Raw genomic sequence first — 40,516 nt, forward strand, 5'->3', positions numbered from 1 at the left:
AGTGTGCGAAAAGGATTGGAATTTGAAACCACTATTATCAGTGATACGGTAAATCTCAATCATACTGTTTCAGGATTGCTCGATCAATTTGGAAATCAAATAAAATTCTTGCGGGACCCGACAAGGGGTGGTCTTGCTTCTGTATTGAATGAGGTAGCGGAGCTAACCCAGTTTGGTTTTTCCATTGATCAAAGCAGTTTGCCAATTGAAGAACAGGTGGAGGGTGCCTGCGAAATGCTTGGATTGGACCCCCTGTATGTAGCCAATGAGGGCATCTTTGTCGCTATTGTTAAGGAGGAGGTAGCCGCGGATTTCCTGGCTCAATTGCAGGTTGATAGTAATGGATCACAGGCCGCTATCATTGGTGAGGTAACAAGGGATCACCCGGGAAAAGTGGTGATGAAAAGCCGTATAGGAGGCAAGAGGGTAGTGAATTATTTAACCGGGGAACAATTACCCCGGATATGCTAAAGTGTACAGTGGCAAACTATAAAGTCAATAAAATCTGTATTGTTGGTGTGGGTAATACCATACGGGCTGATGATGGAATCGGTAACTATATATGTTTGGCTATTGAACAAATGGAAGTTCCTGGCATAACTACCATGATTGTACAGCAACTGGATGCTGAATTGGTGGAAGACCTTTTGTCTTTTGACCATGTGCTGATAACAGATGCCTCCCTTACGGGTAGTGAAGTAGAACTTTACGAGTTGTTTCCGGATAATGCCATTCCATTATCAACATCTCACCATGTAAATGCTGCTATGTTGGGTGCACTTTCTCAAAAGATCTATGACAAAAAATTATCCCTGTTCATTTGTGCTGTCAGGGGTTATGATTTTGGAATAGGTGAAAAGCTTTCTGAAAAAGCAAAGGCTAATTGCTCAAAAGCAATTAGCCTCACAATGGAATGGATCAATTCGCAAAAGAATTAACCTCTTTCTATTCTCTCTATTATTTTTCCTTCCGCATTGATCACTTCTACCTGTAAGGGCATTGCACCAATAGCGTGTGTGGAGCAGGAAAGACAAGGATCATAACACCTGATGGTAGATTCCACCCTGTTCAGCATTCCTTCTTTTATATCGTTGCCATTAACATACTGCCTTGCTACTTCCGTAATACTCCTGTTCATGCCAGGGTTGTTTTGCCCGGTAGCGATCAATAAGTTCACTTTTAATAGTTTCCCCGATTCATCCGTAATATAATGGTGGAACAGGGTTCCTCTTGGCGCTTCTGAGCAACCAATGCCTTCAGCATAATTCCATTTTCCATGCGTTTGAATATGGGAGGACGTAATTTCCGGATCATTCAATAACATTTCGGCTTCTTCCACGCTGCTTAATGTTTCTATAAGGCGTGCATAATGATAATAAAAAGTTCCATGAATGGGTTTGCCACCGCTTAATGCCTTGAAATTTTCAAACTCCTTTTGAGCGACTGGCGTTTTCATTTTGCTGGCAACATTTAACCTTGCCAATGGTCCTACACGGTAAAAGCCTTTTTCATAGCCCAGCGGTTTGTAATATGGATATTTCAGGTATGACCAGCTTACGGAGCGTTCGGCTATAAATTCCAGGTATCTTTTAGGATCTAACTGGTCTTGTAATATGTTCCCATTTTCATCGATGAACCTGAGCTTACCATCATATAATTCATGTTCTCCCTGTGGACCTACGGTGCCCAGGTAGAGGGTAGGTGAAGCAGCAAATGTTCTTACCATTTCTGCATTCTCTTCATGAAATTTCCGGATGATATCTATACCCAGTTGCACAGTTTCCAGGGCTTCCGGAATCCAATTCAACAGGGCCAACCTGTTTTCTTCTGTAAGAGGAAATGCCATGCCTCCGGGCGCAATACCACTTATGTGTATCTTCTTGCCGGTAATTCTCTGGCTGATCTCCTGTCCAAATTTTCTTAACCTGATCCCTTTTAATGCTATGTCTGGAAATTTTTCTGCCAGGCCAAGAATATTCCTGTTTACAGGGTCACTGTCGTATCCTAATAAAAGATCCGGGGAAGATAAATGGAAAAAGGACAAGGCGTGAGATGAGATATTTTGTCCTATATGAATGAGACGTCTTAATATATTGCCTGCATATGCTGGTTGTATACCCTGTATCATTTCACAGGCCTTTACGCTGGCTATGGAATGGCTGACGGGGCATATGCCGCAAATGCGTGGTGTGATGATGGGCATTTCTGTATATAGCCTTCCCTCGCAAAATTTTTCAAAGCCCCGGAACTCGTTGACATGAAAAAATGCTTCATCCACCTGTCCATTATCATCCAGCTGGATAGTTATTTTGGCGTGTCCTTCTATCCTGGTGACAGGTGATATGAGGATCTGTCTTTTATCTTCGTTAACCATATTTTAGTTTTTTTACTTCGCTTAAATCAGGTACCCTGTCATTTAAAAATTCGAACAGTACATAAAAGATGGCGTCAGCGCTTGGTGGGCAGCCGGGAATTACAAAATCTACATCCACCACTTCCTGTAACGGAAGTACCTTGTCATGCAAGCGTAACAGAGCCGGGTGGCTGGGCAATGTTCCCAGTTGGTCATTGCTTAAAGCACTGACATACGCAGTATCAAAGACCTCATTTAGTTGCAGGTAATTACGCATGCCTGTAACATTGGTCATTACTGCACAATCGCCCAGTGCAACCAAAACTTTTGCCTGTTTGCGGATATGTAATATTTCATGTAAATGCTCATCGCTGGTAACAGATCCTTCCACAAGAGCGATATCGACTTCGGGAAACCCTTTGCCATCAACTATAGGACATTTTACTATATCTGCCAGCCTGGCAACATCTAATATCCGTTCATCTATATCAAGTAGTGACATGTGGCAGCCCGAACATCCTCCGAGCCATACTGTACCTATTTTTTTCTTTGCCATTTTACCTTTTTTATTTCGATCATTGACTTTGTAATGAAATGCTATTCAAATACGTATTAAGGATTTGTTTTAGCTCAATAACAATTTTCTTTTTTCAACCAGCTCCTCAATTATTTCCGGGTGTTTTTCCAATTGGCCCTGTACCACATCTTTTGACCACAATGCACCTGTTGGGCAGGCTTGCAAACATTTGCCACAAGAGGTGCAGGTAATTGACTCACCCCAGGGTGTATCGAAATCAGAGATCACCCTTACCTGGAAGCCTCGATTTTTTACATCCCAGTTAAAAGCTCCTTCCACTTCACTGCATACACGCACGCAACGGGTGCACATGATGCACCTGTTGTGATCCATCACAAAATACTGGTGAGAGGTATCCACATTGCATTGAGGAAACAGGAAAGGATAACGTATATGATCCATTCCTACCTTGTATCCCAATTCCTGAAGCTCACAATTGCCATTGGCAACACAAACTGAACAAACATGGTTTCTTTCAGCGAAAAATAATTCTGTAGTGATGCGCTGGTATCGCTTGATCTTTTCAGTATCAGTGCGGATAATCATATTGCTTGCCACCTTTGTCGTACAGGCCGAAAGTAATTTATTGACGCCCTCAATCTCTACCAGGCAAAGCCGGCAGGCTCCTATATCCGTGAGGCCTTTTAGATGACACATGGTCAATACCTCTATTCCATTATCCCTGCAGGCCTGGAGGATAGTTATTCCAGCCACAACTTTTAAAGGCCTTTCATTGATCTTAATTTCTATGGTGTTCATACTTCAGATGTTTGGGGTACATCAATATGCTTTTGTTCGTATTTGCCTATCCGGGTTTCATATTCATTGCGGAAATGGCGAAGGGTACTTAACAAAGGATTGGGTGCAGATCCTCCCAGTCCGCATAAACTTGCTTCTTTGACATACACTGCCAATTCTTCAAGCCTTTCCAGGTCGATTTTTGAAGCATTGTTATCACATATCTTCTGCAGCAGGTCGTGCATCATTTTGGTACCCACCCTGCAAGGCACACATTTGCCACAACTTTCATCCATACAGAATTCCATGAAGAATCGGGCAACATCCACCATGTCAGAGGATTGATCCATAACGATGAGCCCTCCTGAACCCATGATAGAACCAAGGCTAACCAGGGCTTCATAATCCATTTTCACATCGAGGTGCTCAGCGGGTATGCACCCTCCAGAAGGTCCGCCAGTTTGAGCAGCTTTAAAATCGCCGCCACCCTGAATGCCTCCCCCGATATCAAAAACGATCTCTCTCAGCGATGTGCCCATGGGTACTTCTATAAGGCCTGAATAATTAATCTTGCCTGCAAGGGCGAAGACCTTTGTTCCTGCGCTTTTTGGTGTACCGATCTCGCTGTACCATTCACCGCCATTATTTATAATCGGGGCTATACCAGCAAAAGTTTCAACATTATTAATAAGGGTTGGTTTGCCCCACAGACCACTCTCTGCAGGGAAAGGAGGCCTGGGTCTTGGTGTACCACGCTTTCCTTCTATTGATGCAATTAGAGCTGTTTCTTCACCGCAAACAAAGGCGCCGGCACCAATTCTTACTTCCACATCAAATGAAAAATTACTGCCCAGGATATTAGATCCTAATAAGCCTATTTTCTTAGCTTGTTTGATAGCAGCTTCGAACCGTTTGATGGCCAAGGGATATTCACCTCTTATGTATGCGAAACCCTTACTGGCCCCAACAGCATATCCACCAATGGCCATTCCTTCCAAAACCCTGTGAGGGTTGCCTTCCAATACACTTCGGTCCATAAATGCGCCCGGGTCACCTTCATCTCCATTACAGATCACATATTTCTGGTCATTCACATATTTATATACTGTTTCCCACTTCAAACCTGTTGGATAACCTGCACCTCCGCGTCCACGCATCCTGCTATGTTTGATCTCTGCGATCACATCTTCTGGTGACATTTCAAACAGGGCTTTGTCCAATGCACTATAGCCTTCCTGGACCAGGTAATCTTCAATCCTTTCAGGATTTAGGTTGCCGCAATTCTTCAATACGATCTTTAACTGTTTACTGAAAAATGGATCTTCATCTGCATTAGAAAAAGGCTTTGGCCTTGAGTCGGCAAATAGGAGCAAATCTTCAATGGGTTTCCTTTCTATTAGCTGGCTTTGAACTATCCCGGAAATATTTGAACAATCTACTTTTTGATAAATGGTATTCTCCGGCAGGTATTTCATCAAAGGCCCCTGGTTACATGGTCCCATACAACCCGTTGGAATGATTTCTACTTCAGATTCCAATCCTCTCTCTTTTATCTCTTCCTGTAATTTTTTCATCACAGCCTCAGACCCGGAAGAAATGCATCCAGCTCCACAGCAAATACAGATCTTATGCTTGAAAGAGCTGTTTTTTATTTTATCCTTTTCAGCAACTATCAGGTTTTTGAATTCTTGTCTGTTCATTTTGTCCCAATTTTATCGATGATCTTATTGATGATTTCATCAGCCGTAACTTTTGCCTGCACTTCGTCATCTAAAACAACTACCGGTGCCAGGCCACATGCGCCTATGCATCTTGCTACCTGCACTCCCAGCTTATTGTCTGCCGAAACCTGGCCGGCTTTAAGGCCGGTCTTCCTTTCCAATTCATTTAATATCGCCTGGGCTCCTTTTACATAACAGGCGGTACCAGTGCAAACCAGGCAGGTATGTTCACCTTTTGATTTAAGTGAGAAGAAGTGGTAAAAGGTTACAGTTGAATAGATCCTGGAAGGTGGCAGGTGTAGTGCCTTTGCTATATATCCCAGCACATTCATTGGCAGGTGGCCATAGGAGTTTTGTGCTGAATGAAGGATCTCGATAAGCGCATCCGGTTTAAAGTTTTCCTTTTTTATTTTGGCTGCAAGAAGTTTTACCCGGGGATCTGTTGCTGGCAATTCACTATTCATCGCTGAAGTACTTTTCATAATTACAATTGATTGTGCAGAATAAATATTGCATCAGTTGAATACACGATCTGAGGACTCATTGGTGCGGTAAAACTATTCCAGGTGGAATCGTGGTGCTATGATTCTCATCAGTGTTTTTACTGATGGCGAACAGTAGTTTTATTATCAGGTCAAGAGTAAAAGCTAGCTCGATTTAGACAAATAATACAGTTACGGCCTTTCGTAAGCCTGGTCACTTTAACTATCGGAGATTGCAAACTGTACTAAACAATTTGCTAACTTCAATGACCTCAGTCTGGTGTTGAGTATCTCTTAAAATAGCAACAGCAATATGAAAACATTACTTGTGCCGGTTGATTTTTCTGATACATCTGATAATGCGCTTGAGTTTGCAATGCAATGGTCCCGTAGATATGATTATGACAGGATCATTCTTTTAAAATCTCTATACGACTCCATGTTTGAATCGATCATTGTCTCCGCAGAGTATGGCAATGTCTGCCAGGATTATAAACTCATGGAAAGGGAAGAAACTGTGGCCGCACTGGATAAGCTTTGCAAAAAAGTTGCGGGCTCATTACCTGCTGCTAAGGTCATGACGGCTGTTAGTGAATATCCTTTGATCAGATCAATTATAGAAGTAGTAGAAGAAGAAGGAGTGGACCTTATTATTTTGGGCAGTGACCATTATAGTTATTCAAGTGATAGCTATATTTCAGGTCATGTGATAACAATTGCCAAGATTAGCCCGGTACGTGTATTGATTGTACCAGCCGATTATGTGTATAAACCTGTCAGCCATGCACTCGTTCCCTGTGATTTTAATGCCATCCAATGGCTGGAAAAATTAAATAGTCTTCCCAGGTCCACTGCCTGGGGGGATGTTACTATGGAGGTACTGAATGTTGATCCCAGGGAACGATATCTTCACCCGGATGATAAATTCAAGGCCAGTGAGGAAAAACTCCATCAAATATTAAAGAATTTTCCTCATCACATTTATTATACAAATGAAGCAGACATCATCACGGGCATTATGAATTTCGAAGCAAAACATCCTGTGGAAATCATTATAGCCCTTCCGGGTAAGTATAGCTTTTTATACGCTTTGACACATAAAAGCATTTCTGAGGCTATATACCGCAACTCCAAAAAGCCTGTGATGATTCTTAAGTGAAAGAGCAATACCAGGGAGGTATTTATCCAAAGATTGGTACTGTCAATTACTTATTGGTGCGGATGAAAGAATTTCATTTGTGATAATATTTTAATAGGGTGATGACCATCAGCATTTTGGCAACCATTGTCATTTCTCAAAGCGTTTGAGTTATTGATCTTTGGTCAGCTTGATGACATCAAAACCTTATATCATGAAAAAGATATTGGTTCCTATTGATTTCTCTGCTTCCTCGCGTGCTGCAGAGGAATATGCCGCCTCACTGGCAAAAATAACAGGTGCGGAAATATCATTGTTGCATGTTTACCTGGAATTCATCCCTGCCGCTATTGGTCCTGAGCCATGGATGTACACTGAAACTGAACAGCATGAAAAGAACCGGCAACTGATCGCCAAAGAGGTGAAATTCATAAAAGAAAACTATGGAGTAGAGGTACATGGTGATATCGAAATTGGGTATACTGGTGATACCATAAGTTCAATTGCAAAACAAACAAATGTCGACCTTATCATTATGGGAATGAAAGGTGAGAATAGAAATAAGATCTGGGGCAGTGCAACATTAAAAACCATACGCAAAACTGAAGTTCCCGTCCTGGTAATTCCTGAATTTTATTCATTCACCCCTGTTAAAAATATAGTTCTTGCGGTGGATTTTACTGAAATGGTCACAGGGTATAGTTTCAAACCAATGTTTCAATTCATTGAACAGTTTGATCCTGTTTTACGGGTGTTGCATATAGATCCTAAAGGCGCTGATCTTAAAGTTTCGGAAGTGCCTGAGAAATTACAGTTAGGCCTGGCTTTATCCAGAACAAGTTATATATACGAAAGAGTAGAATCCGATGATGTTGAAAAAGGAATTTTGCGATATATTGAAAATCATCCTACAGATTTACTTGTCATGATGGCGCACCATCATAATCTTTTTGAAAGGATCACTGGTGCCATCTATACAGATGATCTGAGTTTCGAATTGAACATTCCATTACTTGTTCTGAAGAATACCGGGGAATAGTTTGGATCTCGCATCATATCGTTTCATGCCGGTTATTTTTGTTGATAACCCAATAGATGCCTTTTACATCAGTTTGCCATTTGGCAAGCATAGTTACCAATATAATTTCCTCTAATAAATCCAGGATGGTTATTGCTGCAGCTACCCGGAACAATCCTAAAGGCCATTGAGGTAAAAAGAATAAAAATACCAGGAACAAACCCTGGGCAATAGCAGCAGACTTGGCAAGGTACGTATGAAAACTGCTGATCTTCCCATACTTTATTAATGCCATTATGGTCTGTATCAGGTAGAGACCCAGAAGTGTTATAACTAGAAACTTTTCATGGCTGATAAATCCTGGCTTGAATTCAAAGACTCCTATCACTGCCATTAATATGGTAAGATCGTCAGCAATGGAATCAAATTTAGAACCCATAATGCTGGTTACATTGAATTTCCTGGCTAAAAAACCATCAATGGCATCAGTAAAAAAACTTACCAGCAGCAACCATTTAAAAACGGTAAAATCATTGATTACAATGAAATACAGCAACACGAAGGAGGCAAACAGGCGGTAAAGGGTAATGGAATTTACAATGATAGCCTTTGCCCGGTTCCCATGTTTGACAATGATTTCCATTTAAACCTGGTTTGCAACTACAATTTAAAAATTACCTGCAGAATGATAAAGTTCTGCTTTAACCAATAGAATTTTAATGATCCTGGTTAGGCTCTTCTTCAAAATTGAACTTTGTTGGTTTGGTAGCTTATACAAGTCAATAAATGGTAGTGATATTTTTATTTTAGAACTGAATTGTTGATATTAGTAAAAGAATTGTTTCCTGGTTCCAATTAAACCAATTCTCAAAATCCTGTTTTATGAAAACAACTTTTGTACTGGCATTCTGTATCCTCAGTTTAAAAATATTGGCTCAACCTCCTGATTCAACTGTAACCAAACTGGTAGATGCCAACCTTCAAGTCGTTAAGAATTACCTGGATAAAAAGGAAAAATCACTTCAAAAGATCTCCGAAGCTGTAAGTTTTTTTACGGATCTTACCGGCATAGCTTCCGAGGCTGATGGAAGCTATTATGGTCAGTTCCATCCTTCAGCCAGCGATCTTGATGCCTGGAAGAAATGGTTTTTATTAAACAAGGATTACCTGTTTTGGGACAAGGAAATACAATCAATAATTCTATACAAAAAGATCAAGCCATCTATTATGTAGTTTATTGTAGAAGGATAGTGGATATATTTTTATTATAGCCAATGCTTGCGTTTGAACCAGGAAAAAATGCTGATAGTAATGATTGCCATCACCACTAAGGAAGCAGGATAGCCCCATTTTTGGGTCAATTCGGGCATATAATGAAAATTCATACCATATATTCCCGCTATAAAGGTTAAGGGTAGAAAAAAGGCGGAAAAAATGGTCAAAACCTTCATGACCTCATTTGTTTTTTGCGCCGAAAAAGACATCGAAAGATTTAGTAGGTTGTTTAATTCTTCCAAAACCTGGGTGTATAGGGTCTGCATTTTCAAATGTTGGTCTCTAACATCCTGCAAGGCAGCTTCCTCACCCGGTTTGATATAAATGTGGTTGATTGGTTCAAGCATCAGCATCAGTACTTTATGCCCTATGGAAGCTTCACGCTTTAAAATATACAGTGATTCAATATGATCGTTGCCAGAGTTCTTAAGCATGATCTGGTTCTCATAAAAATCAACCTGCTCAGACAGCCTATTAGCCGGCTCATCATAGGTTTCGAGGGAGTGCCAGGCTACCTGGGCAAGCAAGTTGGTGGTAGAAGCACACCTGCCTGTTGCTACATATTTTTTGCGTAGCATATCCAAAAAGGGAGTTTCTGATTTGTGTATGGTGATCATGAAATGGTCATCGTAGAAAATAGCGATCTTGTTGGTAAGATCCTGTATGGTGACCAACCTTTTATCCGGCGTATGAGAATAGAATCGAAGTATCAGGAAATGTACACCATCTGTAAACTCATATTTTGGCAAATGTTCAGGTTGCATGCAATCCCTGACAATATGCTGGTTGAGACCATATTCCTTACTCAACGCTTCCATCTCATTCATGGAAGGATCTGTTATGTCGGTCCACTTTATACCTTCACAAATAAGTTGTTCTTTTCTTGACATAAACTATGACCTTTAAAATTTCAGCGATATAACTCTATTCAAAACTGGGACCGCGTTCTTTCAATGAACCAGTAAAAGAGCCCATTTTATTCATTTACATATTTAATTAAGGGCCTGGAAGCATGAATTCTATTCTTTCAGTAATTTTCGAAGATTGAGAAATGTCTCATATGGCCCTTTATTGATGAAAAGGTTGGCCATCCACCCGGGTATCGAGCCCCCGGGGTCAATGTCAAGTAAATATTCTATAGTAAGCCGGCCCGTTCCATCTTCTTTTATATCCCATTTACCTTCCAGCATTGGCACACGTACAATGCCCTTATTTATGGGTATGGCATCAGGCCTGGCGGTCTGGATGATAGAAATGGAATTTGTCTTGTTTTCAATAGTCATTAATATGGAAGCATCCCTGTCGCTAAAAGGCCAGGGAAGCGAAGTTTCATTATAATACAATATATGGTTATCATCCACCTGTTTTACCAGGTAGGCATTGCGGGTTGCATAAACCCAGTTTTTTTGAAGCTGTATATTTCTAAAGATTTTGTTTACCGTTGCAATCTTTCCATTAAAGGATGCATTGATTTTTATATGCTTTAATCCCGAAGCCCGGTTGTCAGCTGTGTAAACACGGATATCATTTTTATTCTTTACCAGGTGCCAGTCCATCTGAGGCTGTTGTGGAAATAATGAAAAGTCATTACCCAAAAGAATTGCTGGTAGCAATATTTTATATAGAACTGATCTAAGTCTCATTTACTTACTATTATAGTATAATAAAACGATCCAGGCATAGGAAACGCTGCTAACTCATTAGATTTCATAAGATTTTATGTATGAATGGGTAAAATTGTAATATGAGCAATAAATGATGAGTTGTCATTTTACAGGTCTGGTACAATAATTACATTTCTATTTTAAGTGTGAAGTTCTGAATGAAGCAGGGCTCCCTGGATTTGCTGATACATTAATTTAAAAAGCAAAGTAGTTATCTTCATTAATCACATTTTTGACATGATCAGTTTCCCTCTGAACGGTATCCTCCTAAATGCCATATTGGATAATCAGCCAGATGCAATCGTATATTTTGTACCTTTTTTCGGAAATGGGTCAGGAAAAGGCCTGGAAGATTTTGAGATCATTTACTGCAATAAGGAAGCAGCAAGGCAGGCTGATTTAGAAGTGGATCAATTGGTGGGACAAAAGGCAAAGTCCGTTCCCGGAGCTGATAGTGGTACCAGGGCCATACTTTTTGACCAACTCAGGCAGGTTTATGAATCTGGAGTTCCATCAGAATCTTCCTATTTTAATGAAGTGTTGGATAAACATTTCAGGGTAAAAAGATTACCCGTTGAAAACGGTGTGCTTACCGTGGCCATTAATATTACTGAAGAAGTTAAGGAACGTAGGGAAAAAAGGCGCCAGGCGGAACTGACCAATCTTATTTTAAATAATTCGCTCAATGGCTGGTTCTCCTGCCAGGCAATTGAAAATGAAAAAGGAGAAATAGTTGATTTTCTCATAACAAGCATCAACCATGAGTTCATTCGGATAATTGGCCTTCCGGAAGACCAGGTTGTTGGTAAAAGTTATCTGTCCCTATTTCCTTCTTCCAAAGAAAATGGAACATTTGATCTCAACTGCCAGGTCTTAATAACCGGAAAATCAGTAAGGCACCAGATGTATTATAAGGGAGATGGATTAAACTCCTGGTATGATGTGGTGGTGACTAAACTGGGAGAAGAGGAGATCTATGTCAACTTTGCAGATATAACAGATTTTAAAAACGCACTTTCTGAAGTGCAGAAAAAAAATACATTACTTGATAATATCCTTAAATATTCTGCTAACGGCATATCTGTAACCCAGGTTATGCGTGACAGTGAAGGTAGGGTGGTTGATGGGCGTACTATTTTGGCCAACGATGCAGCAATAAATTTTACAGGCATTCCAAAGGAGCTATATCTTAGTAAGACTGCTGTGGAGTTAGAACCGAACATCAGGGAATCAGCCTATTTCAGGATGTGTGTACAAACACTGGAAACAGGAGAACCCATTCAAACACAGTATCTTTTGGAATCTACGGGTCGCTGGTTGGAAATATCCATCTCAAGGATGGATGCAGAACATATAATTACAATATTTACAGATATCACATCTTCACGGGAAGCTCAAATAGCCATAGAACAATCTGCAGGGCAATTGCAAACGATCATTAATCGCTCTCAATCAGGGATTTTTAATATTGTTCCGGTATTTAATGACCAGGGAATTATCATCGACTTCAGGTTTGTTATTGTTAATCGTACCGTAGCATCTTATGTTAACAGGCAGCCCGATGACCTGGTAGGCTCTTTGGGAAGTGATTGGTTTCCTGATTATAAACGAAATGGCTTATTTGATCTTTTTTGTGATACCCTTGAAAGAAAACAGGTGAATAGGGTAGAGTTTCATTACCGGTCTGAAAATAGGGATGCCTGGATAGATATTATGTGCACACCTTTTGAAGAAGGCGTTTTAATAACATTTACCGACTATACCGATGTAAAAAAACTGCAATTGGAAATGGCCTCAGTGGTGGAAGAACTAAAACGCTCCAATAACAGTCTTGAAGAATTTGCACATGCCGCATCACATGACCTGAAAGAACCCGTCAGGAAAATCCAGTTTTTTACCGAGCGTTTAAAATCAAAAATCAGTGAAAGACTGGATGAGGAAGAGCTTGATGTTCTGTCACGTATGGAAAAAGCAACTGAGCGTATGCGTTTACTGATCGATGATTTATTGCAATATTCGCTGGTAAACCATCGGCAGTCAGAAATTGAAGAAATTGACCTTCACAAAAAGCTTCTTTTAGTGCTTGATGATCTTGAAGTGCCGGTTAAGGAAAAACAGGCAATAATCAACATTGGCACACTTCCTAAGGTAAAGGGTTATCGCCGGCAATTGCAGCAAATGTTTCAAAACCTGGTAAGCAACGCACTTAAGTACAGTAAGCAGGGGGAAGTTCCTGTTATTTCTGTCACTTCACGGCAGGTTTCGGGGGTGGATTCTGGCATGAACGTCCCTTCCGGATTATGGAATAATCAATTCCATCTCATTGAGGTCACAGATAATGGTATCGGATTCGATCAGCAGGATGCTGAGCGCATATTTCAAATGTTCACCAGGCTTCATGGTAAATATGAATATGCAGGAACAGGAGTGGGTCTCTCAATTGTCAAAAAAGTAGTCGAAAACCACAATGGTTATATAAAGGCTACAGGTGAACCGGGAAAAGGTGCCACCTTTAGCATCCTCTTGCCTGTTCAATAATTCCTTTACTATACCTATAGTAACTGTCATCCAACATAAATACTGATTAAACCTATGGCGCTATAGGCCTTCCCATGGTAGTATCAATATTGGGTTCATTAGCAGGAGAGAGCGAATCTATCAATTTTCCCAACTCATTTAAAAGTAATGGATAATCGGCACTGCCAGCCCAGCATCGATAACCCCTGGTCAAAACCAATTCAGGGGGCGGTTCTTCAGTAGGGCACCCTTCGTACCTTACCAGGCGGGCCTGGTAAATTCCATGGGCTTCGCGGGAAATATTATAATGAATAAAAGCATCTCCCATTCTCACTATGGCATCCATATCACTGGTTTACAAGGTTAGCTGACCTTGTTCTACTATCAATTGTTGTGCTGAAAATATTCAAAGAAACAATGAACTTTTAACCTGGTTATTTAATGAAGTTGTGTAAAGAATTCACCTCATTATAAATGTCTGGTTAGCAAAAGAGTCCACAGTTAAGTAAATTAGTTACAGTACTACAGTTAAAAGAATATTGGAATAGAGAATAATGCATTATCTCAGGGAGGATCAGAGTCTTATTGATATACAGGTTTGCAAAATCCTACTATATCCCCCATGGTCTTTTTAAGGGATTTATAATCAATAGGTTTGGTAAATAGCGGGACATTAAATTGTTTACAAAAGGCGATGTCAGCCTCACGATCGGAGGTAGTAAATACTACAAGGGGAATTGTCTTAAAATGATTCTGACTACGGATATATTGCAGGGTCTGCTTCCCATCCATACCAGGCATGTTCAGATCCAGCACAATGAGACAGGGCGATTGTTCCTGATCATGCAGTTCCTGCAACAGTTCAAGTGCTTCCTTGCCATTGCCTGCTTCCATTACATTGACTTTTTGACCCATATCGTGCAATACATGCCCGATCATCATGAGGTCATCAACATCATCATCTACCCAAAGTATGGTTGGTTGTTTTGTCAGAATATCCATGGTTTTTCAAGTTAGCCGGAGTGAAAAGAATTCCCACAAGACCAGGGAATGAAATACAAATTTAGTTTGATCTGTAAGTGAATATTATTCTGCTTCGATGAATGAAGCCTTATGATCGTTGAGTAAGGAATGTCCCAATTTCGTTCAAAAAATGTCTTCTGACATTATGGGGCCTTGAATACTATTCCTCAGGATTGATACTGAACAAAGAATAGTAAAGAGTTGTTGTTAAGAATTTGAAAAGAGTGTTTTGATATTTGGGGTTGGCATATTCTTATTAGTTATAAGCTGCATAAGCCTTCAACTCGGATAATAAAAAGCAATATTTTTGACCTTAAACCCTTTAATCAGTTACAATTAACATGATGATCCAGGATGCGCAGTCGCCTGCTTTTCTTAATAATGGTGGCTCTATGGGTGAACTGATCCGCACAAAGGATTGGAGTATTACACCTGTTGGCAGGCCTGAAACCTGGCCACAAAGTCTGCGCACCACAGTAAACCTGCTGTTAAACTCCAAATTTCCCATGTTTGTATGGTGGGGCCCTGGCCTTACCACAATATATAATGATGCTTACAGGGTTATTGCCGGGGAAAAGCATCCCACTCTTTTAGGCAAATCGGGCAAGGAAGGTTGGGCTGAGATTTGGGATGACCTGGGTCCCCTCGTAGATCGCGTTTTCAATGGTAATTCCACCTGGTCTGATGACCAGGTTTTATATATGAACCGGCATGGCTATATAGAAGAAACTTATTTTACATTTTCCTATAGCCCGGTCATGGATGAATCAGGTAAGGTAGGTGGATTGTTTTGTGCCTGTATTGAAACTACCGACAAGGTAATGGCTACCCGGAAGATTAGGGAAAGCGAACGAAACCTTCGCAATACAATATTACAATCCCCTGTTGCCATGAGTATACTTAAAGGTCCTTCCTTTATTTTGGAAATTGCCAATGAAAGAATGTATGAATTGTGGGGCAGAGGGGCTGATGAACTGTTACACCGACCCATATTTGATGGATTGCCAGAAGCAAGGCACCTGGGTTTGGAAGAAGTATTATCGCATGTTTATACCACAGGGGAAACTTTTACAGCTAATGAAAGACCTATACCGCTGCCCAGGAAAGGAAAAGTGGAAAATATCTATGTCAATTTTGTTTATGAACCATTTCGCGAGGGTAATGGTAGCATTTCAGGCTTGTTGGTGGTAGCTACCGATGTGACAGAGCAGGTCATGGCCCGGCGGAAAATTGAAGAAAGCGAAGCCCGTACCAGGCTTGCCGCGGCTGCAGCCCATCTAGGCACCTATGATATTGACCTGGAGCGCGAACAGATAGTTTACTCAGACCGGTTAAAAGACATATTTGGCATTGAAGATAGCGAGCCAATCACGCACAGGTTCCTTATGGAAAAAATACATCCTGAGGATGTTCTCATCAGGAAAAAAGCACATGAACAGGCGTTAAAAACAGGAGAGCTTTTTTACGAAGCCCGTATTATACTTCCCGGCAATACCTTGAAATGGATCCGGCTGAATGGTAAATATATGTTTGAAAATGGCCAGCCAGTATCCCTGGTAGGAACAGTAATGGATATAACCAATGAAAGAAAGGCAGCTGAATTATTGGAACAAAAGATTGAGGAAAGAACAAAAGAACTGACCCAGTTGAACGAACAACTCAAGCAGTTCACTTATGCCGCTTCGCATGATCTGCAGGAGCCCTTGAGAAAGATCACCTACTTTATGGATCGGCTTATAGCCAAGATCAATCCATCACTTGATGAAGATGATAAGCGGATTACTGACCGCATCAGGAAGACAACAGACCGAATGCGGGTGCTGATAGATGACCTGCTTGCATATTCTAATACTTCTTTGGGAATAACAGGCTTCCAGGATGTTGACTTATCCGCCGTGGTCCAGGATGTGCTGGATGATATGGAAGCCACTATTATTGAAAATGGCGCTTCTGTGGTCTATGAAGATTTACCTCATGTTAATGGAGATGCCAGGCAGTTGAGGCAAATGTTCCAAAACCTTCTGAGCAATGCTCTTAAATACCATAAAATAGGTGAAGGGGCAAGAGTGCATATTAGTGTTAAACTGTTACCGGGAAATGAAATAAAAAACATTCCTGTTGAAAGCAGGAGTTCAACTTATTACAACATCCAGGTTACTGATAACGGGATAGGTTTTAAAAACGAAGATGCTGCCCGGATCTTTCAGCTCTTTCAGCGCCTGCATGGAAGATCAGAATATGAAGGCACCGGGGTGGGACTGGCCATTGTACAAAAGGTTGTAGAAAATCATAAAGGATTTATCTGGGCGGAAAGTGAACCCGGTAAAGGGGCCAGTTTTAATATTTTATTGCCATCAGTTCAGGAGGGTTAATAATCTCTTTTCGTTGTATAGCTGGCAGGTGTATCAGGCACCAGGCAGAATGGCATCAGTTGACTGCAACGCTGTATGAATAACCTGGCCTGTACTCTCTACCATAAACAGCATATTATTCCTTGAAAGTGATAGTTGCAGTTTGTCTCCTATTTCAATTTCATGGGTTTGAGGCCTTCTGGCAATGATCGTTTGATTTCCTAATGACAGGTAGATCAACTGTTCATTGCCCATATTTTCAAAGGCAATAACGTCCAGGCTGCAATCTGATTGACTGGTAGAACCTGACAGGTTAATATTTTCAGGCCTTATTCCAAGTATAACTTCTTTGTTTACATAACTGCCTAAAGAAGCCTCCAGGTCCTGGCCTAATATAATTGGACATTGTTGCGACTCATGTTCGAAAAAAAGGTTTGTATCCTTTTTAATACGTCCTTTTAAAAAGTTCATGGAGGGAGATCCAATAAAGCCTGCAACAAATTTATTGGCAGGATGATCATATAGGTTCATAGGTGTATCCAGTTGCATCAGCTTTCCTTTATTCAGTACAGCTATCCTGTGCCCCAGCGTCATTGCTTCCGTTTGATCATGTGTAACATAGATCATGGTAGCATTGATCTCCCGATGCAGTCGTTGCAATTCAATACGCATCTGGCTTCTCAACTTGGCATCAAGATTACTTAATGGTTCATCAAAAAGAAAAACCTTTGGGCGACGTATGATAGCTCTCCCAATAGCCACCCGTTGCCGCTGGCCGCCCGAAAGCGTCTTTGGTTTTTTATATAATTCATCCTCTATTTCCAGTAATTGTGCCGTCTCCATCACACGTTTCCTGATATCAGCCTTGCTGAAATTCTGAAGTTTTAAACCAAAGGCAATGTTATCATAAACAGTCATATGGGGATACAGGGCATAGTTTTGAAACACCATGGCTATATCTCTTTGGCGTGGACTTAATTCATTCATCCTGTTGCCATCGATCATCAAACTGCCTTCACTGATCTCTTCCAGCCCTGCTATCATTCTCAATAGCGTAGACTTGCCACAACCTGAAGGTCCTACAAGTACCATAAACTCTTTATCATATGCGGTGAATGAGATATCATCCACAGCTTTTTTTCTTCCTCTTTCTTTATCCGTATCACTATAGATTTTCGAGATATGTTGTATAATGACTTCTGCCATAAACTTAGTTGTGATATGAAACTGAAAAATATTCTTTTTTTACCCTGGTGATACGGCAAGCCAGGTCTAATTCCCCGGAAGCCAAAATATAATCATCCTGGTATGTTGCTATACCTGTGGTAAATACTACATCATGTAAATAAACCTGGCTTTCTATGCGCCTCGTTAATTCATTATTGGCTTCCAGTAATGGAATGGTATCGGACAGGTAAATTATTTGAGAAGGATCTGTTTTATCCAGTAAAGCCCAGAAAGTTCGATAGGTTCCAACCTCGGAATTGTTTTCTACGCCATGGTAAAGTATTAACCAACCGTCGCTTGTTAGTATGGGTGGTGTGCCTCCGCCAATTTTTACATTGGAAAGGGATGATCTCCGCGCTCTTAAAAAAGGCTTGTCTGACGGCTTCCAGTGTAAAAGATCAGGCGAAGAAGCCAGGTGGATGGCAGCTCCCGGGTGATAGAGGGAGTTAGGTGCTGAAGCAAAATAACATTCCCCCAGTGGCCTGGTCAAGGCAAAATACCTGTCCTGTATTTTGCCTTCAAACAACAGCATGTCTTTGTTCTGGTGGTCCAGCACGATCCCAAGGTTCCTGTAATTCAATCCGTCGTCCGAAACATACAACATAGTAGAATGCCTTTCGGAGCTCACGCAACAGGTTGTCATATAATAGCGCCCATCAATAAACGATATCCTTGCATCTTCAATTCCATATTCCTGGCTTGTGGACGCCGGAGCTATGATTTTATCATAATGAATATGTACTACGGAGGTCCCATCCTGGTTGATTTCTACTGGTAAAAGCCAGGACAGGGAGGTGAGGGCAAATACTGGAAAATTATACCTATTGATGCTGAATTTCCTTGGGTCATTCATCGTTACATCCGCCATATCCCAGGCATCCATAACATAATGATCATTTTCCCAACGGATGCAATGCACTTTATCCTCTGTCACTGCATGGGATAGAGCTTCAGCTACCCTCACCATGATCAGCAGGTTGCCATTGGGCAGGCGGCACATCCCGGGATTGAAAGCACCCAGTACATAGGTTGGTGCACTCAGACCCTTACGCAGCGGGGAGTAAGACAGGTCAATGTCTGATGGTGATAAAATGATCGTATCCGAAATAATAGGTGCCATTATTTTTTATATTTCATTAGAGCTGATTTGATAGCAGGAAATTCTTCTACCAATTGCATGGCCATCAAAGATTCAATGGTTGATTCTGCACCAGAGTTTCTGTTTATACTGGTGGAAGATTGAATGCCGTCATAGCCTCTGCCTGTAGCTGGAACATACATGTTAGTTTGCGCATCATTTGCCCCCAGGAACCATGCGGCAAGGTGGCCGGCCAGGTCAGCATATTTATCCTGGCGGGTGATCCTGTATGCTTCTGTTGCAGCCGTAACCATCGGCCTGATGCCATAAGCTATCTGCTCATAGGTTTTTTCGCTGCTTAGCCGGATCCCGGAACCATTGTTTTCGACCACAAAGGAAGATTTCATACCGTTTTTTAGTAACCAGGGATAAAAATTGTCCACTTCAGCCATTCCTTTTGCAGAATAGGCGGGATCTCCAAGAAATTGTCCAGCCTTCATTAAAGCATAGGCCTGGTCGCTGCCATAGGCATGCCAGGTATTGGCCCAACTCAGGATGCAGGAATAGGGAAAATGCGTGTCATCACCTTGTTGCATCAAGGCTATGCCGTCCGCCAGTTTTTGAATAAAACTTTTGACCACTGCATCATTATTGGCGGTAGCATAAGGAATTAAACCCAGGATCAGTATTGCTGCCTGGTCAGTTCCGCTACCTGCAGGCAACCATTTGGGGACAATAATACCGCTTACTATTTCTGGGTCCTTGGGTATGTTCACCAGGTCAGCTTTGATCCTGGTTACCAGCTTCTCAATAGCAAGATCCATGCGGCCGGCAAGAGCAGCATCCTTAGTCCTGATCATTGGTGCTGCTTCTGATAATGCATACAGGGCTCTCCATGACCACCAGTTGGGTATATTAATGCTTGTAGAACCACTGGTATTAATAGATAGATTCGGGAATACAAAATTGTAAAAATATCCATTGGCAGATTGCATTTCCAAAATGAACCTGGCCAGGTTTGAAGCCTTATTTTGAATAGCTGTATCTGAATTAAAAGATTTGTTTCTGACATAAACCTGCAACGCCCTGGCTACGTCATCCACGCAGGTAAACCCTTCATCAGCATCTGCTACCAGGTGGTAATCGGGTGCTTCTGCATATATATAAATTCCTGCTGCATTCGCGCCCGTACCAAATTGAAATGGAGTATATAAATAGTCCAGGTGACGCATATTCACAAGGGAAGAATCCACTGGTGGCACGGGTGTGGTAGTACTTTGCTTTTTACAGGTAGCAGCCATACAGCTAATGGCAAAAAGACATATCAAAAACTGTAATTCTTTTTTCATAATAATTTAATTAGGTCATCTCATCCAATAATTCATCCAGGTTCAGTGTTACAAAGCCTGTAGCAGAATCTGAAACAGCATAGGGAATAAGAAGGAGCGAACCATGTTGCAAATAACCACAGGTGTAAACAACATTGGGTACATAACCTTCCCGTTCTGTTTCATCTGCTTTGATAAGGGGTTGATCCAGCCTTCCTATGACCCTTGCAGGGTCTTCCAGGTCCAGTAAAATGGCGCTTATTACATATGTTCTCATGGGGCCAACACCATGTGTAAGGAGCACCCATCCCATTTCTGTTTTAAATGGTGATCCGCAGTTGCCCAATTGCACCATTTCCCAGGTATATTCAGGTTCCATCAGCAACTGGTAATTATCCCATTTATATAAATTCTCAGAGAACATGATATTGATCTTTTCTCCACCCTGTCTTGATATCATTACATATTGCCCATTGATCTTTTCTGGCAATAAGGCCATTCCTTTATCCGATACTGCATTTCCGTATAAGGTACGTATGTTAAATACATCAAAGTCTTTTGTTTCCAACAGTTGGGTCCTGATATGATGGCCATCATAGGCTGTATATGTTCCGTAATAACAGGTCTCTCCATTGTCATCTGTAAATTTTACCAGCCTCACATCTTCCATGCCCATAGATTCTGCCCTGGCGTTGGGAAAGATCACTTTCTCCATCATGGGAAGCCCCGAAGAGGGTTGCAGCTCATAATTGGTATCGAATATTTCCTCCAGTATTTTAACAGAAATCCCTTCATTGCTATCTTTCGGATAGGCCTTCCTGGTAGTAAGGAGGGCCTCATTTGCGGTAAATTTTTCAGGAAGGGTGCCTAATACTGCTAAATTGAAATGAGGGAATAAGCTTGCCCTTTCCTTTACAAAATCAATGCTGTAAGTCTTTTCAGGGTTTTTTTTCAGGCTGGTAAAATAGCCCGATCCGGCATCCAGTGAAATACGCGCAGTATCATCAATGATTCCTGTTTTAAAGATCACTGAAGAAATATGTCCTTCACCTGTGGCTCTAAGGCTCATGATGAAGCGTTGTTCACCAGGACCCAGGTTCGATTGATCCGGGTGCGGAACAATGGAAGGGTTAAATAAAGCCGCCGTCTGGATAGCATACTCTTTAGTGAAAAAAGATCCAAGCAATAATTTTCTTGCATGGGAGAACCAGGAAATATCTGCCGCGTATTCCTTGCTAACCTTTAAAAAATTATCCAGTAGCACACCTTCCAGGTTTCTGTGCCTTGCTGAAAAATCCTTATGCACTTCAGCCATGCAGGCATGTACCTCATCTTCTGAAAGTTTTTCCACCCGTTTAACAGTGTTTTCTATTCTCCCCGGACCAGGCAAGTGCAGGTATTGATTGATCACTGCTTCTGCAGAGGCGTGTAATCTTATGGAGCTCTTCGTAATTTTCATTTATTACCTAATTATATTATCAATCCTTAAGGCCGGTAGAAGCCATACTTTGTATAAAATGCTTTTGAAAAAACAGGAACGCAATCATAACAGGTAGGGCCAGCAACACCGCCGCCGCGATCTTGACACCTAACTGGCTGTCTGCCCGCCCACCTACTGCAAACAGGGTAACTAATTGAGGCATGGTCATTAATTGTTCATTCCGGATCACGATCAATGGCCACAGCACCTCGTTCCACGAACCTATAAAGGTGAGAATAGCAACAGTGATGATGGTAGGTTTGATATTGGGCCATAGAATCCGGAAAATAAGACTGAATTCCGAGCAACCGTCCAACCTGGCAGCATCTATCAATGCCTGGGGTAATCCCTGGAATGCCTGCCGGAACATTAATATGGCAAAAGCGCTTACAGCGAATGGTATTACCAATGCAAAATAACTGTCAACCAGGCGCAGGTTCACCATGGTTATATAGTTAGGGATAAGCGTGATCTGGAAGGGTAGTGACATGGTAAATACAATAACATAAAATATCAATTGCCTCCCCCTGAACTGCAATTTAGCCAGGGCATAGCCTACAGTAGAACCTGTCAACAGCACCAGTGAAGTGGTAAGTATGGCTACGAGCAAACTATTGAGGAGTGACCGGCCGATAGGAATCTTGCCGATCATCAATTGGAAATTGCTAAGGGTTGGATGTTGAGGCCAGAACTTCATAGTCCCTACTTCATGTAGCGGTGCCAGTGAAGCTCCTATCATCCATATAAAAGGATAGATAAAGGTTATGGCTGCAATACCTAATGCGGCATAGGTAATTATTTTTTTTATGTTCAGGCTTGCAGTCATGTTATACTTCTTTTTCAATGAATTTCTTCTGTAATACTACCACGGTCATGATCATGATGGCATAGAAAAAGCCAAGTGTTGCCGAGTAACCCATATTGTAATACTGGAATGCCTGTTTGTATATATACAGCACTGCAGAAAGTGTGGTATTCAAAGGACCTCCTCCGGTCATGATGTAGGGTTCAATAAATAGTGAAAAACCACCAATAGTTGACAATATCACCACCATGAAAATTGTGGGATTGATCATCGGCAGGGTAATGTGATAAAATTGTTGCCACCGCGAAGCGCCATCCAGTTCCGCAGCTTCATAATATTGTGGTGGCACTGTCTGTAATCCTATCAGGAACAGTATCACATAAAGGCCAACATTTTTCCAGGTTGCCATTACAGCTATGGAATAAATAGCCATGTCAGGATCTACCAGCCAGCCAACCTTGTTTATTCCTATTGTCATTAGCAGCCTGTTAATGAGTCCTGAATCATACCCCAGTAACTGCTGCCATAAAATAGTGACCACTACGCCTGAAACGATTACAGGCATGAAAAAAGAAGCCCTGAAAAAAGATACTGCCCTGATCTTTTGGTTTAATAACCAGGCGAGGGTTAGTGACAGGACCAATTGAAGGGGAATGTGGAGCAATAAGAACTTTAATGTATTGCCAATGGCTTTCCAGAAAAGACGGTCCTGGAAAAGTCTTGAATAATTATCTGTTCCTGCGAATTGCATGGGTGCGATAATATTCCATTTGTGAAAGGTCAGAAACAAGCAAAACAATACCGGGAACAACACGAAAACCGAAACAAACACCAGGTAGGGTGACACTAACAGGTAGGGCAATAACCTGGCGCCTGATAACCGTCCTGACTTTTTACTATGCATCGTTATGGTTGTTGACATCCGATGGTATTTAAAATTGTAAAGCTTTTTCTTTAGCCTCCACCGCCACCCGAAGTGATTCCACCGCGTTGCTATCATCGATCACCCTGGCATGCGACCTGTCCCTGATCCATTGCCATTGATCCAGCAGCATATCTGTCAGCAATTGTTGGTATAGCGTTTCTTTGTCTTTCCTGTTGTGGTAGTGGATGGTTACAAGGTCATCATAGGTTATATCTTTAAATCTACCTTTTGCCTGCACGGTTTTTTCATGGTGACTATCCAGGCTTACAGTACCAGGATCTAATATTTCAAGTAGCCGCTTTTTACCATCTTGTTGTATAAGTCCATGAAGTTTCATGGAAACAGGCACCCATTCATAAAGTGTAATATCACCTCGTTCAAACTGTAGCCGCATTTCCTGCCTGTCCAATATTTTAGGCTGATCAAAGCCGTGGTAAAAATTAACGATCCCCTGCGGGTACAATAATGTTGCATGAACCCTGTCTATTACCGATGGTTGAGTGCCAGGCCTGGTTAACTGTATGGCGTTGATGACCTCTCCCTTGCCCAGCCAGCCGGAAAACATATCAAAAAAGTGTACACCATGTTCAATAAAGATCCCGCCACTCATTGATTCATTCCAGAACCAATGCGCTTTATCAAGGTATTCATCGCTTGCATAATTCTCAAAGAATCCATGGAGAAAGGCTCCTAGAATGCCTTCATTGATAATAGCACTCACCTGCCGGTATAAAGGATTGTAGCGCTGCATCAGGTTAACCACGTATAATAATCCAGCTTGTTTGGCCATTACCTGCAATTCTTCTGCTTCTTCCAGGTTTAATGCCGCAGGCTTTTCGCAAATGACATGTTTTCCTGACCTTAAGGCCTCTTTTGAGATGGTGTAGTGAAGAAACGGAGGAGTGGCTATATATATTAAATCAATCCGTTTATCTGCCAGCAGATGAATATAATCTATGTGAAAAGTAGCCGTCAGCCTGTTAGCCAGTTTACGACCTGCCTGTTCAAAGGTATCCGATACGGCAAGTATCCGCACACCCTCTAGTTCAAGGAATGCGCTGGCAGCAAAGGCTGCGAAATTTCCGGCACCAACAATTCCTATATTGAGTTCGTTTTTCAAAGCTTAGTTATTATGCACTTCCTTGCTTAATAGAATATTTACAGCTTCAGCTGCATCACTGATTGCCTTTTCGGGCGTCTTTTTACCATAGATCACGCAGGCCTCATATTCCTGTGAAATAATATCCAGGACCTCTACGATCACTTCACAATTATCTATTCCTTTTACAAAGGGTACTTGCCTGGCAAAAAGCCGCATACCCGGATTCTGGTTAAAATAGCCAGCATAAAAATTGTCTGTATCCAGGGACTGCCTTCGGGGAAGCTGCCCTGTAACTTTTAATAACTGCAGGTCTCCTTCCTTGTCCACCAGGGTCTTGACAAACTCCCAGGCGGCACGTGGATTTCTGCATGTATTAAATAAGACTATGTTCTTTGGGTCTGCATAGGTATATACAGGTCCTGTATGATCATCGGGAACAATGGGAGGAAAATAATCAAAATCAAAACCCCTGTTAGGTATATTATTCAGGTATGGGATCTCCCATGGGCCGGTCCATTTGGTAGCTATGGTTTGAATGACAAAGGGATCAGTTGAAGCTGCTGTATTTTCCCGTGAGAAATAATTTTTTGAATAAAGTGTTTGTAAAAAACGAAATACCTGCACGGAATACTGGTTATTAAATGCAGCTTTATTATTTTCTATTAAGGGTTTGCCACCGGAAGCAGCCAGGTATAGTGGATAGTAATTGAATAACCTTTCATACCAGATGGCTTTCACCGCAGTATAGCCGAAATGGTTATCCGTATTCTGGTTATGGTTTTTGTATTGTTCTGCCGCATCGATATAAGCAGAATAAGTTAAAGGGATGTTATTGATGCCATTCTCTTTAAATGCCTTTTTATTGTAGATGGTCATGATGGGATTGACCTTCCAGGGCACCTGGTAGATATGACCATCCGATGAGGTGATCTCCCTGATCACATTGCTATCGCACCTTTCTTTAATAAAGTCCATAAAGCCCTGAATGGTATCCAGTGGTATCAATACACCGGCATGCGCGTACATCTCCACATTGCCCTGCCACATATTGGCATAAATATCAGGAGTAGATTTGCCTACTACCGCTGCAAGTATGACCTCTTCGCTGGATTGTCCTTCCGGGATGGGTTGCATGTGCACCGGTGTGGCTGTATGCTTTGCATTCCAGTTGCCCGTGATGGCACTGCACAATTTGATTTCCTGGTTATTGTTGGAACACCAGAATAACATGTCTGCATGTTGTATGGTATTGTTCCTGCAGGAAAGGAATAAGAGAAAAACGATCAGGCAGTAATAATATCTTTTTAAAATGATCATTGATTGGCCAGTGATGAATAAGGAAGTTTTAAAAAACCCCGCAGCTTTACTGCGAGGTTTTTTAGCTATTACTTTACAGCCATAGCGATATGCTTATAAAGATTTCTGGTTGTTGTATATGGATTTAACCTGTGTGGCATCCAATGCTACATTGTAAAACATTACATCATCCAGTTCGCCTGTCCAATATCCGCCCCATGCTACCTGGAAATCTCCGTCAACAGTTGTATACTTGCTGGTAGGTAAGTCCTGGCCTATAACAAAATTGATCGGAGTTGAAAGAGTTATAGGTGCATTTGGTGTATTGGTCCATGATTTAACCAGGTCGCCATTAATATAGAAATCCATTTCACCCGGCTTGAACGTAACCACAGCATGATACCAGGTACTATTGTCCAAAACTGCTGTTTCATCATCCCTGTCATAATACGCAGTATCTGTACCATTTACAGCCTTAACAGTCAGGAATAGTTTATTGGCAGATTGCAGTTGGAATTTATAACCATTCCAACGATTTAAAGAGGTCATCGTATAAGTATCTGTATTTATTGTTCTGCCATCCACTGTCTTTCTCAACCATAAGGAAATACTGAATTGTTGTGGATTCAGAGATGTATTGTAAGGCACTTCAATGTTTCCACCTTTATCAAAATGGTAGGCCATATTGGCACGACCAAACCGGTCTGCGGCAAGTGTTGGCGTACCTGCACCATAATATGCATGGCCTGCAGTCAATACTCCATTATTGCCTTTGCCGGAAGAATCTGCAGGATTGCCATTCATTTTCCAGAATCCGATCAGGTTAGCTGAGGCTATTTCTTTGATCAAATGTGTTTTAAAAGTGTCCATTGCAGCCGTTAATTGTGCGAGGGCATTGGTAACAGCTGTCTGCGAGGCGTTGGCATCTGCCAACACTGCCTTGGCTGCATTCAATACGGTTTGGAAGCTGGCTTTTGAACCTGCCTCGTATTGCCCTGGCTTGGTACCTTCCACAGATCCATCATATAAGGTTTGCGCCTCGGCTACTTTTGCCGTGAGTGCAGTTTTATCCGCAGGGGTAGGGGCTGGTGTGGATGAATCTTTTTTGCAGGAGGCAAGAACCAGCATAAATGATAAGCTTAATAATACCAGTTTTCCGAAAAAGGCATTATTGATTTTTGGTAATAGCATAATCTATTTAATTTTTGTTGTGATGAAAAGAAGCTGTTTATTTTAATAATGAAGCGCTTTGTTTCGGTCCCTTTCACTCTGTGGTATCGGGAAATGTTTGTTGATGGCGTAATTAAAATTTGGCCTGTCCTGCAATGCTTGCTTAGCATAAGTTTCTCCCCATCTTATCAGGTCAAAATACCGGTGGAATTCAAAACCTAATTCTACACGTCTTTCATGCTGTATGGCCCTTCTCACATCGGCCTGGTTGGTATATTGGATGTCAGGCAACAAATTGGATGGAATATTCGGGTAGCCAGGCAATGTATTATCATAGAGATAACTTTCCCTGGCTCTTTTTCTTACCTTGTTCAGTGGTATCAAAGCCTCTGCAGGACGACCAGATTCATTTAATGCTTCGGCGTACCAAAGCAGTACGTCTGCATACCGTATGGCGATGTAGTCAATGCTCGCATCTCCTTTTAAAGCTTTGGATATTTCGGATAAGGGTTGCTGGTGCTTCTTGGTGAGATATCCTGTTTCCGGAGACCAGTCCTTATTGAATTTTTCCCCGTTAAACCATGGCATGGTATCTCTTCCCACAGTGTAATCCAGGCGTGGGTCATAGTCGCCATTGGCTGTAACTTCAAATTCATTGACAAAATTTTGGGTGGGTGCATTGAAGAAATAACCACCATCCACCTGCGGAGCGAAATATTGATTCAACTGGTTACCGGTTTGCGGATCCTGCCCTGTAAGATGCTGAATCTCGAAAATGGATTCGGGGTTGGCATTGTTCTTAACTTTTGCGTCAAAATTGAGGCGGTAAACCTGGTTGAGGCTATAGCGATTGCTGTTGATCACCTTCGCTGCTGTAACGGCCGCGAGATCCCATTTGCCCTGGAACAGGTAGGCTTTTGCCAAAAGGGCAGTAGCCGCTCCGTTTGTTACCCGGCCAACATCAGCTCCGCTGTATTTATCAGGAAGTTTGGTGGCAGCATCTGTAAGATCTGCTTCGATCACGTTTTGAAAAATATCCGCAACAGGCGATTGCGTTATTTGAAGATCAGCCGCATTTTTTGGTTCCAGTATCACCGGGACATCTCCGAATATATTGACCAGGGTAAAATAGTACCAGGCCCTTAAAAATTTGGCTTCCCCCAATATCCTTGACTGCAACAGCGGGTCCATGCTGATAGATGGTACTTTAGCCAGTACAATATTGCACCGGGTTATCCCCTCATAAAGTAATCCCCACATAGCCTCCAGGTTGCCATTAATTGGTGTTACATTAAACTTGTCAATCAATTCTATATCTGCCTGGTCGCCGGCAATACCCCCTTTAACAGCATCATCTGAAGCTACATCACCAAAAACCCACAAACGGTTATTATTGGAATTGGTAAATGCCAGGGGCTGGTACGCTGCATTGATCGCTAATATGGCCTGGGCCTGCGTTTTATAAAACTGGCTCTCGGGGTAATCGCCAACGATCTCTTTGGTGATAAATTTTTTACAACCGGTGTTTGATACAAACAGGAGGATAAGAACAACCAGTATAATATTTTTTTTCATATAAAGCAATTCGATTTAAGTAATATCAATTCCCGCTCGCTTGCAGGGATATCAAAAATTCAGGTTAATGCCGGCAATAAAACTCCGGGCACTTGGATAAGTACCCCAGTCAATTCCTGCAGCAACATCTCCCCTATACTTTTCTGCATTTAGATTATCACTTGTGTTCATTTCAGGATCGAGCCCTGTATATTTTGTAAGGGTCCAGAGATTCTGTCCCGTTACGTAGATCCTTAAATTTTTGATGTGCCACCTGTTTACCAGTTTTTGAGGAATGTTATATCCTATTTGCAGGTTCTTGAGGCGCAGGTAAGAGCCATCCTCCAAAAAACGACTGGAGGGCGTTTTATTATTGGCCGATCCCAACCAGGAAACGCGCGGCATGGTATTGCCGGATCCTTTACCCGTCCAGCGTTCATCATATACTCTTTGCGTTACATTGAATGCCCTGTAAAAGCCTTCGATATCCTGGTTTACCTGCAAATACAATTTATTGCCCTGCGCGCCCTGGAAGAAAACAGAAAGATCAAAATTGGAATATTGCAAATTACCTGTAAAACCATAGGTGTATTTAGGGATGGCGCTACCAAGGAAGGTCCTGTCTTTCTCATTGATAAAACCGTCATTGTTTACATCCTTGAATTTTACATCCCCCGGCCGGATATTATTTCCCTGGTAAGCACTGGAAATGATCTCTGCCTGGTCCTGGAAAATGCCATCCATCTGGTATAAATAGAAAGAGCCTATAGGTTGGCCAACCGTTGTTAAAGTGGCATAGATGCCATTATCAATTCTACCACCCGGAATCGGTTCACCATTACTTAATGAAAGAACCTTGTTGGAAAGTGTGGCAGCATTGATATTGATATTGTATTTTAATTTATTGCTGTTATTGGCATAATTAAGCTCCACTTCCAATCCGCGGTTCTCTACTTCTCCTGCATTCACATATGGCGTAGATGCGCTTCCCCCGATCAATGGAAGCGGGATAGGGATGAGCATATCGGAAGTTCTTTTTACAAAATAATCTACCACGAGACTCAGCCTGTCTTGCCAGATGCCAAGATCCAGGCCAGCATCTGCCTGTGTGGAAGATTCCCATTTCACCTTGTCGTTGCCTCTTGTGGATACTGTATATCCCGGGTTGCTGGTTGGTGATTCACCAAAAATGGCATTGTAACCACGGCCAATTATAGATGCGAAAGCATAGTTACCTATATCCTGGTTGCCCAATTGTCCGTAGCTGCCTCTTAATTTGATTTTAGAGAACATCGACAAGTGTTCCTGTGCCCAGGTTTCGTTGTGAATATTCCATCCAAATGATCCTGAATAGAAGTTGCCGTATTTGTTGTCTGCACCAAAACGGGAAGAACCGTCCCGGCGGGCATTCACTGAAAAGAGGTATTTATTCTTATAGCTGTAGTTGATATTTCCAAAGAGAGAAAAAAGCGACCATTCCTGCTGCCCTTCAAATACGGTCTTCGAGAGGCTCAATCCATTATTCAAATACCTGAGGCTGGGTATCTGGTCAGGAAAAGTATTATCTGAACCTCCATGTATATTGGTCTTATTGGTAATAGCCTCAGTACCTACAACAAAGTTGACATTGTGTGTTTGATTATATACTTTATTAAAACGCAGCGTATTGTTCCATACCAGGTTAAAATTCGTTGCGGTGCTTTGTGCAAGCCTGTTGGGACTGTTTACACGCAAATTGGTTCCGTAATTTTCATCAAAGCGTTTGTTATTGGTGATGATCGCATCCAGCCCACCATCTGTTTTAAATCGTATGTTATTGGTGATCTTGTATTCCGCATTGAGATTGGTAAATACCCTGTATTGCTTTTCTTTATTATCAGTTTTATTAGCCAGGGCCACCGGGTTGTATCCATCGCCAAAAAAATTGGGATAGGCAGGAAGGTCGGAGTAAACACCAACGCTATCATACACCGGTATGGCAGGCGTGCGAAACAGGGCATACCTTACCACACTGCCTCCATTGCCACCATAACCATCACCAGAACTTCCTATCCTGTTTTTATTGGAATAAGAAAGATTGATGCTGTTGGAAACAGTTAACCTGTCTGTAAGGTTCAGATTCAATTTGGAAAGCAGCGAATAGCGTTCATACCATGAATTAAGAATGATCCCATTCTGTTTCGAGTAATTGCCTGAAATATAGTAGAGCGTTTTTTCATTTCCCCCGCTTACCGATAACTGGTGGTTTTGAATAGGGGCAGTCCGGAATATTTCATCCAGCCAATCCGTATTGGCCATGGGCATATCAGCGGGAATAGGTTTCCGCTTCAGGGCAGGGTTGGTGATTTCTGCATTATCATTATTCACTGCTTCGTTGTATATCTCTACATATTGTTTTGTATTCAGCATTTTAGGCAGATCACCATGCATTTGCACGCCTGCATAACCGGAATAATTAAATTGAGGCGTTCCTCTTTTACCTGCCTTGGTAGTTACCAGTATCACACCATTGGAGGCGCGGGCACCATAGATTGCTGCTGAAGAAGCGTCTTTTAATACTACCAGCGACTCTATATCATTGGGAGATAGAAAATTGATACCGTCCTTAGTTGGAACGCCATCTATTATGAACAGTGGGTTGTTGTCATTAATGGTTCCCACACCCCTGATCCTGACTACTACACCATCACCTGGTTGCCCTGTATTTTGTGTTATTCTCACGCCCGGGGCTTTACCCTGTAAAGCCTGGTCCACGTTCAATACCGGCTGTTTGGCCAATCCACCTACATTTACCATCGAAATAGCCCCGGAAAGATCCGAGCGCCTGCGTGCCTGGTAACCAACCAATACTATCTGCACATCATCCAGCTTGTTTTCACTCTTTATCAATACGATGTTCAACAAACCATTTTCTTTGGCTGTAATAGTTTGTGTTTGAAATCCAACAAAAGATATTTCAACAGAGGCATTTTCACTGATACCTCTTAAAGTGAACATCCCGTTGGCATCGGTGGTCGTTCCTATATTGGTGCCCTTTATTTTCACTGATGCCCCGGTCAAAGGATTGCCTTGGTCGTCTGTGACCTTACCTGAAATTTCGATGGGAGGCGGCAGGTTTTGATCAGCTGCCGCTGATTCGTTTGGGCTTTTTACCCTCTGTTTGATTACAATGGTTTTGTCGAGGATAAGATAAGTAAGGTCAGTTCCCCTCAGGCAAATTTCCAACGCCTGTTCCAGGGTAGCATTTTTTACCTGGACGGATACTTTTCCTGCTTTTTCTAAAAGCTCGTACGTGCAAAGGAAATCATAGCCGGTTTGCTTTTGAATTTCTTTGAATACTTTTTGTAGTGAAACGTTCTTCTCAGATAATGTAATGGGAATAGTTGAACCTTTGCCGCTTACCTGCTGGCAAAGCAGCAATGAAAATAAAGCGGTCGCACATATCCCTTGCAGCAACTTCCTGACGGATAAAACATTTCCCTGGCGGCGTAAACTGGAAAATGGCGAAAATAGCATAGCATCGTTTTAGTCTGGTGAATAAATAGCAGTCAGATCAATGATACCGGAAAACAGTTTCAATAGGTTACAGTAGTATATCCTTAAATCAGATCTATCAATGTAGCCGGTGTTTTACCTAGGGCATCACCAGCACTTTACTTCCTTCAATTTTAAATTTCACACCTCCCGTACTCTCTATTTTATGCAGTACCTGTGATACATTTACATCCCGCGATACGGAGCCCCAGAAATGCTGGTTGACCGCACCCCTGTATTCGACCTCTACATTGTACCACCTGGCTACCTGGTTCATGATGGTTTCAATGCTTGTGTTCTCTCCAAACTGGAATTTGCCATTCTTCCATGCCATCACTTCATCCATATCAACATTGTCAAACACACGAATAGCTGCACCAACCATTTTTGCCTGCTGGCCGGGAACAAGCATGGAATGTTTTCCTTCACTGGTAACCTTAACCGATCCTTCCAAAAGTGTAACACTGGCGGGGGATCCATCATCATAGGTATTCACATTGAAATGGGTACCCAACACTTTTATTTCAATTCCTCCTTTTGATACATAGAAAGGTTTTTGTGGATTATGAGCTACTTCAAAATAAGCTTCACCGGAGATCTCCACTCTTCTGTCATTGCCTGCAAAGGCTGTAGGATAGCGCAACGTGGTCTCTGCATTAAGCCAAACCTTTGTTCCATCCGCCAAAACGATTGCGACTACCTTGCTTCCCCTGGGATTTATAAGGGTGTTGTACAATACTTCATTGCCCTTACCCTCATAGGCTATCTGGCCATCAGCTGTTTTTATAATTTGTACCTGGCCCTGGGTTGCCAGTGAGCCGTTTTTTGCATTGTCTAGATTTACTTCAGTTCCATCAGCCAACCTTAAAGTGGCCTTCACCAATGAAGGCGCTGGTACATCTTTTATCAAAACAGTTTTTGCTGTTTCAACCGGCCTGGGAAGGGTGCTTGTTTTAAAATAATATGCTCCTGATACCAGGCATATCAACACCGCCGCTGCAGCAGCCCATTTAAGGTAAACGAACCTTGAATTATTTTCTTTTGGTGCTGGTTGGTCAATGCTGGCTAAAACCTGCTTCAGGCTAATGTCCAACTTTTCATACAACAAGGGATCAGCTATTGCAAAGACCTGGCTATTGCTTTGTAACTGGGTATTGATCAATTCTTCCCTGATGGATGCATTCTCTTCTTTATCCAGTAGCATAAAGAGAACTTCCACCTCCTCTGGCGAACATTGATTATCCAGGTATTTCCTGAAAAGCTGTATGATGGTTTGCTTCTGTGGCAAATGATATTTATACTAAGTCGTTTAAACGGCAATTATCATCTGCTCTTACCGGAATTTTTTTTATGATCAGGGAGTTATACTTCTTTTAAAAGTATAAAAAGGAGAAGCGAAGCTGAATATTGTTGATTTCTATACAGGAATTCCCTGATCGCCTTGGTGCCTTTAACTATATGGTCATTAATTGTTGAAGTGGAAATGCCGAGCTGAGAGCTTACCTCATTATAGGATTTGCCCTGTAACTTGCACAATTCGAATATTTGCTTCCTCTGAGGCGGTAATGTATCAATAGCTTTCTTTAATATTTCAGCATTTTCCCTGGAAATCATATCCTCTTCTATATAACTATAGTGCTCTGATGCGATCTTTTGTATTTTGGATAACAGGTTCCTGTCTCTTCTTACTCTACGGAAAAAATCGGCCACTTTGTTTTCACCTATGCGATACAGGTAGGCGCGAAAGCTTTGCTGTATTTCAATAGAACTGCGTTTTTCCCAGATAATGACAAATATGTCCTGTAATATTTCAGCGGCTATCTCTTCCGATTTGACCAGTCTTACCAGGTTGAGAAACAATTTCCTGCTATACAAGGCATACAGTTGTGTGAAGGCTTCCTTGTCTCCATTTTGAAACCTGGCAATTAAGGCATTATCTTCAATAGTATGGCTCATGCAGAGGTGATCAGAGAAGAGGAGTCAATTGTAAGGTAATTGGTCTCCTTGCAAATTCCGTAAGCTAAATATAAGCTTTTTTGTAATATTAACAGGGTATAAATGACCTTATTATGAACCCTTGCCTATAGCTGGGCATCTTCCCTATAAATGGGAAAAATCAAAATCTCCATGGGATTTTTGTTTACAGGTATGTCTCAAACCTGGTTTTGTAATTACAAAACAACATGCATTAATCTTCTTATCTTAAACCAGGCTGAATGGGCTAACAGAAGTGCAAGGCTAATATTTGGTAATGATGTGGAGATAGATTGATATAGTTATGATTCATTTTGCATCCACCAGGTAATTTTATTATATACCCTAATTCAAATCCAGCCTTTTTTTACTCCGTGTATAAGCTGCCGGGTCTCCAATTTTTACGGAATGGGAATAACTTTTTTTAGGAATACTGGTTTGCATTTTATGTAAATGCTTTACTACATCATTCAGGTCACGCATATCAAAATAATGCCCACACTCGCATTTCATATAGTGGTGTCTTTCGCGGGTCGAAATGTACTTCAGTGATTTCATGTGTATGATTCCATCTTTTATGATGCCTTTTTACTTGGAGCTTTCAGGCTGGCCTTTAACTTGGCCATCAGGTCTTCGGTAGTGGCTGAGTGCACCACCTTCAACGGCTTGGCTGTAGCAGCTTTTCCTTTAGCCTTTGCCTCAATTACCTTTAGCAACTTTTCCGTGTATTCATCCCTGAACTGTTCAGGTTTGAATGGCTTGGTGAGCTGGGCAATGAGCATGGATGCCATTTTCAGTTCATCTGTTTTGATATCGGCTTTTGGAACCACCAGGCCTTCTGTTGACCTGATCTCTTCTGCAAAACGCAAACGATGCAGTACCAGGAACTCACCTAAAGGTTTAACCAGGCAGATCCATTCTCTTTTATTATAAACCAAAGGACCTAATGCCGCCTTTCCTTCTTTTTTCAGGGCATCCCTTAGCAGGCCATAGGCCTTGGCTGCATTTTTTTCGGGTTCCAGGTAATAAGGCTTTTCGAAATACACCGCATCGATCTCTTTTTCATTGATGAATTGTACGATCTCAAGAAAGTCCTGCTTCTCAGGTGTTGCTTTTTGAAAATCCTGCTCATCCATGATCACATAATCAGCCCCCCATTTATAACCTTTCACAATGTCTCCTTCCTTCATTTCGTTACCGGTAGCTTCATTGATCTTTTTGTAACGGATGCGGGCATGATTATTCTTATCCAACTGCACAAAAGCCATAGTACTTTCCTCGGAAGCACTATACATTTTCACCGCTATATTTACAAGGCCGAAGCCAATTGAGCCTTTCCAGATAGGTCTCATATGTTAATGTTTTAAGTTCTTAAAGCAGTTGCCATTAGATTGATATCATTTAAACGCAAATGTGTCAATACATTTTAAAAAGCAAAACAGCAGTCATAGAATTACCGGGTTACACATATTCATACCTGCATAAATGGTACAAAGGCTGTTCCCTTCCCCACATTTTAGCCCAGGCTGATTAACACCAGTTATTCAGATGTTTATACACATTGTAAAATACAGGCATAGCCCCTTTTTTATATTTCTTATTAAATTGTGCTTGAAGAACAAATATTGATGCACAAAAACCGGTTATTGGCTTTAGGTTTCCTGGTAATGTTGTTGGCAGGCTATTACCTGGTAAAATCACCTCCACACCCGGATTCAATCAATAAAGGTTACCAGTGGGAGGCTTTTGAACCCACACTGGTGCCCAAATTGCGAAGCGTCAATGATGTTTTACAATACACCGATTCATCCTGCGCTGGTCAGCAACGTGGATCTTTAAACTATGTTCGCTTTCTGAGCAGAACCTTATCCGAAAGATTTTATCATGGTTATAGCTATTACTCCTTCCAGGATAACTGGATAGCCTGGCTGTCTGGCAAACTCATTTGGGATGATCTTTCAGCCATTGTTTTGCCTAATGATATTTTAAAACACCCCCAGGCTGCCTGCTCACAGGTTTCTATAGTATTGGCTGAAGCACTTAAGCGAATAAGTATCCCGTATCGTAAGGTTGGCCTGAAGAATCATTTTGTATTAGAAGCGTATATCGATAATAAATGGTATTTATTTGATGCCAATATGGAGCCTCAGTTTCCCAAAGGAAGAAAATCTGTAGCGGAATTAAAAGCTGCCCATGAATTATATGAAGGTTATAAGGGAAAACTTTCTCCTGAAAAGGTAGATTATACTTTTTCCGTTATCAAATATGGTAAGACTAATGGTATTTTGGCACCCAATGCCAGCATATACCATAAGGTTACAGCTATCCTGTCTTTTTTGACACCGCTATTTTTAATGATTTACATCCTGCTACCGTTCATTTATCCACCTAAGAAGTTCTCCAGGTACCTGGAGAAAAAATCTATCAGCAAAATATAATCTCTTAAAGGGATAGCTTACCAATTATGTTCAGTTGATACTTGTGACCGGTTATATTCCTGTTGAAATATTGAATGCAGTCAACCCCGGAGAATTAAACAAATTGCATATCCTGGTTGTGTAACCGGGCGGGGCATTTTTAAGACATTCTTCTTATGCAATTTTAGGATGATTTTTTGCCTATCTCACGCTGACATTTTGGTGATATACCCTATCTTCAATTTCATCCTTTATGAAATACACACCCCTGGTTTTTGTTCCTGGTATAGAAGCAGCATACATACAGCTTTTTAAAGCTTTGCCTGGAAATAGTATCCTGCTGCAGGCTGATACACCCAATTTTACTATAGTAGCAGCAACTCCTGCATATTTAAAAATTGCAAGTATTCATGAGGAGAACCTGCTGGGCAGGGGAATCTTCGAGGTATTTTCTTCCAACCCCAATGATAGTAATGATACAGGCGCCTCCAATTTAAAGGCATCTCTTTCACATGTGGTACAACACAGGGAGCCTCACGAATTATCCGTGCAGCGATATGATACTGAAAACGAAGATGGCGTTTATACCGAAAGATACTGGCATGCCAGTAATACACCTGTAGTAACAGAAGATGGTGATATAGCCTATATCATTCACACTGTTTCCGAGATCACCCAAATGGTTAGGGCGGAAAGGATGCAGGAAAAACTTAAAGGACTTGAACTGTTGCATAATATTATCATGCGTTTACCCGCAGCTATTGGTCTCACAAGGGGGCAGGAACATGTGCTGGAAATGGCTAATGCATCAGCGCTCAGCCTTTGGGGTAAAAGCACTGAAATCATAGGCAAACCTTTATTGAAGTCCATACCAGAACTGGAGGGACAGGGGATCATTGAATTATTCAACCATGTGATCCATACCGGCCAAACCTATACTGAAAATGAAGTAATGGTCACTACACTTCGAACAGGTCAAAAAGAGGTGCGTTATTTCGATATGGTCTATCTGCCTTATTATGGTCATGACAATCACATCCCTAAAGGTGTTTTTACCATGGCGCATGATGTGACAGAAAAAGTGGAAACCAAGAAGAAAATGGAAGAATCGAAAAAAGAAGTGGAGCGGCAAAAGCGACTCTATGAAACCATCAATGGCAGCACTCCAGATCTTATCTATGTTTTTGACCTTAACTACAGGTTTACCTACGCCAACAAAGCCCTGTTGAATATGTGGGGAAGTACCTGGGAGCGTTCCATTGGAAAAGGTCTGTTGGAAAATGGCTATGAACCCTGGCATGCCGAAATGCATGAAAGGGAAATTGACCAGGTAGTGGCTACTAAAATGTCTATAAGAGGAGAAGTCTCCTTTCCTCATGCTACTTATGGAAGGAGGGTGTATGATTATATTTTTGTTCCGGTATTGGGCGAAAACGGAGAGGTGGAATCTGTGGCTGGCACTACCAGGGATATTACTGAACTGAAGCTGGCTGAACTTTCATTGAGGGAAAGCGATGAACGGTTCCGCAACCTTGCCGATGAAAGCCCAATGTTCGTATTTATCATAGACGCAGAACCAGAGGCACCAGTGAGCTATTGGAACAAAACCTGGCTGCAATACACAGGTCAATCCCTTGAAGAAGCCAGGGGAAGGGCATGGGATGGTATTATTCACCCAGATGATATAGAAGAGGTTATGTTGCACTATCTGCCAGCGTTCCAGGCTCAAAAAGCTTATTATATCCCGGCAATAAGAGTGAAAAGGCATGATGGCATATATAGATGGCATGCCTTCAAAGGCAACCCCAGGTACCTGGCCAGTGGTGCATTTAATGGGTATGTAGGCGTTGGTCTTGATATTCATGATCAAAAGCTGGCACAGGAAGCTCTTGAACAAAGTGAAATGCAGTTGCAACAGAAGGTGGCTGAAAGAACCTCAGAATTGGAAAGAACAGTCGGGGAGTTACGGCGTTCCAACACTAACCTGGAAGAATTTGCCTATGCAGCATCACATGATCTGAAAGAGCCCATTCGAAAGATCCATTTTTTTGGCGAAAGATTGAAACAGTCACTGGGAGATAGAATGAACCCGGAAGAGAGCCGTTATTTTGACCGGATGGAAAGTGCTTCCAAAAGAATGGGTAGCCTGATTGACGATCTGCTTTCTTACTCCCAGATAAGCTTGCGACCAAGAGTATATGACCTTGTGGACATGAACCAATTAATGGAGCTGGTGTTGGAAGACCTGGACCTGGAAATAGAAGATAAAGAAGCCACGATAACCGTAAATACATTATTCAGCATGCAGGGCCACCAGCGTCAATTGCAACAGTCTTTTCAAAATTTGATCAGTAATGCATTGAAGTATAGCAAACCAGGTGTAGCGCCAAACATACAGGTAAGCTTTCAGCAATTGGCAGGAAAGGATACCAGTTTAAATCTGCCCGAAGATGAGCAAAAGAAAATCTTTAACTGCATCAGTGTTTGTGATAATGGAATTGGCTTTGAACAAGCAGAAGCGGAAAGGATATTTAATGTTTTTACGAGGCTTCACGGTAATGCAGAATACAGGGGTACAGGTATTGGACTTTCCATTGTACGTAAGGTCATTGAAAACCATAACGGGTATATATGGGCAAGTTCTGAACCAGGCGTAGGATCTACATTTTATATATTACTACCTGCTAATGAAATGTGACAGCAATTAAACCCGGTCATTTCTGCAAAAATACCTTCCAGCTGTGCAGTCAATTCTTCCCATTTTCTCAATACATACAGCAGGATGTGCAATTCAACAATTTATCTGTTGACCAATTGATTAAAACGAATCAATTTGAGGTCAAAAAATTATGGCCATTCCAAATAAGGTAATTCATAATCCTGTAACCGGTCAGACCATCCGGTTTACTAAAACTTCCCGGGATACGCATGGTGAACTATTGGAAATGGAGTCCAGGTTTGATCCCTTTTCCAAGGAGCCTCCACCACATTACCATCCATTTCAGACAGAACATTTTATGGTACAGGAAGGCAGGATCCATATTCGCATCAATGGTGTTGTCAAACAATTGTTGCAAGGAGAAAAACTGGAAATCGCACCCAATACCATTCACTCGATGTGGAATCCCTATACTAAAAAAGCAAAGGTGGCCTGGAGGGTTCAGCCAGCCATGAATACAGAATATTTATTGGAAACGGGGATGGGTCTCGCGGTCAATGGACGGGTGGGGAAGAAGGGTGCTCCCGGGTTCCTCCAATCCATACTTCTTTTAAAACAATATAGGGATGTGTACAGGCTGGCAAAGCCATCCTATAACCTCCAAAAGTTCCTAACCATTATATTTTCCCCAGTTGCCCGCCTGGCAGGCTACAAACCTGTTTATAAAGAATACATTGATTAAAAAATGATGTACGTTATCAAGGTATATTCCAGTAGTAAAGAGAGTGTTAACTTATCTGTGTAAGCTGGTTTTCTATCCAGTTTAGATAACTGTGCAAAGGGTTTATACTTCAACATCACATCTTTCCTGACCGAATATATCAATAAAGTTTACCAGCATGGTGGCCCAGTCATCCTGGGGCTGGCTCCATTTTTTGGCTATTTGCATCAGTGCCAGGTACACTACCTTTTCTACTGCCTGATCGTTGGGCAGGCTGCATTTTGTCTTTGTGTACTTTCTTATGATCCTATTGATGTTCTCAATAATATTGGTGGTGTATATTATTTTTCTGATGCACCCTGGAAACTCATAAAAAGTGCTTAGACTTT

36 protein-coding genes (1 of these 36 cut by a window edge) are annotated in these 40,516 nt (G+C 41.7%); 10 read left to right on the plus strand and 26 right to left on the minus strand.

All coding sequences use genetic code 11. From position 1 onward, the window contains the following. Together hypE and BP74_RS10580 are read left to right on the plus strand one after the other, a co-directional pair. Nucleotides 1-471: the final stretch of a hydrogenase expression/formation protein HypE gene (hypE, locus tag BP74_RS10575; protein WP_496373858.1), read on the plus strand. Its footprint begins 567 nt before the window's first position; the window shows 471 of its 1,038 coding nt (coding positions 568-1,038); its start codon lies off the left edge, out of view; it ends in the stop codon at nucleotides 469-471. After that, a complete protein-coding gene (locus tag BP74_RS10580) occupies nucleotides 465-938 on the plus strand; it encodes a hydrogenase maturation protease (RefSeq protein ID WP_496373860.1) in 474 nt (157 codons plus the stop codon). Before hypE ends, BP74_RS10580 begins: the two co-directional genes overlap by 7 nt. Here BP74_RS10580 and BP74_RS10585 read toward each other — a convergent pair. From BP74_RS10585 to BP74_RS10605, 5 genes are all read right to left on the minus strand, one after another. Continuing rightward, nucleotides 935-2,374, minus strand: a complete 1,440-nt coding sequence (locus BP74_RS10585) for a Ni/Fe hydrogenase subunit alpha (RefSeq protein ID WP_496373862.1) — start codon at nucleotides 2,372-2,374, stop codon at nucleotides 935-937. The genes BP74_RS10580 and BP74_RS10585 overlap by 4 nt on opposite strands. Further along, on the minus strand, nucleotides 2,367-2,909 hold the full coding sequence (locus BP74_RS10590; RefSeq protein ID WP_496373864.1) for an NADH-quinone oxidoreductase subunit B family protein: 543 nt from the start codon (nucleotides 2,907-2,909) through the stop codon (nucleotides 2,367-2,369). The genes BP74_RS10585 and BP74_RS10590 overlap by 8 nt, the downstream gene beginning before the upstream one ends. Nucleotides 2,910-2,978: 69 nt before the next feature. After that, the gene (hoxU, locus tag BP74_RS10595) at nucleotides 2,979-3,689 is read right to left on the minus strand and encodes a bidirectional hydrogenase complex protein HoxU (protein ID WP_496373866.1); all 711 of its coding nucleotides are present in this window, start codon (nucleotides 3,687-3,689) and stop codon (nucleotides 2,979-2,981) included. Then, a complete protein-coding gene (gene nuoF, locus BP74_RS10600) occupies nucleotides 3,686-5,368 on the minus strand; it encodes an NADH-quinone oxidoreductase subunit NuoF (protein WP_496373868.1) in 1,683 nt (560 codons plus the stop codon). Before nuoF ends, hoxU begins: the two co-directional genes overlap by 4 nt. Beyond that, nucleotides 5,365-5,871 carry an NAD(P)H-dependent oxidoreductase subunit E gene (locus BP74_RS10605; RefSeq protein WP_496373870.1) on the minus strand — a complete coding sequence of 169 codons (507 nt, stop codon included), beginning with the start codon at nucleotides 5,869-5,871 and terminating at the stop codon, nucleotides 5,365-5,367. The genes nuoF and BP74_RS10605 overlap by 4 nt, the downstream gene beginning before the upstream one ends. A gap of 313 nt (nucleotides 5,872-6,184) precedes the next feature. Here BP74_RS10605 and BP74_RS10610 point away from each other — a divergent pair, with 313 nt between their 5' ends. Then, nucleotides 6,185-7,030, plus strand: coding sequence for a universal stress protein (locus tag BP74_RS10610; RefSeq protein WP_496373872.1), 846 nt, complete (start codon nucleotides 6,185-6,187; stop codon nucleotides 7,028-7,030). 193 nt (nucleotides 7,031-7,223) lie between these two features. After that, on the plus strand, nucleotides 7,224-8,048 hold the full coding sequence (locus tag BP74_RS10615) for a universal stress protein (protein ID WP_496373874.1): 825 nt from the start codon (nucleotides 7,224-7,226) through the stop codon (nucleotides 8,046-8,048). Between the two features lie 13 nt (nucleotides 8,049-8,061). Here the strand turns inward: BP74_RS10615 and BP74_RS10620 are convergent, their stop codons facing one another. Beyond that, nucleotides 8,062-8,670: a CDP-alcohol phosphatidyltransferase family protein gene (locus BP74_RS10620; protein WP_496373876.1), complete on the minus strand. Its 609-nt coding sequence runs from the start codon at nucleotides 8,668-8,670 to the stop codon at nucleotides 8,062-8,064. Nucleotides 8,671-8,909: 239 nt separating this feature from the next. On the opposite strand from BP74_RS10620, the gene BP74_RS10625 reads away from it, so the two are divergent. Next, nucleotides 8,910-9,260 carry a hypothetical protein gene (locus BP74_RS10625; protein WP_496373878.1) on the plus strand — a complete coding sequence of 117 codons (351 nt, stop codon included), beginning with the start codon at nucleotides 8,910-8,912 and terminating at the stop codon, nucleotides 9,258-9,260. A gap of 32 nt (nucleotides 9,261-9,292) precedes the next feature. Here BP74_RS10625 and BP74_RS10630 read toward each other — a convergent pair whose 3' ends face one another. Together BP74_RS10630 and BP74_RS10635 are read right to left on the minus strand one after the other, a co-directional pair. Continuing rightward, a complete protein-coding gene (locus BP74_RS10630; protein WP_496373880.1) occupies nucleotides 9,293-10,192 on the minus strand; it encodes a CorA family divalent cation transporter in 900 nt (299 codons plus the stop codon). Nucleotides 10,193-10,321: 129 nt separating this feature from the next. Continuing rightward, the gene (locus BP74_RS10635; protein WP_496373882.1) at nucleotides 10,322-10,945 is read right to left on the minus strand and encodes an START domain-containing protein; all 624 of its coding nucleotides are present in this window, start codon (nucleotides 10,943-10,945) and stop codon (nucleotides 10,322-10,324) included. A gap of 258 nt (nucleotides 10,946-11,203) precedes the next feature. Here BP74_RS10635 and BP74_RS10640 point away from each other — a divergent pair, with 258 nt between their 5' ends. Beyond that, nucleotides 11,204-13,504: a PAS domain-containing sensor histidine kinase gene (locus BP74_RS10640; protein WP_496373884.1), complete on the plus strand. Its 2,301-nt coding sequence runs from the start codon at nucleotides 11,204-11,206 to the stop codon at nucleotides 13,502-13,504. 52 nt (nucleotides 13,505-13,556) lie between these two features. On the opposite strand, the gene BP74_RS10645 is transcribed toward BP74_RS10640, so the two are convergent. Next, nucleotides 13,557-13,829: a hypothetical protein gene (locus BP74_RS10645; protein WP_496373886.1), complete on the minus strand. Its 273-nt coding sequence runs from the start codon at nucleotides 13,827-13,829 to the stop codon at nucleotides 13,557-13,559. 236 nt (nucleotides 13,830-14,065) lie between these two features. After that, nucleotides 14,066-14,485 (minus strand): response regulator, encoded by a 420-nt coding sequence (locus BP74_RS10650; RefSeq protein ID WP_496373888.1) that lies wholly within the window; start codon nucleotides 14,483-14,485, stop codon nucleotides 14,066-14,068. Nucleotides 14,486-14,847: 362 nt separating this feature from the next. Here BP74_RS10650 and BP74_RS10655 point away from each other — a divergent pair, with 362 nt between their 5' ends. Further along, complete coding sequence (locus BP74_RS10655) at nucleotides 14,848-16,878, plus strand: PAS domain-containing sensor histidine kinase (RefSeq protein ID WP_496373890.1); 2,031 nt, start codon at nucleotides 14,848-14,850, stop codon at nucleotides 16,876-16,878. Between the two features lie 33 nt (nucleotides 16,879-16,911). Here the strand turns inward: BP74_RS10655 and BP74_RS10660 are convergent, their stop codons facing one another. The 15 genes from BP74_RS10660 to ku form a co-directional block, all read right to left on the minus strand. Continuing rightward, nucleotides 16,912-18,063 carry an ABC transporter ATP-binding protein gene (locus BP74_RS10660; protein WP_496373892.1) on the minus strand — a complete coding sequence of 384 codons (1,152 nt, stop codon included), beginning with the start codon at nucleotides 18,061-18,063 and terminating at the stop codon, nucleotides 16,912-16,914. 4 nt (nucleotides 18,064-18,067) lie between these two features. Beyond that, nucleotides 18,068-19,204, minus strand: coding sequence for a glycoside hydrolase family 130 protein (locus BP74_RS10665; protein WP_496373894.1), 1,137 nt, complete (start codon nucleotides 19,202-19,204; stop codon nucleotides 18,068-18,070). Further along, nucleotides 19,204-20,511, minus strand: coding sequence for a hypothetical protein (locus tag BP74_RS10670; RefSeq protein WP_496373896.1), 1,308 nt, complete (start codon nucleotides 20,509-20,511; stop codon nucleotides 19,204-19,206). The genes BP74_RS10665 and BP74_RS10670 overlap by 1 nt, the downstream gene beginning before the upstream one ends. A 10-nt stretch (nucleotides 20,512-20,521) precedes the next feature. Beyond that, the gene (locus tag BP74_RS10675; RefSeq protein WP_496373898.1) at nucleotides 20,522-21,949 is read right to left on the minus strand and encodes a glycoside hydrolase family 130 protein; all 1,428 of its coding nucleotides are present in this window, start codon (nucleotides 21,947-21,949) and stop codon (nucleotides 20,522-20,524) included. Nucleotides 21,950-21,968: 19 nt separating this feature from the next. Next, nucleotides 21,969-22,796: a carbohydrate ABC transporter permease gene (locus tag BP74_RS10680; protein WP_496373900.1), complete on the minus strand. Its 828-nt coding sequence runs from the start codon at nucleotides 22,794-22,796 to the stop codon at nucleotides 21,969-21,971. A 1-nt stretch (nucleotide 22,797) separates the two neighbouring features. Continuing rightward, nucleotides 22,798-23,697: a carbohydrate ABC transporter permease gene (locus BP74_RS10685; protein WP_496373902.1), complete on the minus strand. Its 900-nt coding sequence runs from the start codon at nucleotides 23,695-23,697 to the stop codon at nucleotides 22,798-22,800. A 10-nt stretch (nucleotides 23,698-23,707) separates the two neighbouring features. Further along, on the minus strand, nucleotides 23,708-24,820 hold the full coding sequence (locus tag BP74_RS10690; protein WP_496373904.1) for a Gfo/Idh/MocA family protein: 1,113 nt from the start codon (nucleotides 24,818-24,820) through the stop codon (nucleotides 23,708-23,710). A gap of 3 nt (nucleotides 24,821-24,823) precedes the next feature. Next, on the minus strand, nucleotides 24,824-26,119 hold the full coding sequence (locus BP74_RS10695) for an extracellular solute-binding protein (protein WP_496373906.1): 1,296 nt from the start codon (nucleotides 26,117-26,119) through the stop codon (nucleotides 24,824-24,826). Nucleotides 26,120-26,212: 93 nt separating this feature from the next. Further along, a complete protein-coding gene (locus BP74_RS10700) occupies nucleotides 26,213-27,289 on the minus strand; it encodes a LamG-like jellyroll fold domain-containing protein (RefSeq protein ID WP_496373908.1) in 1,077 nt (358 codons plus the stop codon). 42 nt (nucleotides 27,290-27,331) lie between these two features. After that, nucleotides 27,332-28,843, minus strand: a complete 1,512-nt coding sequence (locus BP74_RS10705) for a RagB/SusD family nutrient uptake outer membrane protein (RefSeq protein ID WP_496373910.1) — start codon at nucleotides 28,841-28,843, stop codon at nucleotides 27,332-27,334. A gap of 51 nt (nucleotides 28,844-28,894) precedes the next feature. Next, nucleotides 28,895-32,338 carry a TonB-dependent receptor gene (locus BP74_RS10710; protein ID WP_496373912.1) on the minus strand — a complete coding sequence of 1,148 codons (3,444 nt, stop codon included), beginning with the start codon at nucleotides 32,336-32,338 and terminating at the stop codon, nucleotides 28,895-28,897. A gap of 118 nt (nucleotides 32,339-32,456) precedes the next feature. Next, entirely contained in the window at nucleotides 32,457-33,644 is a 1,188-nt protein-coding gene (locus tag BP74_RS10715) for a FecR family protein (RefSeq protein WP_496373914.1), read from the minus strand. Nucleotides 33,645-33,718: 74 nt separating this feature from the next. Next, complete coding sequence (locus BP74_RS10720; RefSeq protein ID WP_496373916.1) at nucleotides 33,719-34,312, minus strand: RNA polymerase sigma factor; 594 nt, start codon at nucleotides 34,310-34,312, stop codon at nucleotides 33,719-33,721. A gap of 363 nt (nucleotides 34,313-34,675) precedes the next feature. Then, nucleotides 34,676-34,888, minus strand: coding sequence for a hypothetical protein (locus BP74_RS10725; protein ID WP_496373918.1), 213 nt, complete (start codon nucleotides 34,886-34,888; stop codon nucleotides 34,676-34,678). Nucleotides 34,889-34,905: 17 nt separating this feature from the next. Continuing rightward, nucleotides 34,906-35,682: a non-homologous end joining protein Ku gene (gene ku, locus BP74_RS10730; RefSeq protein WP_496373920.1), complete on the minus strand. Its 777-nt coding sequence runs from the start codon at nucleotides 35,680-35,682 to the stop codon at nucleotides 34,906-34,908. Nucleotides 35,683-35,937: 255 nt separating this feature from the next. Here ku and BP74_RS10735 point away from each other — a divergent pair, with 255 nt between their 5' ends. The 3 genes from BP74_RS10735 to BP74_RS10745 all read left to right on the plus strand — a co-directional run bounded on the left by BP74_RS10735 (nucleotide 35,938) and on the right by BP74_RS10745 (nucleotide 40,148). Next, nucleotides 35,938-36,768 carry a hypothetical protein gene (locus BP74_RS10735; RefSeq protein ID WP_496373922.1) on the plus strand — a complete coding sequence of 277 codons (831 nt, stop codon included), beginning with the start codon at nucleotides 35,938-35,940 and terminating at the stop codon, nucleotides 36,766-36,768. Between the two features lie 232 nt (nucleotides 36,769-37,000). Next, the gene (locus BP74_RS10740; protein WP_496373924.1) at nucleotides 37,001-39,445 is read left to right on the plus strand and encodes a PAS domain-containing sensor histidine kinase; all 2,445 of its coding nucleotides are present in this window, start codon (nucleotides 37,001-37,003) and stop codon (nucleotides 39,443-39,445) included. Nucleotides 39,446-39,596: 151 nt separating this feature from the next. Next, nucleotides 39,597-40,148, plus strand: coding sequence for a cupin domain-containing protein (locus BP74_RS10745; protein ID WP_496373926.1), 552 nt, complete (start codon nucleotides 39,597-39,599; stop codon nucleotides 40,146-40,148). A gap of 102 nt (nucleotides 40,149-40,250) precedes the next feature. On the opposite strand, the gene BP74_RS10750 is transcribed toward BP74_RS10745, so the two are convergent. After that, on the minus strand, nucleotides 40,251-40,516 hold a 266-nt coding region (locus BP74_RS10750), incomplete at its 5' end, for a transposase (protein WP_496373928.1).

It is taken from the genome of Flavisolibacter ginsengiterrae DSM 18136 (assembly GCF_059568575.1).

Coding starts and splice junctions, on each gene's coding strand:
- BP74_RS10580 (WP_496373860.1), top strand. CDS start 465: ATGCTAAAGTGTACAGTGGCAAACTATAAAGTCAATAAAATCTGTATT.
- BP74_RS10585 (WP_496373862.1), bottom strand. CDS start 2,374: ATGGTTAACGAAGATAAAAGACAGATCCTCATATCACCTGTCACCAGG.
- BP74_RS10590 (WP_496373864.1), bottom strand. CDS start 2,909: ATGGCAAAGAAAAAAATAGGTACAGTATGGCTCGGAGGATGTTCGGGC.
- hoxU (WP_496373866.1), bottom strand. CDS start 3,689: ATGAACACCATAGAAATTAAGATCAATGAAAGGCCTTTAAAAGTTGTG.
- nuoF (WP_496373868.1), bottom strand. CDS start 5,368: ATGAACAGACAAGAATTCAAAAACCTGATAGTTGCTGAAAAGGATAAA.
- BP74_RS10605 (WP_496373870.1), bottom strand. CDS start 5,871: ATGAAAAGTACTTCAGCGATGAATAGTGAATTGCCAGCAACAGATCCC.
- BP74_RS10610 (WP_496373872.1), top strand. CDS start 6,185: ATGAAAACATTACTTGTGCCGGTTGATTTTTCTGATACATCTGATAAT.
- BP74_RS10615 (WP_496373874.1), top strand. CDS start 7,224: ATGAAAAAGATATTGGTTCCTATTGATTTCTCTGCTTCCTCGCGTGCT.
- BP74_RS10620 (WP_496373876.1), bottom strand. CDS start 8,670: ATGGAAATCATTGTCAAACATGGGAACCGGGCAAAGGCTATCATTGTA.
- BP74_RS10625 (WP_496373878.1), top strand. CDS start 8,910: ATGAAAACAACTTTTGTACTGGCATTCTGTATCCTCAGTTTAAAAATA.
- BP74_RS10630 (WP_496373880.1), bottom strand. CDS start 10,192: ATGTCAAGAAAAGAACAACTTATTTGTGAAGGTATAAAGTGGACCGAC.
- BP74_RS10635 (WP_496373882.1), bottom strand. CDS start 10,945: ATGAGACTTAGATCAGTTCTATATAAAATATTGCTACCAGCAATTCTT.
- BP74_RS10640 (WP_496373884.1), top strand. CDS start 11,204: ATGATCAGTTTCCCTCTGAACGGTATCCTCCTAAATGCCATATTGGAT.
- BP74_RS10645 (WP_496373886.1), bottom strand. CDS start 13,829: ATGGATGCCATAGTGAGAATGGGAGATGCTTTTATTCATTATAATATT.
- BP74_RS10650 (WP_496373888.1), bottom strand. CDS start 14,485: ATGGATATTCTGACAAAACAACCAACCATACTTTGGGTAGATGATGAT.
- BP74_RS10655 (WP_496373890.1), top strand. CDS start 14,848: ATGATGATCCAGGATGCGCAGTCGCCTGCTTTTCTTAATAATGGTGGC.
- BP74_RS10660 (WP_496373892.1), bottom strand. CDS start 18,063: ATGGCAGAAGTCATTATACAACATATCTCGAAAATCTATAGTGATACG.
- BP74_RS10665 (WP_496373894.1), bottom strand. CDS start 19,204: ATGGCACCTATTATTTCGGATACGATCATTTTATCACCATCAGACATT.
- BP74_RS10670 (WP_496373896.1), bottom strand. CDS start 20,511: ATGAAAAAAGAATTACAGTTTTTGATATGTCTTTTTGCCATTAGCTGT.
- BP74_RS10675 (WP_496373898.1), bottom strand. CDS start 21,949: ATGAAAATTACGAAGAGCTCCATAAGATTACACGCCTCTGCAGAAGCA.
- BP74_RS10680 (WP_496373900.1), bottom strand. CDS start 22,796: ATGACTGCAAGCCTGAACATAAAAAAAATAATTACCTATGCCGCATTA.
- BP74_RS10685 (WP_496373902.1), bottom strand. CDS start 23,697: ATGTCAACAACCATAACGATGCATAGTAAAAAGTCAGGACGGTTATCA.
- BP74_RS10695 (WP_496373906.1), bottom strand. CDS start 26,119: ATGATCATTTTAAAAAGATATTATTACTGCCTGATCGTTTTTCTCTTA.
- BP74_RS10700 (WP_496373908.1), bottom strand. CDS start 27,289: ATGCTATTACCAAAAATCAATAATGCCTTTTTCGGAAAACTGGTATTA.
- BP74_RS10705 (WP_496373910.1), bottom strand. CDS start 28,843: ATGAAAAAAAATATTATACTGGTTGTTCTTATCCTCCTGTTTGTATCA.
- BP74_RS10710 (WP_496373912.1), bottom strand. CDS start 32,338: ATGCTATTTTCGCCATTTTCCAGTTTACGCCGCCAGGGAAATGTTTTA.
- BP74_RS10720 (WP_496373916.1), bottom strand. CDS start 34,312: ATGAGCCATACTATTGAAGATAATGCCTTAATTGCCAGGTTTCAAAAT.
- BP74_RS10725 (WP_496373918.1), bottom strand. CDS start 34,888: ATGAAATCACTGAAGTACATTTCGACCCGCGAAAGACACCACTATATG.
- ku (WP_496373920.1), bottom strand. CDS start 35,682: ATGAGACCTATCTGGAAAGGCTCAATTGGCTTCGGCCTTGTAAATATA.
- BP74_RS10740 (WP_496373924.1), top strand. CDS start 37,001: ATGAAATACACACCCCTGGTTTTTGTTCCTGGTATAGAAGCAGCATAC.
- BP74_RS10745 (WP_496373926.1), top strand. CDS start 39,597: ATGGCCATTCCAAATAAGGTAATTCATAATCCTGTAACCGGTCAGACC.